Source organism: Ruegeria sp. SATB045 (genome assembly GCF_059613525.1).
The window spans coordinates 1-54,374 of sequence record NZ_JBXWSR010000039.1 but is presented as its reverse complement, the minus strand read 5'-3'; the positions used below and the strand labels follow the sequence as shown (position 1 = coordinate 54,374).

Sequence of the window (54,374 nt, the reverse complement as noted above, 5' to 3'; positions counted from 1 at the left end):
GACTGCTATGCGGACAAAGTAGCCGTTTGGTTTCGCCACTCACTGACTACCTTTCGTTGAAATGTAACTAAGACCTTTCGAAGAGCACTTTTCCATAAGTTGGGGGATGGCCCACTCACAAACCACCCCCCAGCCGCACTGGACTGCAATTGTCCAGGACGGTTGACTAAAACCCTTCAATTGCGGTTTCGACCTGGCCACAAAACTTATCAATATCGCGCTCAAGCATATCGCTTTCTCGGGTCTCATCTCTGACCGCAGATAGTTCATCTACAACAGCCAGCAAATCTTCTTCTGGAGCTGCCTCTGCGATGCGCACCAAAGCGCGAATAAGGGCGGCCGTTACGAGGCCATTACCCCGGGCAGCGCGTCTTAGAGCTGGCATAGAGTCGTGAAACAGTGCCTCAGCCGTGATGGACGGGTAAACCACCCGTACGTTTCCGTCATCATCCCGATACACACCCGTGCAGAGCTTTGACGACCACGCTCGAGCCAGAGACGCCGACAGTCGGTCGATGCAGACTATTGCGGTAAACGTGTCGTTGACACCCGGTGACAACGCCCGAAGTGCGATTTCAACGAGAAGATGGACAGAAAAGCGGATATCGCCATTAGGATCTCGCGCGGAGATTAACGGAGCTGCCGCTTGCACCAGATCATTAAGACTTTCGTCACTATCACCATAAACCTTGGCCAAAGTGTCCGATGGAACCATAAAGTCTCCTGGCTGCACATCAAAAACGACGACTGCTCCGGCTTCCTTGGCCGCACTCACTAGACCTTCGGTATTGATCGAATTCACATATCCAGTGCCCGAAGCCAAGACTTGGCGCTTGTCTCCCTCCTCAGGGACTGCCTCTGAAGATGGAGTATCTGCGCTGTTTTCGATTGCGGTGCTGACTTGGCGATCCAAGGCCTCAGAAATCCGCGCCGCCTCCTGATCAATGGTTACGCGCGTCGATACTGTATGAACGAAGAGCAACAGCAAAAGAACTGAGATGATCGAATAGACTATTCCAATCGCAACGGCCAAATTTACGGATGTGTCATCGCGTATCAGCCACAAGATCAACAAGCTGTATAAAAACGTCGCTCCAAGTGAGCCAACTGCAATCTGATTTACCCTGTCTTCGCCAAAACGCTGCAAGAGCCTGGGCCCAATTGATCCGGCTGCTAAGGTGTAGACCAGCAAAACAATGGAATAGACCATGACCAACGCGGACATGGATGCTGCCGAGATTGCGCTTAGTACATCGCTCGCAGTACGATTAGAAACGCTCAGCCAATCGGAAGCGGACCAACCCCAACTCGCGAGCGCTTGCTCCGTCTTGAAGACAATCCCAGCCACCAAAAGCCCTGAAAGACTAATGGCGGCAGGGATAGTTAGGAACCCACGAAAGTACCTCACTAATTCTCTAGGTGTTTGCATTCCTGTCTCCATTTACGACACGAGCTTTGTTCACAAACACAGCTCTACGAGAACCGGTCGGCCGCTTTTTTCAAAGCACTCTGCATATCGCCCCATGCAGCCTCGTAGCCCTTTTTGACATCTTCCCAGGCCTCGTCGCTAGTCGACTTCAAATCATTCAGTTGAGCCTCTGCGTCAGATCTTGCCTTGTAGAGCTTGCTGAGCTGCTCCTCGAGCTCGAGTTTGGCGTCCGCTTCGGCCACCTTCAGCTTGGCTTCGAGAACATCAATCTGGGCATTCCAACTATCCAGTTGCAGCTGTGCCTTTTTCTCGTACCCAACACGTGTCATCGTTTTTCCTTTCTTCGCAAACCTTGGTTCAAATCGAGGGGAGCCGCCAATTAGGCCGCAACAATTGCCTTGAGCATCCAGACAGCTTCCTCATGCTTCGCCATCCTGGCGTTCATCAGATCCTCTGTAGCTCCATCGCCATAACGGGCTGCGGTCGCGGCAGTCTCACGCAGGTTCCGAGCAATCGCTTCGTTGTCTGCGACCAATTGTTTGATCATGCCCTCTGCATCTTTAACCGTCTCTTCTTCGGTCAGCTTGGCTTGGCTAACCATGTCCGTGAACGAGATCGGTGCCACCTGACCCAACGCACGCACACGCTCGGCCAATTCATCCGCAGCTTCGAACAGGTCGCGATACTGACGCTCTGTTAGTTCATGGATCGGCAGGAATAGCGGGCCCACGACGTTCCAATGTGTGCCTTGTGTTTTCACCATCAGGACCATGGTATCGGCCAGTACTTCCGTCACCGCGTTGGCGATCCAGGCGTTCTTGTCGATGCCTGTGTCGTTGGTTTCTTCCTGAACTTCAGACTTTAAGACTTGCTGTATCATTTTCACTCCGTTTCGTTGCTTGCGGAGTAAACCTAAGAGCGATTCATAAAGTTTCAAATAAAATCATATACTTAATTTAGGTATCCGACACATCATGGGGCGCTTCATGATCCTGGGTATCCGGCACAACATGCCAAGATTGATGTAGACACACAGGCCCATTGCCATACATGCTTGGAGTAACTGACGTAAGCTACTGAGGTCATGCCAGTGTCTGATCAAAATCGACCGCCAAAGCGCACGGAAAAACTGCAACTGATGCTCGACCTCGAAGAGCTTAAAGCCATTGATGATTGGCGGTTCGAGAACAGACTGCCATCCAGAGCGGCCGCCATTAGAGAACTCATCCGCCGCGGTCTGATTTCCAATGAGTTTGAGGAACCACCTACTGATGCGCCTTCCGGTGAGTTTCGTGTTGTGGACGAGTGAAAAGACTATTCGCAGAACATCCCAGCGAAGTCCCAGTAAGGTTCGCTGTATCGCGCGCTCGGTTTTTTTGGATACCGCATAATGCTCGATCTTCTTTCAAAGAAACTGTGTCCGCTTCGGGCTCTTTGCGGTCATACACTGCGCTGTTCACGAACGTCGGGTATGCTGATGAAACCTGCCATTTGGCTCCTTGGTAGACTCAGTTAGTCGACATGGTGTCGTTGCCTGGAGAGGGAGGGAAAGATGGAGAACAATCGATGTCAATTACTGCCATCACACCGAAACGCCCGCCTTGGAACAAAGGTCGCCTGACAGGCCAGAAACGCGCGCTTCTGGCGAAGCAGGTCTGGGCTGCGCAGGTTGAGGCAGTCGGTTAGCGACTTCCGTAGTACAGTTTTAGTTAACCTGCTAACAGTATGGTTTTTGGGGCGCGCACAGACCGCGCACTCTCGCGAAAAGTCCTCCTGATATACGCCCAGAACTTCAAGGGCTTTTTCCCTAACAGTGAAACCGAGTTTTCGGATACTTATCAAAATGTACGAAGAGAGTTCTTCGGCAGCAGCCCAGCGGACCGGAGAGATGTAGTGAAAAATAGGGAATTTCACCCAGCGCAGTTGCCTCAGAGTTGCCTTAGGGCGCAACACCCCAAAATAGTCAAGAGGTCGATGCGCCTCATGATTTTGTTTTTACAGGAAAACCAGTGGCGGACCGAGGAGGATTCGAACCCCCGACCCCTTGATTCGTAGTCAAGTACTCTATCCAGCTGAGCTATCGGTCCGCGTTGGTGAGGCGGTGTTTAGACCCGGCGTTAGATACGTGCAAGCCGATTCTGCAAAAAAAAATCAAAAAGTCACGTCGCCCCGTGGGAGACGGATTTCAAAGGTCGTTCCCATCGGTCCGGTTTCGGATAACAGCAGATCTCCACCGTGTCCGCGCACCAGCTCCTGCGAAATCGCCAGACCAAGCCCCGATCCTCCTTTGCGCACGCCCCCCTGAAATGGTGTAAACAGGTTTTCACGGGCCTTGGGTGGAAGACCGGGACCGGTATCTTTGACCTCGACGCACCAGCTGTTCTCATACTCACAGCCCGAAATCGTGATTTTCCCGGGCTTACCCGACGCCACAAGTGCCTGACGGGCATTTCGGACTAGGTTCATGATAACTCGGAAAATCTGTTCTGGGTCTGCTCGCGCAACCAAATCTTCAGGCAAATCGTTTCGGATCTCAACGCAAGCGTCCGCCACAGCCAACTGTTCGCTGGCTACGACGTCATCGGCGATAGTATGCAGGGGGACCATCGTCAAAGTCGGCGCAGGTTCCTCAGCCCGGCCAAACGCGAGCGTCCCTTCACAGAGAGAGACAGCACGGGTAATCGAATTCACCAGTTTAGGAGCCATACGGCGCACAAGTGGGTCATCACTGGATTCGATCCTGTCCGTGAACAGCTGAGCCGACGTCAGAATATTCCGCAGGTCGTGGCTGACCTTGGCCACCGCACCACCAAGTTGAGCAAGGCGCTCGCGTTGCTTCAGAGCCTGGGTTAGTTCGGTCTGCAACTGTTGCAGCGCCTCTTCCGCCTCGCGCAGCTCGGTTACCTTGGAGTTGGGGGAAATGATCCCCCGCGCGTCTTCGGGCGCACCCGCGTAGCGCTGCATGTATCCGACGACGCCCTTAATCGGACGAACCAGAACCACCCGCACGGCAAGGAACAAGAAAAACGCAGTAATGATTGAGATTACAAAGGACAGGCCAAGTATCCGCAGGCCGTAATCCGTCATCGCCATGTGTAACGGCTTGCTGTCAGTGGTCACCTCGATCAACAAACCCGCCCCTTTGACAGGTTCTCCGATCACTCGGATGATCTCGTTTTCCGGCGTGAACAGGCGCGCCACGGCGTCGCGGATCAAAACCCAGGGGGTCGCGTCACGCAGATCAAATGTCTTGATGATCTGTTGGGGGATTGGCGAGGACAGCATCAGTTGCCGCACCTCATCGCGCCGCAGTACGACGTTATAGACGCCCGCATTGGCCAGCAGTTCGGCCTCAAGATCATCGGCTAGCATGTCATCTGCCAGCAGCGCCAGCGACGCAATTTGGGCGCGTTCAAGCCGGTTGAGCAGAAAGTCCTCGCGAAACCGTGCAATCGAGGGGACAAAGATCAGGATCTCGGCCAACATGACGAAGACCGTGGTCAGGATCAGAAATCGGCCCGACAACGAGTTCACTTTGCACTCTCCTCCCAGTCAGGGCATCCAGCGCTGGACGAACCTGACCACTCGTTTAACTGTCTGATTCTCAAACAGCCTTGGCGAGAAATAGGCACCTGCCACGCGTTTGTTAAGCTCTCCGATCGTCGGATAGGGCGAAACCATCGCGGCTATCTGTCCCATCTTGAGGTTATTAACCAATGCCAAAGACCACAAGTTGATCAATTCACCCGCCTGATGGCCCACGATTGTCGCACCCACCGGGCGCCCTTTTACAACCATGACCTTAATGAAGCCTTTCGTCTTGCGCTCAGATATGGCGCGGTCGTTGTGGTGATAATCAAAGCGCGCGATTTCCATCTTGTCGCCATGTTGGTCGCGGGCCTGCGCTTCGATCAGGCCGACCTGAGCCAGTTCGGGGTCGGTATAGGTGGCCCATGGTATATGCGCGTTTTTCGCCTTGGAGGGCAGACCAAATAGCGCAGACCGGATGATGATGCCCGCGTGATAGCCCGCGACATGAGTGAATTGCAGTCCGCCCGCCACATCGCCGATGGCATAGACTTTCTTATTTGTGGTGCGCAGCGCGTCATCCACCTTGATACCGGTGCGCGTAGGTTCGATCCCCGCCGCCTCAAGGTTCAGCCGGTCAGTATTGGCTTTGCGCCCCGCGGCCAACAACAGGTGCGAGCCCGAGTAGATCTGGCCGGTCTCGGTCACAACCTCGACCTTGCCGTCCGCGCCGCGAATCTGTGCGACCATGGCTTGCTCGTGAATCTCGACACCTTCGGCGCGCAACGAGTCCAGCACGATCTCTGCCGCCTCGGGGTCGTCCTTGCCCAGCGCCTGCATCCCCTCGATCACGGTGACTTTGCAGCCCAGACGGATATGGGCCTGCGCCATCTCCATCCCGATCGGGCCGCCGCCGATGATCAGCAGATGCTCGGGTTTGTCGCGCAGATCGAAGATCGTCTCGTTGGTATAATAGGGCACCTGATCCAAACCGGGGATCGGCGGCACCAACGGCGACGAGCCGGTCGCAATCACCACCCGGCGCGCGGTGATCAGATGATCGCCGGCCTGCACCTGCGTGGGCGACACGAAGTGACCATATTCGCGGATCACTTTGACGCCGAAACCTTCGAACCGTTCCTGACTGTCCATCGGCTCAATCTGCGCGATCACATCATGCACGTGATCCTTGGCGGCGGCATAGTCCACCTGCGGCACCACATCGGCCACGCCCAGCGCGGATGAATGCGCCTGCCCATAAGCCGCCTTACCGCTGGCGATCAGCGCCTTCGAAGGCACGCAACCAAAGTTCAGGCAGTCTCCACCCATCTTGTGACCCTCCAGCAGGATCACATCCGCGCCCATCTGGCTGGCCCCGGCCGCAACCGACAGGCCACCCGACCCGGCGCCGATCACCAGGATATCCGTCTTCAATTCTTGCATAAGATCAGGCGTCCTTTTTGCCGCGCACAGCTTTGATAACGATGGGCAATGCCGCCAGTACACACAAGCCAATGATAGGCCCAATCACGAACGGCTCCCACAACAAGGACACATCCGGTGTTTCGCCCCGATCGAACACACCACCCAGGCCAACGCCGATCCAAGTATAGACGATGCCGCCCGGAATAATGCCCAGCGCGGTGGTAAACAGGAAGTTACGGAACTTCACCCCCACCAGTGCCGGCACCAGATTTGCAACAAAGAAAGGCACCACCGGTACAAGGCGCAACAGGAACAGGACCGAGATTTCGTTCTCGCGAAGCCCGTCCTTCAGCTTTTTGACCGTTCCTTCCGAGGACTCCAGTTTCGCTGTCAGAGACTCTCCTAACCCCCAGCGCGCCGCCAGAAAGATCGCCGATGCGCCGATGGTGGCCGCGAAAACGTTGAACACGGTACCCGCAAACAGGCCAAACAGGAACCCGCCTGTCATCGAAGCCACGGCGGCACCGGGCAATGAGAATGCGACGATCACGATATAGATCGCCACGAATGCAACTGCCATGGCCCAATAATTCGCATCCCGCCACGCCAGCAGGGATTCGCGATTGTCGCGCAGGGTCTCAAAGGTCAGGTAGTCGCCCAAAGTGAAGAACCCCGCCACGGCTACGGCAAGAATCACCAACAATGGAATATGGCGCGCAAGCCCGCTACGGGGGGCCTGAGTTGTATCGCTCATGTCTGTGTCCGGTTTTGTGCGTTTCATCTACGCTCAACATGCGACGTCGCGCAGCGCTGCAACAGGGGCCTCACGCCGCCTTGATGTTTACGGTAGGGAATGTGAGGGTTTCAGGCGGCAAAACCGTCAAATTGAAACTTTTCAACTGTGGCGGTTACAGAATTGTTGCAAAAGGCGGCAAAACCCCCACCTAGGGGTTTGACTTACCCCCCGCCACCCAGTAGAGGACGGGCTTCGAACACTAGGGCAAGGCGAATCTGCGCCGCACCCGACCGCTATAGATTGGAGACGGAGCGATGAAACGCACCTATCAGCCTTCGAACCTGGTTCGCAAACGCCGCCACGGTTTCCGCGCGCGCATGGCCACCAAGGCCGGCCGCAAAATCCTGAACGCACGTCGCGCACGCGGCCGCAAGTCGTTGAGCGCGTAAGCCGCTCGACCCTTCAGGTTATGAACATGACGCCGCCGGAGGCCCCTGAGGATGGTTCACACCAGCCCAGCAAGCCTCCGGCGGCGTCCGTTTGTGTGTCTGAACCTTTGATCATCCTCAAAAAGCGATCCGATTTCCTGAAGGCCGCCCGCGCGCGGCGGCAGGGGACGTCGTCGATGATGGTGCAGGCCCGTAAACGCGCCCCGGACGAAGCATCGGGGATTCGCGTGGGCTTTACCTGTTCTAAGAAAGTCGGAAATGCCGTCGCCCGCAATCGCGCCAAACGCCGTCTGCGCGAGGCTGCGCGCGCCGTTCTGCCGGTTCAGGGTCACGACGGCTGGGATTACGTCCTGATTGGCCGGGCCGAGGTCACGGCGGATCGCGCCTTTGAGGCGCTGCTGGGCGATCTGCGCTATGCGCTGCGCAAAATCCATAGTGAACGGAAATGACCCTGCTGGCGCGTGTCTTTGCCCTGCCCGTCAAGGCATACCGTCTGATCTTCAGCCCTTGGGTCGGGCATAATTGCCGCTATCAACCCACCTGTTCTGCCTATGCGTTGGAGGCGTTGGAAAAGCACGGCGCCATCAAGGGCGCATGGCTGACCGCGCGCCGCATTGGCCGATGCCATCCGTGGGGTGGCACGGGCTATGACCCGGTGCCCGACGATACCGACGAGGGTTGACCGCGCGCGACCCCGGCCTGACACTCGGCCCATGACCACACGCGCCCGCGACACCCTGCCGACACATGACGTTCTGAACCAACCGCCCGAGCGCGGCGATATCGACCTCTGGACTTCGGACCCGGTACTGCAAGGGTGCGTGAACCGCGCGAAGGGGCGCGTTGACCCGCTGGCGGCCTATGGGCGTGCTCTGGGAACAGCCCAAACCCAAGAGGCCGCGCACGATGCGAACCGGAATGCCCCGGAACTACGCCTGTTCGATACCGGAGGGCGGCGGTTGGACGAAGTGCGGTTTCACCCCGCCTATCACCAGTTGATACAGCTGAGCCAAAGCGCCGGATACGCCGCGCTGCCGTGGGATAGTCAGCCCGGCGGTCATGCAACCCATGCTGCAATGGTCTATATGGCCAGCCAGATCGAGCCCGGCCACTGCTGCCCTCTGACAATGACCTATGCGGCGGTGCCTGTGTTAAAAGCCGACGCCAATATTGCCCAGCGCTGGGTGCCTAAACTGACCGCGCATACTTACGATCCCGCTATCCAGCCCATAGCGCACAAGCACAGCGCCACGCTGGGCATGGCGATGACCGAGAAACAGGGAGGCTCAGACATCCGCGCCAATACCACCACCGCCACGCGGGACGGTGATCATTGGCGGTTGCACGGGCATAAATGGTTCTGCTCGGCCCCGATGTCGGACGGGTTCCTGACGCTGGCGCAGGCCCCGGGCGGGCTGACTTGTTTCCTTGTGCCACGCTGGCTGGAGGGCGAGCGCAACGCCATCCATCTGATGCGCCTGAAAGACAAGCTGGGCAATCGTGCCAACGCCTCGGCCGAGATCGAATATCACGACGCTCTGGCCTATCAACTGGGCGACGGAGGCGCGGGCATTCGCACGATCCTTGAGATGGTGCATCACACACGGCTTGATACCGCGATGGCCCCCGCCGGGCTGATGCGCGCGGCCCTGTCCTCGGCGCATCACTGGGTCAGTCACCGCAGCGCCTTTCAGCGCCGCCTGATCGACCAACCTCTGATGCGCGCCGTGCTGAGTGATCTGATTCTTGATTGGGAGGGCGCGCTGACCCTCGGGATGCGCGTTGCGCAGGCTTTTGACGGGCAAACCCCCGAGGACCGCGCCTTTGCCCGTATCGGCGTGGCGCTGGCCAAGTTCCTCAACAACAAACGCTGCCCCGTGGTCGTAGTCGAAGCGATGGAGGTTCTGGGCGGCATGGGGTACGTCGAAGATACGCCCCTTCCCCTTCTCTACCGCGAGGCACCCCTGAATGGCATCTGGGAGGGATCGGGCAATGTGATCTGCCTTGATATCCTGCGAACGCTGGCACGTGAGCCTTTGGCCGCCGAGGTTTTGCAGGCCGAACTGGAGACCGCGCGCGGCGCAGACCGCGCTTATGACGCGGCCTTGCAAACCTATCGCGACCAATGGCCCGGCCTGCCCTCTGAACCCGAGGCGCGCTGGTTTGCTGAACGTACCGCTCTGCTGCTAACGGCTTCGCTACTGTTGCGCAACGCCACATCCGCCGTGGCCGACGGGTTCATCGCGACGCGCCTGACAGGTGACAGCGGGCGGGTGCCCGGATCAGTACGGGGGCTGGACACAGATGCCTTGCTCGCACGGATGGGCTAAGCGTCACCCTTGCCCGGTTGCGCCAACTATTGTAGGGGCTGCGCATGTTTGACGAAGCTGACGATATCCACCCGCTCTTTGCCGGCGCGCCTTCGACCACCGAATTCAAGAAGCTGCGCAAGCGCATTGTGCGCCAAACTCGCGAAGCCATCGAGCAATACGGGATGGTGGACCCGTCGGCCCATGACAAAGACGGCAAGCCTCCACGCTGGTTGGTCTGCCTGTCAGGCGGCAAGGACAGTTATTCCCTGCTGGCAGTGCTGTATGAGCTGAAATGGCGCGGTCTTCTGCCCGTCGATCTGCTGGCCTGCAATCTGGATCAGGGGCAACCCGGTTTTCCCGCCACTGTCCTGCCCGAGTTTCTTGAACGGATGGGCGTACCCCACCGGATCGAATATCAAGACACATATTCTATCGTGATGGACAAGGTACCACAGGGCCGCACCTATTGTGCACTTTGCTCGCGTCTGCGCCGTGGCAATCTCTATCGTATTGCGCGTGAGGAAGGCTGTTCCGCCGTCGTTTTGGGGCACCACCGCGACGACATCCTCGAGACGTTCTTCATGAACCTGTTCCACGGCGGACGTCTGGCCACGATGCCGCCGAAACTGGTGAATGAAGAAGGCGACCTGTTCGTGTTCCGCCCTCTGGCACATGTGGCCGAAGCCGATTGCGAGAAATTCGCCAACGCAATGAGCTACCCAATCATCCCCTGCGATCTGTGCGGCAGTCAGGACGGGTTGCAGCGTCAGCAGGTGAAACAGATTATCGACCAGTGGGAAAAGAACAGCCCCGGTCGGCGACAAGTGATGTTCCGCGCTCTGACAAACGCGCGGCCGTCTCATCTTTTGGACCCAAAATTGTTTGATTTCGCAGGGCTTTCTTTAGAACCCGGCGAAAAAGGCAAAATTGCTGACGAAATTCCACATCTGCGTTAACGTCTGACTCAGATTGCTTTTCTAGGGTTGACCACAGCGTGCGACGCCCAAGAAAAAGGCCCGTAATCTGATGTGGAAAAATATCTCTGTCAGCAGAGTTCTGAATGTCCTGACAACCGTACTCAGCGGCCCTCAGGCCTTGGCTTTCATCCCTGCGATCAGCCTCGCTGCCTTCTGGATCGGCGGGGAACGCGCCCTGGTCATCGTGGCCCTGTCCCTACCGGTTCTAGTAGCAATCATCCTGACGGCTGCAGATACTGCTAAGTCACACGCAGACCGAAGCGAAGCCAACGGCCTTAAATCTATCGGCAGTTTCGCCTCGGAAATCGAGGGGTTCTATCAAACGGCGCGCAATATCCGCGAAGAATCCGCCTGCCTGATCGTCGCTTTGGACAACTTCGACGAATTTATTGATCTGCACGGGAATGCGGCGGCCAACCATATGGCCGAACAATTCTGTGCCCGCGTTTTATCTGCCATCCGTGCGCAGGATATTGCCACGCAGCTGGACCCGCACAAGATTGCCATCGGGTTGCGGCCGTCAAAGCACCTTGACCTTGAGGCTTGCATTCAGATGTCCGGTCGTATCCAATCTGCCATTGAAGAGCCCTTGACCCTCAATGGTTCTGGAATCTACGTCTCATGCTCGATCGGGTTCAGCTTGCTAACCTCTTTACGCGACGACGGATTTGAGACTTGGATCGACGCAGCCTCATCCGCGCTGGAAGAGGCGCAAAGAAATGGTTCCTCGACTATACGCGCTTATTCCAACGAAACGCGTCGTCGATCGCGCATTCGTGCAAATTTACGTAAAGAGTTCGACGCGGCTCTGGACAGCGGAGAAATCCGTCCATGGTTCCAACCGCAAGTCTCGACCGATACGGGACGCGTGACCGGATTCGAGGCGCTGGCCCGGTGGGAGCATCCGCAAAAGGGCGTGCAGGGTCCGAATATCTTCTTACCCTTCGCTGAGCAGGCCGAGCTGATGGAACGGTTTGGTCAGGCCATGCGCCACCACGCGTTCACAGCGATGCAAAAATGGGATCGCGCCGGGGTTATAGTGCCGCGGATCGGGATCAACTTTTCATCGGACGAGTTACGGGATCCTACACTCATTGATCGGCTAAAATGGGAGTTGGATCAGAATGATCTGACCCCGGACAGATTGGCCGTCGAAGTGCTTGAGACAGTGTTTTCTCGCAGACCGGATGACGTGATCACCCGCAACGTGACAAGTATGTCAAAGCTGGGCTGTTGCATTGACCTTGACGATTTCGGTACAGGTCATGCCTCGATCACGTCGATCAAACGTTTTGACGTCTCGCGCATCAAGATTGATCGTTCTTTCGTGACAAAGGCGGACAAGGACGCCAGCCAGCAGCAAATGGTCAGTGCCATTCTCACAATGGCGGAACGGCTGAATTTGGAAACTCTGGCTGAAGGTGTGGAAACTCCGGGAGAGCATGCATTGATGGCCCAGTTGGGATGCGATCACGTTCAGGGTTTTGGGATCGGAAAACCCATGCCATTCGAAAAAACGCTGGACTGGATCGCAGCGCATCAGAACAAGGTGAATGGAGTTCCCAAGATAGGGCGGCAAACTGGCTCTTGATCGGCCAATTCCGCATGAAAAACCCAATCCGCGACGGTTTGACGGGCGAATCCGCTTGACCTTTGGGGCTGCACTCTGTTGAACCCACCGGGTGTGTTTCACTGCTTAAGGTGGCTGTCCCAGATGGACGATCAGAATAAGAATCTCATCCTCGCAACCGCGCTCAGCTTTCTCGTGATCCTTGTTTGGTTCGTGCTGTTCCCACCGCCGGAACAAACCGCGCTGCCCGATCAGGCTGAAATCAGCGCCACCGACGCGACCGAGGTTCAGACGCCCAGCGCCACAAACGCCGGCACGACCGGTGAGGCGACAGCTGCTGCAGAAGAAACGCTGCCCGATGCCGAAGCACCACGCATTGTGATCGACACACCTCGTCTGGAGGGCAGCCTCTCCCTGTCAGGTGGCCGCATCGATGAGCTATTCCTGAAGGATTACAAAGTCTCGATCGAAGAAGGCGCGCCGATTGTGGAACTGCTGTCCCCGGTCGGATCGGAATCGGCCTATTATGCGCTGTACGGCTGGGCACCTGGCGCAGGTGTTGCAGGCACCGATGTCCCGGGCCCGAACACGTTGTGGACTTTGGAAAGCGGTGAGACGTTGGGCGTCGACACGCCGGTCACGCTGAAATGGGACAATGGCAACGGCCTGACCTTCCGCCGCACAATCTCGGTGGACGAAAACTATATGTTCGACGTCACCCAATCGGTGGAAAACAACACGCAGGCCGAGGTGGGCATGGCCCCCTATGGCATTCTGGCCCGCCACGGCATCGGTGAAGACGGTGACCTGCCCGACCTGAAGAATTTCTTCATCCTCCACGAAGGGGTCATGGTTATGGCCGACGGCGTGCTGGACGAGATCGACTATGGCGACGTCCGCGACTTTGACATCGACCCGAACGAACGCGCTCAGGCCGAGGTGTTTCAGGTCAAGGAAGGCGGCTGGGTCGGCTTCACTGATCACTACTGGATGACCACTCTGATCCCCGAAGAAGGTGCGACCTTCAAGGCTGCTGCGAAATACGACGCCCGCCGCAAGATTTATCAGACCGAGACAGTCCTGCCCACACTGACCGTCGCCCCCGGCGCGACAGAAGAAGTGACCACCCAACTGTTCGCAGGCGCAAAGGAATGGGAAACCATCCGTGAGTATCAAGCCGAAGGCGTACAGAAGTTTATCGATAGCATCGACTGGGGCTGGTTCTATTTCCTGACCAAGCCGATCTTCTGGCTGCTGCACAACATCAACGTTCTGATCGGCAACATGGGCTGGTCTATTATCGGCCTGACCCTGATCATCAAGGCGATCCTCTTCCCGCTGGCATTCAAATCCTACGTCTCGATGGCGAAGATGAAGGAACTGCAGCCGCAGATGGAAGCCCTGAAAGAGGCCGCTGGTGACGACCGCCAGAAGATGCAGCAAGGCATGATGGAGCTGTACAAGAAGGAAAAGGTGAACCCCGCCGCAGGTTGTTTGCCGATCCTGATGCAGATTCCGATCTTCTTCTCGCTGTATAAGGTGATCTTTGTCACGATCGAACTGCGTCAGGCCCCGTGGTTTGGACCATTCCAGGACCTCAGCGCGCCCGACCCAACCTCGATACTGAACTTCTTTGGCTGGCTACCGTGGGCCGGTCCGCAGCCCGATACACTGATGGCGCTGATCTTCATCGGTATTCTGCCGCTGTTGCTGGGTGTTTCAATGTGGCTGCAGCAAAAGCTGAACCCGGCACCAACTGACGCGACCCAAGCGATGATCTTTGCGTGGATGCCGTGGGTCTTTATGTTCATGCTTGGCAGCTTTGCCAGTGGCCTGGTGGTCTACTGGATTGCGAACAACACGATTACATTTACCCAGCAATACCTGATCATGCGCAGCCAGGGCTACAAGCCGGACGTGTTCGGAAACATAAAGTCAAGCTTCAAACGAACACCGAAGACGGATGACAAATGACAGGTGAAGTAACCAACCTCTGGCGACATCCGATCAAAAGCCATGGCCGCGAGGCCGTGCAGACCGTCACTTTGAACCCCGGGCAAACCATGCCCGGGGATCGTGTTTGGGCCGTCGCGCATGAAGCGTCGAAAACGGATGGAACCGAATGGGCACCTTGTGTCAATTTCAGCCGCGGTGCCAAAGCACCGTCGCTGATGGCAATCTCGGCCCGTACCAAAGGTGATACGGTCACACTGACCCATCCCGAACGACCCGAGCTGCACTTTCAGCCCGACACGCAACAAGATGCCTTTCTGGATTGGGTCAAGCCGCTGATGCCTGCGGATCGTGCGGCCTCGGCCCGCATCGTCCGAGTGCCTGGACGAGGGATGACGGACAGCGATTTCCCTTCGATTAGCCTGTGCAACATGGCCACGCATCGCGCGGTCGAGCAGAAGTTGGGGCAAGAACTTTCCCCAGTACGCTGGCGCGGCAATATTTGGTTCGACGGGCTGCCCCTGTGGGAAGAATTCGAATGGCTGGGCCGCGAAGTACAGATCGGGCAGGCTGTGTTGCATGTCCGCGAGCGTATCACCCGATGCCTTGCGACGACTGCCAACCCCGATACAGGTGCGCGTGATGCCGATACTTTGGCGGCGCTCAATACCTGGGATCATCAGGATTTCGGTGTTTACGCCGAGGTGATAAGGGGTGGCGAGGTCAAAACCGGTGACAAGGTTCAACTGCTATGACCACCCTGCCCTTTCCCTTAGCCGAAACACCGGATGAGTTCGCGCAAGAGCGTGGCCGCAAACTGTTTGCCGGCGAATCCGAGTTTGTCAAAGGCGTGGTCGCCATGAACGGCTTACCCGCGCCAGACCGGCTAGAGGTGTGTTTTGCCGGGCGTTCGAATGTGGGCAAGTCCAGCCTGATCAACGCGCTGACCGGCACCAAGGGATTGGCGCGTGCCTCGAACACGCCGGGCCGCACGCAAGAGATCAACTTTTTCACCCAAGGCCCCGAGTTGTATCTGGTCGACCTGCCCGGCTATGGCTTTGCCAATGCGCCGGTCAAGGTTGTCGAAAAATGGCAGCGGCTGCTGAAACAATACCTGAGCGGACGTCAAACACTGCGCAGGGCCTTTGTTCTGATCGACTCGCGCCACGGGGTGAAGCCTGTCGATGCCGAGATCATGAAGCTCCTGGACACCAGCGCCGTGACCTTTCAATGCGTGATGACCAAGGCCGACAAGGTCAAAGCCAACGAGCGCGAAAAGGTTCTGGATCAGGTACGCGGAGCGCTGTCGAAACACCCTGCCGCCTTCCCTGAAATCGTGCTGACCTCGTCGGAAAAGGGCGACGGGATTCCCACGCTGCGCTCTATCATTGCGCATCTGGAATAGCTTGCCCCTTGGCAGCACCGGGCAAAGGCCCTAACACGGAATGCCAGAGGGACAGCAGCCATGAAGACAAGAGATATGAACCGGGACTGGATCGCCACCGCAGCCACCTTGAATAGCGCTTTGCCGTATCTGCAGCGTTATGACGATGCCATTGTCGTCATCAAGCTGGGCGGACACGCAATGGGCAGTGACGAGGCGATGGAAAGCTTTGCCCGCGACGTCGTGCTGATGCGTCAGGTCGGTGTGAACCCGGTGGTCGTCCACGGTGGCGGCCCGATGATCAACGCGATGCTGGGCAAGCTGGACATCCAGTCCGAATTTGTAGGCGGCAAGCGTGTCACCGACAAAGCCACCGTCGAAGTGGTCGAGATGGTCCTGTCTGGCCTTGTGAACAAGCGCATCGTCCAAGCAATCAACGATCAGGGCGGAACAGCCGTGGGCCTGTCTGGTAAGGACGCCAATCTGATGGTCTGCGATCAGGCCGATCCGGCTCTTGGCTTTGTAGGCTCTCCGGCGGACATGAACCCGAAAATCCTGCACGACTTGTTTTCGCATGATGTGATCCCAGTGATCGCGCCACTGGGTGCAGACCGGAACGGAGAGACGCTGAACGTCAATGGCGATACCGCCGCAGGCGCGATTGCCTCGGCGCTGAAAGCGGATCGCCTGTTGCTGCTGACCGATGTTTCGGGCGTCAAGAACGCTGCGGGCGAAGTCGTAACCGAACTGAAGGCCGGTCAGATCCGCGAGATGACCATGGAAGGTACGATCGCAGGCGGTATGATCCCCAAGACTGAAACGGCGCTGGATGCTTTGCACAGCGGCGTACGGGCGGTGGTCATTCTGGACGGTCGCGCGCCCAACGCGGTGCTTTTGGAACTGTTTACCGAACACGGCGCAGGGTCACTGATCCGCCCCGACTGAGCCCCCCACAGCGGAGAAGAGATGACGCGACAAGCCCCCGCCTCAGCCTATAAAGCGGCTATCAGCTATGGCTGGGTGGGACGTGTCGCGCATCAGGCCGGGTTAATCACCATGGGCGCGACCCATCCCCGTATCAGCGGAGCCAAGGGACTGGACGGTGGCACTCTGGTTCTGTTGGGCGCGGGGCCAGGCTTTTGGCCGGTCCTGAAAGCGGCCCCGGAATGGAACGGCCCCGATCCTGTCGACCGGTGGTCAACCCGCGTAATCCGACAGATGGCACGTGATCTTGGGGCCGAAGCGCATTTTCCCTTCGGTGGACCACCTTATGCTCCTTTCATCGACTGGGCGTTGAAATCCGGGCGCACTTTCAGCAGCCCGGTGGGCGCGCTGGTGCATGACACCGTCGGTATGATGATCTCATACCGGGGCGCGCTGCATTTCGCACAGGAGTTCGAGATACCCGAGGCGGTAGCACCCTCGCCGTGCACCACCTGTGCCGCGCCCTGCACCTCGACCTGCCCCGTGGGCGCGTTGAACGATCAGGAATTCTATGACGTGGGCGCATGCCATGCGCACCTCTCCACAGACGAGGGCCAAACCTGCATGACCGGAGGCTGCCTTGCACGTCTGTCCTGCCCTGTCAGCGCCGGCGCCAATCGCGACCCCGAGCAGTCCGCCCATCATATGAAAGCGTTCCACCCATCATGAGCCTGACTCTGATCCTTACCCGCCACGCAAAATCCAGTTGGGGCGATCCAACGCTCGAGGATCATCACCGCCCCTTGAACAAACGCGGCCGGAAATCTGCACGCGCCATTGGCAGGTGGTTGAATGAACACGGATGGACGCCGGACGAAGTAATCAGCTCTACGGCAATCCGGACGCGTGAAACATGGGATCGCATGGGGCTGCAAGCCGACAGGATTTGCTTTCACCGCGCACTATATCTAGCCGAACCCGAAGACATGCTGATTGAACTGTCGGGCGCGACGCAGCCAACGGTCATGATGCTAGGCCACAACTCGGGCATATGCGAGTTCGCCCGCCGGATCGTTCGTCGTCCCCCAGATCACCCACGTTTCTTGGATTACCCGACATGTGCGACAACCGTGATCCAGTTTAGCATCAAGGATTGGGCAGATATCGACTGGCGAAGTGGGGATGTTATGGGCTTCATCACACCGCGCGAGCTGCTGGAATAGAAAAAGGCGAGGCCAAAGCCCCGCCCTCTCCCAGATTTCAACTGGATCAGTGACCCAAAATCTGACTGAGGAACAGCTTGGTCCGTTCGCTCTGCGGGTTGTTGAAGAACTCTTCGGGTTCGTTCTGTTCCACGATCTGACCGGCATCCATAAAGATCACGCGGTTGGCGACCTGACGGGCAAACCCCATCTCGTGTGTGACGCACAGCATGGTCATGCCTTCCTCGGCCAGTTCGATCATGGTGTCGAGCACCTCTTTGATCATCTCGGGGTCCAGCGCCGATGTTGGTTCATCGAACAACATGATCCGCGGCATCATGCACAAGGACCGCGCAATCGCCACACGCTGCTGCTGACCACCAGACAATTGGCCGGGATACTTCAGCGCCTGATCCGGGATTTTCACCTTTTCCAGGAAATGCATTGCGCGCTCTTCGGCTTCTTTCTTGGGCGTCTTGCGCACCCAGATCGGGGCCAGCGTGCAGTTTTCCAGAATGGTCAGGTGCGGGAACAGGTTGAAGTGCTGGAACACCATACCAACCTCGGACCGGATCTTGTCGATGTTTTTCAGGTCATTCGACAGCTCGGTTCCGTCCACGACGATCGTGCCCTGCTGGTGTTCCTCCAGCGCGTTCAGGCAGCGGATCAGGGTGGATTTTCCGGAACCGGAAGGCCCCGCGATCACGATCCGCTCGCCCTGATTGACGGTCAGATTGATGTCGCGCAGCACGTGGAAAGACCCGTACCACTTGTTCATGCCGTTGATTTCGATGGCGACCTCGTCGCTCACCTGCATCTTCGAGCGGTCGATTTCGCGTTCAATTGCAAGTTCAGACATGTGTTGAACTCCTTAACGATGGTCCGTGGCAAGGCGACGCTCGAGCCACTGGGAATATTGAGAAATGCCGTAGCAGACGACGAAGAACAGAAGCGCGGCAAAGCCCAGAAGCTCCCAATAGACGCCGTTCCATTCGGTTGACGCCAGGATGGGCCCCCGGATCATGCCCACCAGATCGAACATCGAAATGACCGAAACCAGTGTGGTATCTTTAAACAGGCCTACGGCCACGTTCACGATACCAGGGATCGAGATCTTCAGAGCCTGCGGCAGGATGATCAGGCGCATCGCCTGCGGGTAATCCAAACCAAGGCTATCTGCTGCCTCGTACTGCCCACGTGGAAGCGCTGCCAGACCGCCCCGGATCACCTCGGCGATATAAGCGGCCGAGAACATGGTGATCATGATCACCACGCGCAGGAACAGGTCGACCGTACTGTCAGGCGGGAAGAAGTAGGCCAGCATCACCGAAGCCACGAACAGCAGCGTGATCAAAGGCACGCCACGGATGAATTCGATGAAGATGACACAGACCCATTTGATCAGCGGCATTGACGACTGACGACCCAGCGCCAAAGCGATCCCAAGCGGCACTGAAAGCGATACGCAGGTCAAACCCAGCATCATGTTCAGCATAAAGCCACCCAGATCACGGCTTGGAACGGCGGTGAGCATAGCACCTTCGTTTGCACCTTCCGGGATCAGAGCCCCACCGATATTCCAAACGATCAGAGCCACCACTATCGCGCCAAAGAACCCAGCGGCAAAGCTGTTACGGCCAAGTTTCTGGAAAACGACACCCGCGGCAACAAAACCAAGCAGCGCCACGATTGGAACCAGAATGCTGCCACCCCAAATCAGCCAGAAGGCGATGAAGGGATACAGCGCCGTGAACACCAGAAGTTTGCGCGGCAGGTCAAAGAACAGAACCGGCGCTAGCGCCACCAGCATAAGCACAAAGGCCAGATTTGGGCGCCAATAAGCTTCTGCAGGGTATTTGAACCCATAGATCAACTGATGCCAGCGTTCGGTCAGAACTGCAAAGCACGCACCGGTTTTTCCATCCAGAATCTCGCGGCATTGAGCAAGCGAGTCCGCGTTCCACACGCCGTTCAAAATCCATGGCAACGTGTTCTTGAGAAGAACATAGATTAGCAAGATGGATAGAACTGTCAGTATCGTGTTCGTGACGCCCGAGAACAAGTTCTCGCGCAGCCATTTGACAATACCCGTCTGGTTTGCCGGCGGTGGAGAAGGAGGAATAGTTCCTTCAGCCACAAAGGCGATCGGGTTTGTTGTTTGATCAGCCATGCTCAGCGCTCCTTCAACTTGACGGATGCGTTGTAGATATTCATCACCATCGAGATCATCAGAGAGGCTGTCAGATAGAACAGCATCAGCAGCAAGACGCATTCAATCGCACGACCCGTTTGGTTCAACGTGATACCGCCCAGCGTCGCAGTGATGTCCGCGTAACCCACCGCAATCGCCAGAGACGAGTTCTTGGTGATGTTGAGATACTGCGAAATCAGCGGCGGGATGATGACCCGCAAAGCCTGAGGCAAGATGACCAGATTCATGATCCGACCCTGACGCAGACCCAACGCGGCGGCGGCCTCTGTCTGACCTTTCGATATCGCTTGGATACCCGCCCGGACGTTTTCCGCGATGAAGGCACCGGTGTAGATCGACAATGCGAACCAAAGCGCAATGAGCGGACCACCGACCTTAATTCCTCCGCTGAAGTTAAAGCCTTTCAGCGCCGGGACATCCCAAGTCAATCCCATCAAAACCATCAACAGAGCAAACGGTACCAGCCAAACTGCCAGCTTGACGACCAGGGTTTTGGGCCGTTCGCCGGTTTGCTCTTGCTTCAAAGTGGCACGTTTCTCGATTTCACGAGATCCGAACCAGGATCCGATCAGAACCACGACAACCAGCAGCCAATTCAAGACCGTCGCGCCAAACAAGCCGTTTGTAAATTCTGGGCGGGGAATATAGACGCCACGGTTGGTGAAGGCGAACAAATCAAACAGCATGCTTGAAGTCGGGTTGTCGCCTCGGAAAGCCCGCGGCCCCGGCAAAACTGCCGTCATGATGGTGAAAATGATGATGATCCAGATGAGAACCGGAATATTCCGGAATATCTCGACATACACCGCCATCAGCTTGGAAACGAGCCAGTTGTTCGACAAACGCAGCACACCTGCGATTACGCCAAACACTGTGGCCGTAATACATGCCAAAAACGCAACCAAAAGGGTGTTCAGAATACCGACGACAGCCGCTCTTCCGTGCGAAGACTGGCTGTCATACTCGATCAGTCGCTGGTTGATGTCATACCCGGCCGGGTCGCCCAGGAATGTGTAGGAGATATTGAGCCCCGCGGCCCGAAGGTTCTGGATCAGGTTATTACCCAGATACCAAATACAAAGCGCAATGACGATTGCCGCAATCACCTGGAAAGTAAGTGAGCGATAGCGGGTATCGTTTATGAGCATAGACAACCGAAAGTCAGCTTTCGGTGGGTCAGTCATAGTCGACATATTATGGGATCCCCGTGCTTTTCGGACGCTTCCTTCCCGGCAGGGTTTTCCCCGCTCCCGAGCAGTCCGTAGCATTCTGTTTTGGAAAAAGGGCGCAGGTTAACCCCGCGCCCTTTTCAATGGATTTTAGCGGAACGGCGGCGAGTACAGCAGGCCGCCATCGGTCCACTGTGCGTTCAGACCGCGTGCCAGACCGATTGGAGTTTCTTCGCCGATGTTCTGCGCGAAGACTTCGCCATAGTTGCCGCCCGATTTGATCGCTTTCATAGCCCAGTCGGCATCCAGACCCAGCATCTCGCCCAGAGTACCTTCGGTACCCAGCAGACGGTTCACTTCCGGGTTGTTGGTGCCAGCGGCCATCTCGTCGATGTTGGCTGAGGTCACGCCCAGCTCTTCAGCCGAGATCAGCGCGTTCAGAGTCCAGCGGACAACGTCGCCCCACTCGTGATCGCCATGACGGACCAGCGGGCCCAGCGGCTCTTTCGAGATGATTTCGGGCAGCAGGACGTGCGCCGACGGATCTTCAAATGTGGCGCGGGTTGCGGCCAGACCAGATGCGTCGGTGGTGTAAACGTCACATGCACCAGCCAGATACTGCTGCTGCGCTTCAGCGTTGGTTTCGATCGGAACCGGCTCGTAGCTGATGTTGTTCGAGCGGAAGAAGTCCGCCAGGTTCAGCTCGGTGGTGGTGCCGGTCTGGATGCAGACGGTTGCGCCGTCCAGTTCCTTGGCCGAGCTGACGCCCAGCGCCTTGGGAACCATGAAGCCCTGACCGTCGTAGTAGTTTACGCCCACGAATTCGAACTTCAGGTCCACGTCGCGGCTGAACGTCCACGTGGTGTTACGGGCCAGCATGTCGATCTCACCCGAGGCCAGCGCAGTAAAGCGGGTTTTACCAGTTGTCGGAACAAACTCGACGGCGCTTGCATCGCCCAGAACGGCTGCTGCGACAGCACGGCAGACCGCAACGTCAAAGCCTTTCCATTCACCATTTGCATCGGGTGCAGCAAAGCCAACCAGACCGGTGGTTACACCGCAGTTCAGCTTACCGCGCGCTTTAACATCATCGACAGTCCCCGCTGTCGCTGCGCCTGCAGCCAGGCCGGCAACGGTCGCCACGCCCAAAATTACGGATTTTTTCATTTTTACCTCTTCCTGATTTTCCGCCCCTGTCCAGAGACGGTTCTGTCCGGCACCTTTGGCACCGGAAAGGTTTCCCCAAAGGTGTCTCCCCTTTAGTGGGCTTGAGTTTGGTCGCATTCATAAACAAACGTCAAGGGTCGGATCAGCGAAAACGATGGATCACCTTGCAGATGTCCGCGTCTTTGGCGGAATTTCAGGCGTCAGGGCTCAAACCGAGAGATCAAAGAACCGTTTGGCGTGTAGGAACGCGGCGCGTTTGACTTCGGACGCAGCATGCGCTTCGTCGTCATGGCCCCATTGTTCAATTTGCCAAAGTTCGTCCAGCCGCGAAATTTCCCAGATGTCTTCCACCGCGCGCCAATTGGCCGAAACGGCGAACCCAAGGATCAGCGACCCGGACAGGCTGACCAGATCGTGGAAGGCTGCAAGCTGGAAGTCATTGAAATCATGGACACGCTGCCTCAAGCTCTGCAGGGTCGACGTGTCCTGAGGTCTGTGCAAGACACCAGCAACGGGCACCAAACGCGCGGCGAGTGTCTCTGCCGCCCAATCCAGCGCCGGGTCCCATTGCTCGGCTTGCCGCTGCTGCAACTCTTGCGGGTGCGTCGCACGGTAACATAACAAGTCCGAATCGCCGTAATCAGCCAACATGTCTGCAACTTCGGCGTGCTGATGCTGCACCTTGTCGATGGCCGCATTGGCAGAGCGGGTGAAGGGCATGGTGGTCGGGTCGACTTCTTTTTCCTGCGCGTCCCACTCGGCGGCAATCTCCTGCGCCATGGTCTGCGTAGGCACGATCAAACCCGCCTTGGCGGGCGTTTTCACCCGGCGGCCATCCAGCTCGACGGTAAAGCCGCCTTCAGCCTCGACTACTGCGCTTTGGGTCCAGAATCGTTTGGGTTTCCAGTCGCTCATCGTCTCAGGTCCAGATTTGTTCCAGCGCATTGGGCAACTGGTCAAAGGTTTCAATGATGGTTGTCGCGGCCTCTAGCGCGGGGCGCGCATGATAACCCCAGGTGACGCCAACGCTGGGCACGCCAGCAGCGGTGGCCATGTCCATGTCAAACTGGGTGTCGCCGATCATTACGGTATCGATTGCTTCAACCCCCGTCTCGGCCCGCGCGGTGTCAATCATCGAAGGGTGCGGTTTCGAGGGGTGATGATCCGCCACCTGCCTCGTGACAAAATAACCCTGCAGCCCGTGCCCTTCGATCAACGCATCCAATCCGCGCTGAGACTTCCCGGTGGCCACGCCCAGCAGAACTTCGGGGATGGCGTGCAACGCCTCAATCACCTCGCGGGCACCGGGATAGAGCGGCGATCCCGCCATACCCTGTTCCAGCCGATGTGCGTGGTACGCCTGTTTATACCCCTCGACCAGCCGCACCTGATCCGCATCCGAATGCTGCGGCGCAAGCTGCGCCATCGCCTTGGGCAGCGACAGGCCAACAATGGACAGGACCGCCGAGCGATCCGGCACCGGCAAGGACAGCGCGTCGAAACTGGCCGTCATCGCGGCAACGATGCTGCCCTGACTGTCAACCAGAGTGCCATCCACGTCGAACAGCACCAGACGCAGCGGTGTGTTCATTGCAGTTCCTCGAACGGGTCGTCGGCGGCCAGGTCCTCGGTCCAGCCGAACGTGTCCCAGCTGTGTTTCATGTGATCCGGCAAGGGGGCTTTCACGGTAATCGTCTTGCGCGTCACCGGGTGTTCGAACGAGGCCTGCCGCGCGTGTAGGTGCAGCTTTTTGCTGATGATCCCGCCCAACTGCGCACCCCAGCCATCGCCGAGATTTTCCTGACCCGACCCACCATATTTGCCGTCCCCGATGATCGGGTGACCAATCGCCGCCATATGCGCCCGCAGCTGGTGGGTGCGACCGGTGATTGGCTCCATCGCGACCCAGGCGGCGCGCCCTGCCACACGGTAAAGCGTGGCATAATGCGTATGCGCCCGTTTCGCGCCGGGGGTGTCGTTGACCTCGTTCAGGTGGACGGGGATCATTTTCTCACCCTCGCCGTGCTTGCCGTGACCGGCGGCCTTGACCAGACCGGTTTTGATTTCACCCAGATAGGGGGTCGGCACACCGGCGACCAAAGCCCAGTAAATCTTGCGCGTATCGCGATGCCGGAAGGCCGCCGTCAGCCCCTTGGCCGCCTCGCGCGTGCGGGCCAGCAGCAGCACCCCGGAGGTGTCCTTGTCCAACCGATGCACAAGACGCGGGTTCTCGTCATAGCCAAAGCGCAGCGCCTCGGACAGGCTGTCAACGTGCCGCGTCTGTCCGCTGCCGCCCTGCACCGGCAGGCCATGCGGTTTGTTCAGCACCAGCACGTGATCGTCGCGGTAGATGACACAGGACTGGATCATCTTGGCATCCGCATCCGAAATGCGTCGCTTGACCTCGGCCGGTTTGTGATCGGCATCGGGCAGCGGCGGCACCCGCACGACCTGTCCGACCTCAAGCCGGGTCGCAGCTTTCACCCGCCCGCCGTCCACGCGGAGCTCACCCTTGCGGCACATCTTTTCGATGCGGCCCTGGCTGACATGTGGAAACAGGCGGCGCAGCCACCGATCGACCCGCTGGTCGCCATCGCCTTCTGCCACGGTGATCATCTGTACGCCGCTCATGCCGATATCCCTTTCGCGCGCCGGATCCGCGCGGGTTGTGTGCCATTCAGTGCCATTGAAAACATGCGCGTCTGTGGCGTGACTTACCGGCAGAGTCAACCCGGTCAGATATTGGTAAAGTCACCCGCGCGCCCGGCCCCATCCCGGAACCTGCTCGCCCCGGTGGTGCCTTCGCGGCGGATCGCATCCAACCCGTTGGCCCATTCGACCTTAAGCGCTTCGCGCACCGGCATCCCCCGCGTTTCGATGATCGAGCGACGATCGGCTCGCACCGCCTCTTGCGGAAAGCGGGCGATTTCATGCGCCATGGCCTCGGCTGCGGCGCGGGCCTGACCATGCGGCACGATCTTTTCGGCCAATCCGATATTGTAGCACTCCTGCGCCTCAACCTTGCGACCCGTCAGAGCGATTTCCAAAGCTTTGCCCTGCCCGACTAGGCGCGGCAACCGGACTGAACCCCCATCCATGAGCGTGATCCCCCAGCGGCGGCAATAGACACCCTGGTATGCGGTTTCGGCCATCACGCGGATATCGCACCACAGCGCCAGCTCCATCCCGCCAGCCACAGCCGCGCCCTCAACCGCGCCTATGACGGGTTTGGGCAGCTCCAGCCTTGATGGCCCCAATGGCCCGACCATCGAGGGCGCCGAGCCGATGGGAAAGGACAGACGGTCAAAATATGCCTCACGCAAATCCGGGTCAGAGAGAGTGGCTGCCAGTTTCAGATCCCATCCAGCGCAGAAATTCCCGCCCTTGCCCCAGAACACAGCCACCTTGGCCGGGCTGCCTTCAAATTCCAGAAACGCGTCGACCAGCGTCTCGGCATGGATAGTGTCCACGGCATTCCGGGCCTCGGGGCGGTCGTGGATGATAGTCCAGACGTCATCGGTTTTGTCTATGGATACGGTCATGAGCTTCCTCCCTGAACTCTCATGACCCAAGCCAAGCGCGATTTTACCGCCCTGTCGCCCTTGACGCAGCGGCACTAACGATTGCGTTGGGCCCGTAGCTTGGCGAAATACTCCAGACGTTTCTTCAACTCTCGCTCGAACCCGCGCTCGACCGGCTGGTACAGGTCCGGGCGGTCCATGCCATCGGGAAAATAGTTCTGGCCCGAAAATCCATCCTCGGCGTCGTGATCATAGGCATAGCCCGCACCATAGCCCTGTTCTTTCATCAACGAAGTAGGTGCGTTCAGGATATGTTTGGGTGGAGGTTCGCTACCCGATTTTCGCGCCAGTTCGCGAGCAGCCTTGTAACCCGCATAGGCCCCGTTCGATTTGGGTGCCAAGGCCAAATAGACCACCGCCTGCGCCAGCGCCAATTCGCCTTCGGGACTGCCAATCCGTTCATAGACTTCCCACGCATGAAGCGCCAAAGCCTGTGCCTGCGGATCGGCCAGGCTGATATCCTCGACCGCCATGATGGTCAGACGCCGCGCGATATAGCGAGGGTCTTCACCCCCTTCCAGCATTCGGGCAAACCAATACAACGCCGCATCCGGGTCTGAGCCACGCACCGATTTGTGCAGAGCCGAGATCAGGTTGTAGTGCTCGTCCCCCGACTTGTCGTATTTCGTCGCGCGCCGCATCAGGCGGGTTGCCAGCACCTCACGATCCAGCGGAGTATCGACTTTCCACGCCGCAATCTGTTCGATTAGGTTCAACAACGCCCGCCCGTCGCCATCAGCCATCTCGTGCAATGCGTCACGTGCAGGCCCGGTCAAAGGTAGCGCCTTGCCCAGCTCCTTTTCGGCGCGCTGCGTCAGACGCTCCAGATCGGCCAAATCAAGGCGTTCCAGCACCAACACTTGCGCGCGGCTCAGCACAGCGGCGTTCAACTCGAACGAGGGGTTCTCGGTTGTCGCCCCCACCAGCAGGATCGTGCCGTCCTCCATATGGGGCAGGAAGCCATCCTGCTGGGCCTTGTTGAAACGATGAATCTCATCCACGAACAGCAGCGTGCCCTGCCCGTTCTGATGGCGGATTCTCGCGGCCTCGAACACCTTTCGCAGATCGGGAACGCCGGTAAAAATCGCACTGATCTGAACGAAATGCAGATCGGTTTCCTGCGCCAAAAGCCGCGCGATGGTGGTCTTGCCCACCCCCGGCGGCCCCCAGAACACCAGACTGGACAAGCTGCCCGAGGCCAGCATCACCCCCAAAGGCGCATCAGGGCCCAACACCTGTTCCTGCCCGATCACCTCGGCCAGTGTCTGCGGGCGCAGCCGGTCGGCAAGAGGGCGATGCGCGGGCGGCGCAGACCGGTCGCCCCCGGTGTTGAACAGATCGCTCATAGCCGGAACCGCAGCGAGACCGATCGCCCACCGCGCAGCAATTCAAACTGAACCCGGCGGCCCGGATCGGTCAGCGCGCGGGTAACGTCATCGGGATGGGCAATCGCGTTGCCGTTGATGCTGTTAAGAACATCCCCAACGCGCAACCCCGAGCGCCCGCCATACCGCCCGGCATCCAACACAACCACGCCGGTTTCCGTCAACCGCAGGCCCATCTTGGCGATCACCGCCGGGTTGATACGCGAGATCACCAGCCCCGGCATCACCGTCCGATCATCCAGCGTGGTTTCATCCGCCGAGGGCGTATCAGGGGCTGGGATCAGGGCAACCTCGACCTCATCCTGCGCCTCACCGCGCAACAGGGTCAAAACCGAGGTGCCGCCGACCCCGGCCACAGCCATGCGAAACTTCATCTCGGCGGGGGAATTGACTTCATCCCCGTCCACATGCGTCACCACATCGCCCACACGCAACCCGCCCTCAGCCAAGGGGCTGAGCGGGTGGAGGTTGGAAATCACCACGCCCTGTGGGATCGCCATACCCAGAGATTCCGCGATATCTGCGCTCATGTGTTGACCCGAGATCCCAGCCCAAGGGCTGACGAACTGGTCATTACCTGCCTGCGCCTGCCGCAGGAATTCGGCCACCAGATTGGCCGGGATCGCAAAGCCGATGCCGTTCGATCCGCCCGAACGCGTCAGGATCGAGGTATTGATCCCGATCAGATCACCATTCACATCAATCAGCGCCCCACCTGAATTGCCCGGATTGATCGCCGCATCGGTCTGAATGAAATAGCCCCGCGCATTGCCCGTGGCCGTGCCCGTCCGCGCCAGACCCGAGATGATGCCCGAAGACACCGTCTGCCCCACACCAAACGGGTTGCCGATGGCGAGCGCAAGCTCACCCACCTCAACCTGATCGGAATCGCGCAGCGGCAAGTAAGGCAGCCGCTCAGCGTCCTCCAACCGCAAAATGGCGATGTCGCTTTCCTTATCGCCCAGCACCACCTGCGCCGAGAACTCGCGCCGGTCGGTGGTGACAACACGGATTTCTGTCGCCGTGCCGACCACGTGGTAATTTGACACCACATAGCCGTCGTCAGACAGGATCACCCCCGAACCCAACGAGTTCTGTACCCGCTGTCGCGGCTCGTTAAACCCGCCGCCAAAAAAATCCTGAAAGAACGGGTCCGAGAAAAACGGGTTCGCCCGCCCCTGCCGCACGATCTTGGCATAGATATTGACCACCGCAGGCGCGGCCTGATTGACCACCGGCGCAAAGCCTAAGCTGATCTCGGCCTGCGATTGCGGCACTTTGGTTTGAGCATGGGCGGGGGCTTGCAACAGGGCAAACGGCAGACAAAGCAAAAGCGCGCGGAGCATGTGACCCTCATGGATGTTTACGGATTGATATGTCCGCAACACCGACCGTTTGCAAGATCGCTATGAGTTTGCAGACCGACCATAACCGGGACGCCCGGTGCCGCTTTGGGCCACGTCGAAGTTCCATACGATTGCCATATTGGTGATCACAGCCCCAAGGAAGGAATACAGCAGTTGCGACGGGCTAAGCACAAAGGCCGAGGCGAGAAAAACTATCGCATCGACCGAAAGCTGAAACCATCCCGCCTTGAGCCCGGTGCGATGTTCCAGAATGATGCCCAGAATGGTCATCCCTCCCGCAGACGCATTGTGCCGGAAGATCGCAATCAACCCCATTCCGCTGCACGCCCCACCCAGAATGGCCGCGACAAGCGGGTCTAGGCGTTCAAACAGCACGATCGAGCCCAAAAGCTGCGAGAGGGTCGAGATTCCAACCACAACAACAATAGTACGGATCGCAAAGATCGGCCCTCTTTTCACCCAGGCCAGCACCAGAAAAGGCACACCAATAAGGAAGAACAGCGGCCCGAACCCAAGCGGCAGCACATACGACAATAACAGCGCGATGCCTGCGGTCTGCCCCGTCACCAACCCTGCGGCTTTTAAGAAAACAACACTCAGGCTTGTCATGATTATGCCAAAAGCAAGGCCCTGAACATCAAAAGCAGACATGCGAACGGTCACTTTGGGCTCCTGTTTCCGAGGAAGGGTTGACTTTATCTACGGGGTCAAAAAGCAAAACCCCCGCGTACGGAACACGGGGGTCTGAAAATGAAAGCTAGGCTTTCTTATTCTTCTGCGGCCTCTTCAGCAGCAACGCGGGCTTTGTCAGCCGCACCTTTGGCGTCGACGTCACGATCAACGAATTCGATGATCGCCATCGGCGCCATATCGCCGTAACGGAAGCCAGCCTTCAGGACACGGACGTAACCACCCGGACGGTCGGCGTAGCGGGGGCCCAGAACTTCGAACAGCTTGGCGACGTCTTTGTCTTCTTTCAGCTGTGCTGCGGCCTGACGACGCGCGTGCAGGTCGCCGCGCTTGCCCAGTGTGACCAGCTTTTCGATGATCGGGCGCAGTTCTTTTGCCTTGGGCAGAGTTGTTTTGATTTGCTCATGCTCGATGAGCGAGCCAGCCATGTTTGCAAACAGAGCCTTGCGGTGTTCATGAGTACGGTTCAGGCGGCGGTAACCACGTGCGTGACGCATTGTTCAATTCCTATCTTGCGTTTTTGCTTTGTCTGGCCGGCGATGCGTGTCACCGGCTCTCCTTGGGGCATCATCGCCCATACAGTCCCCGGCAGCCCGGGCATTGGGGAAGACGCGCTTAGAACGCGTCTTCGAATTTCTTCGCCAGATCTTCGATATTGTCGGGCGGCCAGTCCTCTACATCCATGCCGAGGTGCAGACCCATGCCGGACAGCACTTCTTTGATCTCGTTCAGCGATTTGCGGCCGAAGTTCGGGGTGCGCAGCATCTCGGCTTCGGTCTTCTGGATCAGATCGCCGATGTAAACGATGTTGTCGTTCTTCAGGCAGTTTGCCGAACGGACCGACAGTTCCAACTCGTCCACTTTCTTCAGCAGCAGCGGGTTGAACTCCAGACCATCGTCCTCGTCCTGGCGGCCAGCCGATTCCGGCTCGTCGAAGTTGACGAAGATCGACAATTGATCCTGCAGGATACGAGCCGCATAGGCCAGCGCGTCCTCGGGTGTGATTGAACCGTCGGTTTCGATCTTCAGGGTCAGCTTGTCATAGTCCAGAACCTGACCTTCACGGGTCGGCTGAACGTCATAGGCAACCTTCTTGACCGGCGAATAGATCGCGTCGATCGGGATCAGGCCGATGGGTGCATCTTCGGGCTTGTTCTTCTCAGCCGAGACGTAACCCTTACCGGTGTTGACGGTCAGTTCCATGAACAGGTCGGCGCCATCATCCAGGTGGCAGATGACGTGATCGCGGTTCAGAACCTCAATACCGGCGCTTTCACTGATGTCACCTGCGGTGACAACGGCGGGGCCTTTGGCATTGATCGACAGGCGCTTGGGGCCTTCGACTTCCATGCGCAGCGACACGCCTTTAAGGTTCAGGATGATGTCGGTGACGTCTTCGCGGACACCTGCGACCGACGAAAACTCATGCAGAACGTTGTCGATCTGGACGCTGGTGATGGCCGCACCTTGCAGCGAGCTCATCAGAACGCGGCGCAGCGCGTTACCCAGAGTCAAACCAAAGCCACGCTCCAGCGGCTCAGCAACCAGCGTTGCCTGACGCGCAGGATCGTTTCCCGGCTTGGCGTCCAGCTGGGTTGGCTTGATCAATTCTGCCCAATTCTTGTGGATCATGTAATCCCTCCATTCCTGTCCGCGCCCCATGACCAACAAGGTGCAGACGCCCGAGGTTCAAAATGACGTGCTGGGGCCGTGCAAAAACACAGCCCCAGCTCAATTCAAAATCGCTTAGACGCGGCGACGTTTCGGCGGGCGGCAGCCATTGTGAGCAATCGGCGTCACGTCGCGGATCGACGTGATGTTGAAGCCCACAGCAGCCAGCGCGCGCAGAGCCGATTCACGACCCGAACCGGGGCCCTGAACTTCGACTTCCAGCGTCTTGACGCCATGTTCCTGCGCCTTTTTGCCTGCATCTTCTGCAGCCATCTGAGCGGCGTAGGGTGTCGATTTCCGCGACCCTTTGAAGCCCATGGTACCGGCAGACGACCACGAGATGGCGTTGCCTTGTACGTCCGAGATCAGGATCTTGGTGTTGTTGAAGGTCGAGTTCACATGGGCGACGCCCGATGCGATGTTCTTACGCTCTTTGCGCTTAACGCGAGTCTTATCACGTGCCATCAGTCAGACCCTCCCTTATTTCTTCTTACCAGCAATGGCCTTTGCCGGGCCTTTGCGAGTACGAGCGTTGGTGTGGGTGCGCTGACCGCGAACCGGCAGGTTGCGGCGGTGACGCAGACCGCGATAGCAGCCCAGGTCCATCAGGCGCTTGACGTTCATCTGAACTTCGCGGCGCAGGTCGCCTTCGACGGTGAAGTTTTCGTCGATATATTCGCGAATTTTCAGAACTTCGGCGTCGGACAGTTCGTTGACGCGACGGGTCGCTTCAATGCCCACGGCCTCGCAGATCGCTTTGGCCGAGGTGTTGCCGATTCCGGTGATATATGTGAGGGCGATAGGTACCCGCTTTGCAGTCGGGATGTTTACGCCGGCAATACGTGCCACGTGTCACTTTCCTTTTCGTTGCGGTTCCGTAACTCCAGAACCTTTTTTCACAACGCTTTACCGTGGCAGTGTCGCCAGAGGGTTCAGCATTATTCGAGGTGGTCGGGGCGGTTGGGACGAATCCCGCACGCGGTCTTGATTCCCCTTGGGGATGGGGGTCGATATGGGCTTTTGGCGGTGCCGTCAAGCCCATATTCAAATGCGGGTCAGGTCAGGCGTCCAATGCGGCTGCAATCGCGCCCTGAACCTCGTCAATCTCGCCCAGACCATCGACCCAGGACAGGTTGCCCTTGGCGTGGTAATAGCCGATCAGCATCGAGGTTTTCTTGTAATACTCCATCAGACGGGTCTTGAGGCTTTCCTCATTATCGTCCGCGCGGCGCTTGAAGTCACCTTCCTTGCCGCAGTTCGAGCACTTTCCATCCGCCGGGATCGGTTTGGTTATGTCGTTATAGACTTCACCGCAACCGCCGCAGGTTGATCGAGCCGTGATACGCGCGACCAGCGCGTCATCGTTCGCTTCCATCGCGATGACCGCGTCCAATGTCTCGCCGGTGCTGTCCAGCAGCTCACCCAGCGCATCGGCTTGGGCCAGAGTGCGCGGGAAACCGTCAAAGATGAACCCGCCTTCAGCGCCTTGTTCCAACTTTTCGCGGATCAGGCCGATCACGATCTCATCGGTCACAAGCTGGCCCTTAGCCATCACCTCGGCCACGCGGTTGCCCATTTCGGTGCCGCTGTCCTTGGCCTCGCGCAGCATGTCGCCAGTGCTCAGCTGGACCATGCCGCGGGTTTCAACCAGGTGACGCGCTTGCGTTCCTTTACCTGCCCCCGGGGGGCCGAGAAGAATGATGTTCATCGACGAGCGGGTCCCTTCCTGCCGCGTTTCTTACCTTTGCCACGCAGTTGGGACTTTTCAATAAGCCCTTCGTATTGATGCGCCAGCAGGTGGCTCTGGACTTGTTGGATCGTGTCCATTGTCACAGAGACGATAATCAGAACCGAGGTACCGCCGAAATAGAACGGGATGGCAAACTGGCCCCGAAGAATTTCAGGCAACAGACAGACCGCCGCCAGATAGGCCGAACCCAGAACCAGCACGCGGTTGACCACGTATTCCAGATACTCGGCGGTTTTCTTGCCTGGTCGAATACCCGGCACAAAACCGTTCTGCTTTTTCAGATTGTCCGCCACATCGTCCGGTTTGAACGACACGTTGAACGTGTAGAAATAGGCAAAGAACACGATCATCGAGGCGAAGAACAGCAGGTACAGCGGTTGACCGGGGCCAAAGTTGGCCAGCAGCCACGACATCACCGGCCCGTTGGTTGCGCCCGACGAGAAGGTCGAAATCGTCACCGGCAGCAGCAGCAGCGAGCTGGCAAAGATCGCCGGGATCACGCCCGCAGGGTTCACTTTGACCGGCAGGTGGCTCGAGCCGCCCTCATAGATCTTCATACCGGCCTGACGGCGTGGGTATTGGATATGGATCTTGCGCAAAGCGCGTTCCATGAAGACCACAAAGGTAATCACGGCAATCACCATCACGATCACACCGATGATCACAGCAGGGCTGATCGCGCCCGAGCGGCCCGAAGCAAAGAACTGTGCCAGAGCAGCCGGAACTTCGGCAATGATGCCCACGAAAATGATCAGAGAGATACCGTTGCCGATGCCGCGTGCGGTGATCTGCTCACCCAGCCACATCAGGAACATTGTGCCACCAACCAAAGTGATCATGGTCGACAGGCGGAAGAACAAGCCCGGATCGGTCGCCAGATCGCCCGATTCCAGCGACACCGCCAGACCATAAGCCTGAACAGTGGCCAGCGCCACGGTGCCGAAACGAGTATATTGGTTGATTTTCTTGCGTCCCTGCTCGCCCTCTTTCTTGAGCTGTTCGAGCGCGGGAACCATAGATGTCAGCAGCTGCACGATGATCGAAGCTGAAATGTAGGGCATGATGCCGAGGGCAAAGATACCCATGCGCCCCAGCGCCCCGCCGGTAAACATCGAAACCATGCCGCCGATGCCCTGCCCCGCTTGCTCCATGAACTCGCGCAGTGCTTGGCCGTCGATGCCTGGAACCGGAATGAAGGTGCCCAGACGGTAGACGATCAGCAATGCAAGCGTGAACAGGATGCGGTTGCGCAGATCGGTGGCTTTCCCAAGGGCAGACCAGCTTGTGTTGGCTGCCATTTGTTCTGCTGCTGATACCATAAATCGGTCTCTCTTATGAAAACACCGCCCGGAACCGTTTTCCGGCTCGGGCGGCGTCTTGGAAAACTCTGAGGTCTATGTAAGCGGGTCTTTGCCCGCTCACAAGCGCTTACTCTGCCGCAGCGGCTTTTGTGACCGTCAGTGATCCGCCCGCTTTCTCGACTGCCGCAACGGCAGATTTCGAAGCACCGGTTACTTCCAGGTTCACTTTGGCGCTGATTTCGCCTTTGGCCAGTACGCGGATGCCGTCCAGCTTGCGACGAACCAGACCGGATGCGACCAACGCATCCTCGGTGATCGCAGCCGATGCGTCCAGCTTGCCGGCGTCAACGAATTTCTGGATCAGGCCCAGGTTGATAACGGCGAATTCCTTACGGTTCGGCTTGTTGAAGCCACGCTTGGGCAGACGCTGATACAAAGGCATCTGGCCGCCTTCGTAGCCGTTGATGGCCACACCCGAACGGGATTTCTGGCCTTTGATACCACGGCCACCCATTTTACCTTTGCCGGAACCCGGACCACGGCCAACGCGGGTCCGTTTCGGTGCGGCGCCGGGATTGTCGCGCAATTCATTCAGTTTCATTTCGCTTCTCCTTAGCCGGATGTGACCCCCGAAGCGTGATGGGCCAAACGCGGCGTTTCTTGGTTTTGATTCTCATGGCCACAAGGCCACCGCAGCCCGATACAGCGTTGCGCCGATCTATGCAAGTTTGTTGTCAGGGCAACCCGAATTTCACGTGTCTAAAATGGGCGCTGCCGCCGGGTCGATACCGTGTTTTTCAACCAACTGCCCGACTAAACTGTTCGGATCAGGGACTCCTCCGAAACGGTTGCGCAAAATCGACCTCATCCGCCTGCCGTAAAAATGGATCGATACCGTATCGTCCTTGAGATAGGGCGACAGATCAACATCTGGTCGGGCAAGAGCCCGCCTCCGGGTAAAATTGACCGGGTAAAAGACATGCTCTGGCAGTGCGTAACGGATTTCTCCGGAGGTGTGCAGCGCCCATAAAACAGCACCCGGCCCCCAAGCGCCCCAATATTCCTCGGGTACATTTATTGGAGAGCCACTGTCCAGTGCGGCCTGCAACGTTTGTCTGTGTCGTTTTGGCAACCAGGGCGGGATGCGAAACGGATCCTGCGTGAATTCGTTCAGCAACGCCAGCGCCTCGCTGTCTGGCGGTAATTTGAGGACGCCAATTCCCATCGTTCCTTCAAGATACGCGTAGTAATGCCCGTTCTCTGTTTCGAAGGGTTTGATGCAATACGCATCCGTGTCAGCCCAAATCAGGTCCGGTTCCTGCGCCAGCATTCTGTAGCGAAATTTGTCAGCATGAGGTGCAGGACTGCCGGTTCGACCATGGGTAACGAATTCGCTATCCTGCAGAACTTCTCGCGCATCACGTTGCTCGACCCCGTCAGGGACATTTGAAACTGTCCCGTAGGTGTAAAGACGGACGGGTTGCCCAACATCCAAGAAAGACTTGATGCAGAGCTGCTCGAGGTAGCTTAGCGGGCCATCGACCCACAGCATGCCAATCTGGAATTCTGTCACCCTGTCCAGCCCTTCATTCGTCCCTAATTCGCAACGTGTTTGGCGGATCATTGCGCGGGCTGCAACGCAGGAAGTCCGATTTCAACGCCATCGTGTCAAACTAATCACCCAAACGCAAAGAGGCGCCTGCCGGCGCCTCCTGATCAAAGCCTTCGCGTGTTCGCGTTTTGGTTAGGAGCAATACGCGTGTTCGCGTGCGATATCCTTGATGTCACAACGACGCACACCAATGTCGTTCAATTCACGGTCGCTCAGACCCTGAAGCTCGGAATAGGTGCGGTTGTACTCGGCGCGCAGGGCATATGCCTCTTTAACGCGGGCGACGAACGTTGCGATGCGGGCGCTCAGGCCAAAGCCCTCGCGAGTAAATGTTGCTGTGTTAGCCATGGTTCGATTCCTTTCTGAGCCCAAGGCGAATTCCTCGGGATACTGTTTGCGTTCCTGTTTGGGACAGCGTTCAGATAAGGAGGACGGGCATCGCTAACAACGGATGTTTCGGTCTATCCGGTATGCGTTGGGGGAATGGCCCATAATTGGGTGCTTGGCACTACTTAAGACACGATCCGCTTTGCGGACAAAGCCGACCTTGGAACTTGCAATTCTTTGGGGTGCTCCGACGCCTTATTCACTCTTGGAAGGGAATGCTTGTATAAGCTCCGACCTCGTCATTTCCTGTGCGTTCGTTGAATGCCCTGATCATTTCGTTTGTAGCTTCTGCTGCCCCGAGGTCCATGCTCTCGAGATCAAATTCGGAGAACGGGAACTCTGCAGCTGAGTCAGGCGGTTGCTTGGGCATTTGTACTGGTGCCGGGAAAGACTCTTCATTGGGCACTCCTTGACGAGTACGAATACTATCTTTGGTTACATTCCAGGTCATGAAATCAGCCGCCAAGTCCAATGGCCCATCATATGTCTCTCGGATTGCTGAATAGACGGCCAGCGCGATGTCATGATCGTTTTGGAAGTGGTAGCAAACCGCCAATCTTGGTTCCGTTTCGGACATAATCTTGCCGAATGCTTGCGCGGAAGTGTGCCCTTGAGAACCAACAAAAATTGCTTCGGAAGGGGCAAACCCATATTTCTCTATCATGAAGTCTGGAGGGGTGAAGCACTCATGAATTGCAAGGTCCGCACCTACCGCATGCTCTCTCCACCATCGCGTAGGTAGCGTGTCGGATGAAAAAGCAAACTTCAGACCGTTCCATTCAAGTAGAAAACTAACTGATTGTTCACCATGTATGGCCGGCAGGGTTCTGACCTGAACACCGTTTTCGTCAAAAATGACGTTATTCACGATTTTCCAATCGAATTCGTTAACCTCAAGTTGCAGCCCTCTGGGGTCGACCGCCGCCCCACGAGTCGCTTCTTCCCATGCCCACATTTTCTTCATGTGATCTGCCCAAGACTTTGTTCCCCACTCAGGCTTGATGCCTTCGGGCCCCCAAAGGCGAACAGGCGTTAGACGGTTGTTTACGGGACCGGTGAAATAAAAGGCTGGAAAATCGCCAGCATGATCTAGGTGCAGGTGACCCAAGAAGACTTTATCCAGCTGATCCAGTGGAATCCCAAGCGCCATGATCCTTTCATAGGATCCCTCTCCCATATCGAAGATAAACTTTTCGCCATTTCCCAATTCAACCAAGAAACATGCCGCAGCTTGTTTCAGACGCGGCTGTGGCATACCGGTGCCACAGGCGACAACTCGCATTTCGTCAGGACCCAGAGCCTCGGTTCCTGGATAATAAACAGTTTGGTTAGGAAACGGCTCCGTCCTAGACCATTCGGCTGGATCATTACTTTGCGCGCCTACAGTATTCGCCGAAGCCCAAAAAAACGTAGATATTAACGCCAAAATACAGTTTCTGTTTTGGGCGGAAAAAGCCATTGCAATTGCCTCCGATTAGGACCACCGGGAATTTTCAATAGTGTGAAGCCGACTCATAATAGGATCGCAGATTTTGAATACGTCTGGCAAGGCCTCAAGAAATCGGCGGGTTTAAGGTAGGGCTTTCTTTAAACTTCTGTTGCCGCATTGGGCTCAAAGCAGACATATATTACAAAAAAAACGCCCCCAAAAAATCGGAGGCGTTTCTTTGTTCGATAGAACTCGCGCTTAGCCGCGCTCTTCGATGATCTCAACCAGATGCGGGATCTTGTTGACCATGCCGCGGACCGAAGGCGTATCCTCCAGCTCACGGGTGCGGTGCATCTTGTTCAGGCCCAGACCGATCAGGGTTGCGCGCTGTTCGGCGGGACGGCGGATCGGGGAACCGATCTGCTTGACGACGATGGTTTTTGCCATGGTACGCTACTCCTTACGCTTCGGCTTCAGCCGGTGCTTCGTCCCGCTTGGGCAGGATGTCAGCAACTTTTTTGCCACGACGTGCTGCGACCGAACGCGGGCTCTGCTCTTTCTGCAGGCCGTTGATGGTGGCGCGGATCATGTTGTACGGGTTCTGCGAGCCCAGCGACTTGGACACAACGTCCTTAACGCCCAGCATTTCGAACACGGCACGCATCGGACCACCGGCGATGATACCAGTACCTTCAGGTGCGGTGCGCATAACCACTTTACCAGCGCCGTGACGGCCCTCGATATCGTGGTGCAGAGTACGACCTTCGCGCAGTTGCACGCGGATCATCTGACGCTTGGCTTGCTCAGTCGCTTTACGGATGGCTTCAGGTACTTCTTTCGCTTTACCTTTGCCAAAGCCGACGCGGCCTTTCTGATCGCCGACAACCACCAGAGCGGCGAAGCCAAAGCGCTTACCACCTTTTACGGTTTTCGACACGCGGTTGATTGCGACCAGACGATCTGCAAATTCCGGTGCTTCTTCACGGTCGCGGCCACGGCCCCGACGGTTTTCACGTTCTGCCATTTGGCATCCCTTTTCTCATGTGGCGCATACGGCGCCGTTTTCTTCAATCCAAGTGAGCCCCGACTAACGTCAGGGCCCCCGGATCATCGGGGCAGCCGCCAAGCTGCCCGCAAGTCTTAGATCTTCAGACCACCTTCACGCGCGGCGTCGGCAACTGCCTTCACCTTGCCGTGGAACAGGAAGCCACCACGATCGAAATAGGCCTCTTCGACGCCTGCCTTCTTGGCACGCTCGGCGATGGCCGCGCCCACTTTGGTGGCCGCTTCGACGTTGTTCTTGCCAACAACACCCAGATCTTTTTCCAGGGTCGAGGCTGCGGCCAGGGTCACGCCACGAACGTCGTCGATCAGCTGAACGCTGATGTTCTTGTTCGAACGGTGAACCGACAGGCGTACGCGGCCGGCGTTGACTTTGCGAAGTTTGTTCCGAACGCGCAGGCGGCGCTTCAGAAACAGGGTTCTTTTGCTGTTTGCCATTGTCTGCGTCCTTACTTCTTCTTGCCTTCCTTGCGGAAGATGAACTCGCCCTTATAGCGGATGCCCTTGCCTTTATACGGCTCGGGACGGCGCCATTCGCGGATTTTGGCCGCGACTTCGCCCACCTGCTGCTGGTCGATACCTTCCACAACGATCTCGGTCTGCTTCGGCGCGGTGATGGTGACACCTTCCGGAGCAGTGAAATCAACATCGTGGCTGTAACCCAGGTTCAGCTTCAGGGTATTGCCCTGCATCTGAGCCCGGTAACCAACACCCTGGATCTCCAGCTCTTTTTTGAAGCCTTGGGTCACACCGGTTACCAGGTTGGCAACCATGGTGCGGCTCATGCCCCACTGCTGGCGGGCACGCTTGGACATGCCACGGGGGTCGATCTTGACCACGTTGTCTTCAACCGACAGCGTAACGTCGTCGGTGGCGGTGAAGCTGCGGGTGCCTTTCGGACCTTTCACTTCGATGGTCTGGCCGGACACAGAGGCGGTAACGCCGCTGGGCAGCTCGACCGGTTTTTTACCAATACGAGACATTGCAGACCTCCTTAGAAGACGGTGCAGAGCACTTCGCCGCCAACATTGTTGGAGCGAGCGTTTGCGTCCGACATCACACCTTTCGGAGTGCTGACAATCGACACGCCCAGACCCTGACGGACCTGCGGGATGTCATTGACGCCCATGTAGACGCGACGACCGGGTTTCGAAACCCGCTTCAGTTCGCGAATGACAGGGGTGCCTTCGTAGTATTTCAGGCTGATTTCGATGGCCGGATGACCGTTTTCACCGGTCGTCTTTTCATAGCCACGAATGTAGCCTTCGTCCGCCAGCACGTCCAGAACCCATCCGCGCAGCTTGGAAGCCGGGGTGGAAACGGTGGACTTGCCGCGCATTTGCGCGTTGCGGATACGGGTGAGCATATCGCCGATAGGATCATTCATATCTATGTCTCCCTTACCAGCTCGATTTCACCATGCCGGGGATCTGACCAGCAGAACCCAGCTCGCGCAGCGCAATACGGCTGACCTTCAGCTTACGGTAGTAAGCGTGGGGACGACCGGTCAGCTGACAGCGGTTGTGCAGACGGGTAGCCGAGCTGTTGCGCGGCAGTTTCGCCAGTTTCAGACGCGCTTTGAAACGCTCTTCCATCGGGCGGCTCTCGTCATTCGCGATTTCTTTCAGCTCGGCACGCTTTGCGGCATATTTGGCCACCAGGCGTTCGCGCTTCTTCTCGCGTTCGATCATTGCTTTTTTAGCCATGTCTCAATCCTCCCGGCGCTTACGCGTTGAACGGCATGTTGAATGCTTTCAACAGGCTCTTCGCTTCAGCGTCGGTTTTCGCTGTGGTGGCAATTACGATATCCAGGCCCCAGACCTCGTCGACCTTGTCGAAGTCGATTTCCGGGAACACGATGTGCTCTTTCATGCCCATGGCAAAGTTGCCCTGGCCATCGAAAGAAGGCTTAACACCGCGGAAGTCACGAACGCGCGGCAGCGCGATGGTGATCAGACGATCCAGGAATTCGTACATCCGGTCACCGCGCAGGGTCACTTTCGCGCCCAGCGGCATGTCTTCACGGACGCGGAAACCCGCGATCGACTTCTTCGCCTTGGTTGCAACGGCCTGTTGACCAGCAATTGCAGTCAGATCTTCGACAGCAGCTTTCGCTTTCTTCGAGTCTTTGACGGCCTCAGCACCACAACCGATGTTCAGAACGATTTTTTCCAGCTTAGGCAGCTGCATGTCGTTCTTATAGCCGAACTCTTCTTTCAGAGCGGCACGGATGGTTTCAACGTACTGAGCTTTCAGACGCGGGGTGTAGGTTGCGTTATCAAGCATCGATCACGTCCCCTGTGGTCTTGGCGAAGCGGACCTTCTTGTCACCTTCCATGCGGAAGCCAACGCGAGTTGCTTTACCGTTTTTGTCCAGCAGTGCCAGGTTCGACAGCTCGATCGGGTTTGCCTGAGGCAGGCGACCACCTTGCGAGTTCTGGGTCTGGCGGGTGTGGCGGATGGCGATGTTGATGCCATCGACAACAGCTTTACCGGCTTTGGGGTCAACCGAGGAAATGGTTCCCTCTTTACCCTTGTCCTTGCCGGCCAGCACGACGACCTTGTCGCCTTTGCGGAGTTTAGCAGCCATGATTACAGCACCTCCGGAGCCAGCGAGATGATTTTCATGAAGTTCTTGCCGCGCAGTTCGCGAACAACGGGGCCAAAGATACGGGTACCTATGGGCTCGTTGTTGTTGTTCAGGATGACGGCGGCGTTGCGATCGAAACGGATCGCGGTGCCGTCTTCGCGACGGACTTCCTTGGCGGTGCGTACGACGACGGCCTTACGGACGTCACCTTTCTTTACGCGGCCGCGCGGGATGGCTTCCTTCACCGAGACGACAATGATGTCGCCGACGGAGGCGTATTTACGCTTGGAACCACCCAGAACCTTGATGCACTGAACTCGGCGTGCGCCGGAGTTGTCAGCGACATCCAGATTGGTCTGCATCTGGATCATGTGGTTTCTCCCGACCTGTGGGGGCTGGTCTCGTTAGATCCCCCAGGGTTTCGACAAATGGGAAAATCCCGGAGGCTTACGCTTCCAGAACTTCCCAACGTTTCGTCTTCGATTTCGGCGCGCATTCGATGATGCGTACGGTGTCGCCGACCTTGAAGGCGTTCTTTTCATCGTGAGCCCGGTATTTTTTGGACTTACGGATGGTTTTCTTCAGAACCGGATGTGTAAAGCGGCGCTCTACCTGAACGGTTACAGTCTGTTCGTTGGCGTCGCTGGTCACGGTGCCTTGCAGGATACGCTTGGGCATCTGATTACTCCTCGGATGCCGCAGCAGCGGCCTTTTCGTTCAGAATGGTTTTGACACGGGCGGCATTGCGGCGGGCCGCTTTGATGCCGGCAGTGTTTTCCAGCTGACCGGTTGCCTGTTGAAAGCGCAGGTTAAAGCTTTCTTTCTTCAGGTTGGCCAGTTCCTCGCGGAGCTGGTCCGGGGTCTTGTCACGCAGTTCTTGGGCGTTCATCGCCTTTTTCCTTTGCTCAAAACACCAGAAGGCCCCCTGATAGGGTCACCTTGGACCTGGTGGATGAATGATAGACATACGAATCGCCCGACAACGCCGGGAGATCGCAGGATGCCGCCGTATAAGGGTTTAGGGGATAGGTGGCAAGAGGAAGTTTGAGCTATCGACAGTTGTCAGACTTCGGCGAGTCCTTCAGCCAACTAACACGTCCGGGCTGCCCGAATACCGGCAAAAATGCCACCGGTATTTCCCCGTTTCTAAGAGAACATCAGGGTAAATTAGATGAATTCTAAAAATGTGTCGCGCAGCCAATTTAGAATTGATCTAAATCAAAGTGCCTGACTCAAAGTAAACTAAATAGTTCAGCAGGGAGATTACAGTTATTGGAGCTAACAATGAAACTGAAATCCGGCCTCACTCATGCAGCAATGATCGCGGTCCTGGCTACAGGTGCTCAGGCGAATGACTTGCGCAACGAAGCGCTTGATATTTTCGAACCCCTGCCTTCGACCGTACCTGCAGTGAATGATAACCCGATCACTGTTGAAAAGCTCGAGTTGGGCAAAGCCTTGTTCTTCGATCCGCGCATGTCCGCATCGGGTGTGTTCTCGTGCAACTCATGCCACAATCTAGCGACTGGCGGGGACGACAACCTTGAAACCTCGATCGGGCACGGCTGGCAACGTGGCCCGCGCAACTCCCCCACGGCCCTGAACTCGGTTTTCAACGAAGCGCAGTTCTGGGATGGGCGCGCCGAAGACTTGGCCGCGCAGGCGAAAGGTCCGGTTCAGGCCGGTGTCGAAATGGCCAACACACCGGATAATCTGGTGCAAACGCTAAACTCGATGCCGCAATATGTGGAGTGGTTCTCTGAATCATTCGAAGGTGAAGAAGACCCGGTAAACTTTGACAATTTTGCCAAGGCCATCGAAGCATTCGAAGCCACCCTTATCACTCCTGCCCCGTTCGACGCCTGGTTGAACGGTGACGACAACGCCATGACCCAAGAGCAGCTGGCCGGTCTGTCCCAATTCATGGACATGGGCTGCGCCGCCTGCCACTCGGGCGTCAATGTCGGCGGCAGCGGGTACTACCCCTTCGGTCTGATCGAAAAACCCGGCGCGGATGTTCTGCCCGTCGGCGATAAAGGCCGCTTTGCCGTGACCGAGACTGTGGACGACGAATATGTGTTCCGCGCGGCACCTTTGCGGAACGTCGCATTGACTGCGCCCTATTTCCACTCAGGCAAAGTATGGGACCTGAAAGTCGCGGTTCAGATCATGGCCGAGTCGCAACTGGGTGAGGAACTGGGCGACAACGAAGCCAACCAGATCGTTGCCTTTCTGGAAAGCCTGACCGGCACTTTGCCTGAAGTAACTTATCCGGTGCTGCCGGCCGAGACGGCGACGACCCCCCGCCCTTCGGGCGAGATCATCGCCGAATAAACACCTAAGGCAGGCCTAACGGCCTGCCTTTTAACCTTAAAGACCAGATGACCCCTGAGCATGCCACTTTGGACATAGCAGATGCATGATAACACCGCGAGACCGCAGTATGCTGCCGCGCAAGGTATTAGCGGATAGCTTGCAAGGGAAAGCTCATTCTCCCACTCACCCCGTCTGTCGCGATGGCGATATGCATGGCCTTTTCACCCGATAGTGATAAGAAAATCCGCAATGGCAGGTGCTATGCCTGAAATACATCTTTTCAGTTCGGCAATTTTGACGGTACCATCTTAAAGCGACAACACTTTAAGTTGCACTGACTTTCAAAACAGCATTCAGCGTCGCATCCATTTGTGGCCACATAGAACTAACAAAATTTGAGTTCAGCCAAAGACCGCCAACCATACAGGAGGTTTGCAATGAGAGTTCTTTTAGTCGACGACGATATGGACATCTTAAAAGTGCTTTCGCTTGGGCTGGCCTCGAATGGAAGTTTCACTGTAGAGACAGCATCGTCCGCGATTCAGGGCTTGGAAAAAATCGCTCACGCTGACCGTCCGTTTGATTTGTTCCTTCTGGACATTCAAATGCCCAAAATGACCGGGGTCGAGCTATGCCGCCGGATTCGATCTTTGCCTGAGTATCGTTACGCGCCGATCATCATGGTCACTGCGATGTCCGACAAGAAACATGTTGACGATGCCTTTGCCGCAGGGGCGACAGATTATGTAAACAAGCCGGTGGACTTCGATGACCTGCAACTACGCATCAAGCACGCATTGCAGTCATCGGCGTGTGTTGAACGACTTGACACGACTTCGCAAAACATGACCAAAGCCGTTGCCCTCAGCGACGCAATAACAATCGACGATGTAGATGGGGTTCTAAAAGTACATTCTTTTGAAAACTACCTGACGCATCTTGGCAGGCTGAAGTTCCGTGCGACCAAGCTGCAAATCCTGACAGTTACAAATATCGCGTCCATCTATGAAAGATGCACATCACAGGAATTTATTGACGAAGTGACCGATATCGCTGAGTGCATCTCAGACGCACTTTGCGATCATGCGCCGATGATCACCTATTTCGGACGGGGAATCTTCGGCATCGCCACTCATGGTCATTACGTTGATTCCATCGTCAACGTTTCAGACAATATCCGCCGTCAGATTTTGGAAACCGGGTTGGTGTTCCGGGACGGCAGCCCCGTGCACGTAGAATTTGACGTCATCGGAATTGGCCGCAAAACCTTTTTGTCGCCCCACACCCAAGTGGCCTTCGTCGACCGCATGATCGGAGAACTGAAAACAGCCGCTCAATCAGATGAGCCCCTTTTTCAATAAGCGTGGGATGTCACGCTTTCGACGTTATTCCCACTTGTAGTTGAAGCTGACGCTGATGCGTTCTTCTTCGGCCATGTTCATTGGCACTTCGTGGCGCAGCCAGCTTTCCCAAAGCAGCACGTCCCCGACTTGCGGCTTCATATAGATGAACGGCTGCAAATCACGCCGCCCGCCTTTGACCCGCGTTGGCGCGGCCATCATCCGGCCTGAGCGGGGGTCTTCCAGTTTCAGTGCGCTCGCGCCTTCGGGCATGGCCACATAGGTCGTGCCCGAGATCACGCTGTGCGGGTGCAGGTGGCTGGAGTGCATTCCGCCCTCGGGCAGGATGTTGATCCACAGGTCTTCCAGCTTCAGCGCGCCCTCGCCCAGATCGAACTCCAGATCCTTGGCAAAGGCGGCGACGTGCTGGTCCAGCGCAGCGACCAAATCGGCAAAGATAGGAAACCGCCACTGCAAATCGGTCAGCGAGGCGTAACTGGTGTAGCCGGGATAGCCGTTTTCTTCACACCATTCCTGTCCGGCCTCATCATCCTCGGCGATGACAAGGCATGAGCTTTCCAATTCCTGAGCGTCGATCTTCGGATCGAACTCGGAGAGGGACGCGCGGTAGAGACGGGTTACGAAGAGTGATTCAATCTGTGCCATGGGCCGGGCATACCCCAGTGTTTTCGGCAAGGCCAGTCGATTAGCCTTTGACGGGCCCTTTGCCACAGCGTGGGATCGGGCGACCACCATCGGCATAGGCAAGGCACAGAACGATCTCATCCGGTTTAGGTGCGTCCGGGATGTTCAACGTCATCGTGTCGAAATGGTCGAACGACCAAGGGTTGTCCTTGTGCCCCAGCGGCAGATCAATCGCGCAACCCGGCGCGCCCAGCTTAGCGTTCGAAGGGATCACGGCGTCTCCTCCGCCAGCTGCCGCGCGCATGGGCGCGCCAAGCTTGGGATGGATCACCGCCCCGCCCTGTTCAAGATCGCCGTTTATGCCGATGATCGTTGCCTTGCCGTAGGATACCGGAGCACCGTCCAGTTGGGATATCGCTTCGGAAGCGAGGTCCGGGCCAAGAAGCGCGCCAATCTCAAACAACTCTGAAAGGTCATCCGCCTGACAGCTGGCCAGAGGGTTCGTGAACACCGCCAGCGCAGCAACTCGGCTGATCGGATCGCAGGGCTGGCCCAACTGATCGGTGGTTATGATTTCCTTGACGAACATTTTTTTGCGCAACTGAACCATAGGACCCTCCCATTTCTACCGGGCAGCCTAGGGGCGCAGTGAGACGAGGTCGACGGTTTTTGCGGCCCTTAATTTCACAAGCGCAACAGAAAACCCCCGTCGGTTTCCCGACGGGGGTCAATCTTGTCACGAACAGGGCCTAAGCCCCGATCGCTTACCAGTCTTCGCGAACCACGACGCGGGTCTTGATCGGCAGCTTCATCGCAGCCAGGCGCAGGGCCTCGCGGGCGATGTCGTCATTGACGCCGTCGATCTCGAACATCACGCGGCCGGGCTTGACTTTGCATGCCCAGCGGTCGACCGAACCTTTACCTTTACCCATACGAACTTCGATCGGCTTTGCAGTGACCGGAGTGTCGGGGAAGATGCGGATCCAAACACGACCCTGACGCTTCATGTGACGCGTCATGGCACGACGTGCAGCTTCGATCTGGCGTGCAGTTACACGCTCAGGCTCAAGAGCTTTCAGGCCGTAGGTGCCAAAGTTCAGATCAGAGCCGCCTTTGGCGAGACCCTTGATCCGGCCTTTGTGCATCTTGCGGAATTTAGTACGCTTTGGTTGAAGCATATCTTTCCCTCCTTAGCGACGACCGCCACCAGCACCACGAGGTGCAGGGCCGTCCTGGAGTTCCTGTGCTTTACGGTCACGTGCCTGCGGATCGTGCTCCATGATCTCACCTTTGAAGATCCAGACCTTGATCCCGATGATCCCGTAGGGGGTCATCGCTTCGGCATGTGCGTAATCGATGTCGGCACGCAGAGTGTGCAGAGGCACGCGGCCTTCGCGGTACCACTCGGTCCGTGCGATTTCAGCGCCGCCCAGACGACCAGCGACGTTCACCCGGATACCCAGGGCGCCCATGCGCATGGCATTCTGAACCGACCGCTTCATTGCGCGACGGAACGAAACACGACGTTCCAGCTGCTGAGCGATGGACTCGGCAACCAGCTGCGCGTCAAGCTCGGGCTTGCGCACTTCGACGATGTTCAGGTGCAGCTCGCTGTCTGTCATCAGGGCGATCTTCTTGCGCAGAACTTCAATGTCCGCGCCTTTCTTGCCGATGATGACACCCGGACGTGCTGTGTGGATCGTAACGCGGCACTTTTTGTGCGGACGTTCGATGATCACACGGGCGATACCGGCCTGCTTGCACTCTTTGTTGATGAACTCACGGATCTTGAGGTCTTCCAGCAGAAGATCACCGTAGTCCTTGGTGTCGGCGTACCAGCGGCTGTCCCAGGTGCGGTTGACCTGCAAGCGCATGCCGATCGGATTTACTTTATGACCCATTAGGCTTGCTCCTCAACTTGACGCACCTTGATGGTGATCTCCGAGAACGGCTTCATGATCTTGCCGAAACGGCCACGGGCACGCGGACGACCGCGCTTCATGACCAGGTTCTTGCCAACCCATGCTTCGGCGACGATCAGCTCGTCAACGTCCAGGTTGTGGTTGTTTTCGGCATTCGCGATTGCGGATTGCAGGCACTTCTTGACGTCCTGCGCGACACGCTTGTTCGAGAAAGTCAGGTCGGTCAGAGCCTTCTCAACTTTCTTGCCGCGGATCATTTGCGCAACCAGGTTCAGTTTCTGCGGGCTGGTGCGAAGCATGCGGGTTTTCGCCATTGCTTCGTTTTCAGCCACGCGGCGGGGGTTCTTTTCCTTGCCCATGACTTACTTCCGCTTCGCTTTTTTGTCTGCGGCATGGCCATAATAGGTACGGGTCGGCGAGTATTCACCGAACTTCTGACCGATCATGTCTTCCGAGACGTTGACGGGGATATGCTTCTGGCCGTTGTACACACCAAAGGTCAGACCCACGAACTGGGGCAGAATGGTGGAACGACGCGACCAGATTTTGATGACTTCGTTGCGGCCCGACTCGCGCGCTGCTTCGGCTTTTTTCAGCACGTAAGCATCGACGAAAGGACCCTTCCAAACAGAGCGAGACATGGATTAACGTCCCTTCTTCTTGGCGTGCCGCGAGCGGATGATCAGCTTCTGGGACGCTTTGTTCTTGTTGCGGGTACGCTTACCCTTGGTGTCCTTACCCCAAGGTGTAACCGGTGTACGGCCACCCGAGGTACGACCTTCACCACCACCGTGCGGGTGATCGATCGGGTTCATTGCAACACCACGAACCGACGGACGCACGCCTTTGTGGCGCATACGACCGGCTTTACCGAGGTTTTGGTTGCTGTTGTCGGGGTTGGACACGGCACCAACGGTGGCCATGCATTCCTGACGGACCATGCGCAGCTCGCCCGAGCTCAGACGGATCTGAGCGTAGCCGCCATCGCGACCAACGAACTGAGCGTAAGTACCGGCCGCACGTGCGATCTGACCGCCTTTACCAGGCTTCATCTCGATGTTGTGGACGATGGTACCAATGGGCATGCCCGAGAACGGCATTGCGTTGCCCGGCTTGATGTCAGCTTTCGCCGACGCGATGACTTTGTCACCAACAGCCAGACGCTGCGGAGCCAGGATATATGCCTGCTCGCCGTCTTCGTATTTTACCAGTGCGATGAATGCGGTCCGGTTCGGGTCATATTCGATCCGCTCGACGGTTGCCGCGACATCAAATTTGTTCCGTTTGAAGTCAACGATCCGGTAGAGACGCTTTGCGCCACCGCCGCGGCGGCGTGAAGTGATCCGTCCGGTGTTGTTCCGGCCGCCCGATTTGGTCAAACCCTCTGTGAGAGACTTGACCGGACGTCCTTTCCAAAGCTCCGAACGGTCGATCAGCACCAGCCCGCGCTGGCCCGGCGTCGTCGGCTTGTACGACTTGAGTGCCATGCTTTCTGTCTTCCGTTTAGCAAGTGCAGGGAGTTTCCCCGCTATGTGATAGGCCCCCGTAGGTGCCAAGGGTATAGGGCCCCGAAGGTCCCCGGTTACAAATATCAGAGGCCCCGGAACGAATCCGAGGCCGCAAGATTGGGAGCGTGTAACAGGGTTGGGGGTGGGTGTCTATAGGGGAATCCTGTTCAAGTCTTAGGCTGCAGGCACAGATCGCAATGTGGACGATAGCGCGCCTAAGTTTCTCTGTTTAGTCATGCCCTAAAGAAACGGGCTGAAGAGGGAGCACCTTCAAGGAATAGGTTGCCAGATCTGATTTTGGGTTTCTAAATGAAGAATTGATATTTTTCAGGAGGTATTATTTATGGATCGCAGGGTTTTCATTAAGGCGGTTTGTTTAGGCGCAGTTGGTTTGGCTGGACAGTTTCCACTTTTTGCTTCTGCCCAAGAAATCCGCCAAAAGATTAAGCGAGTATCCAATTCCGTTGGAAAAAGCCGCCGTGTTCGAATCGAGGGTGAGAAAGCGTGGCATTTCACATTGACCCCAGAGGGTAGAGAAAGGGAAATCGCCGCGGAAGCTTCTGGTCGCCAGCGCGAAGAGCTTAGAGATTACTCTAGTAGCGCACGCGGAACTGTAATTTATAAACTTCAATTCATGCTTCCAAACATAGATGATCCAAATGGGCAGCTCGAAGCCAAGTTTATTTTTTTTCAACTCAAGCCACGTGACAAGCGAGGGGTTGGGTTCAATCCTTACCTCACTGTCGAGATACCAAAAAACTATCGGAGCCAGGGTCCAAAAGCAGATTTCGAATTTCAGGATGGAAAGGTTCGCGAAGTTCGCTGAGGCAAACCAGTGAGCCCGAACAGATGGCACGCTCTGGAAGTAATCGTTAAGTGGAGTGCCCAGCGTGACGGTTTTGCAGACGTTAAACTGGATGGCAGGACCATTGCACGTCACGATGGCTTCACTGGTCCTGATATCGGCGACCCACTGCCTAACTTTGGCATCTACCGGTCACATCTTAACAACGTCGATCCTTCACGATTAGAAACTATCAACTTATATGTTCGTAGATATAGTGTGGAGCGCATAGCCAACTAGTACCCTCGGCGGCTGTCTGTACCACCGGGGCCAAAATAGAATTAGCATCCGATACCGCTGCAACATTTTGGCTGAAAAAAATTGTTTAACCAAGCCCGGAATCACGGCCGAGGGCCGCCGCGCCAGCGACTGCCGGTCCCGGCGGGCTGGCGCTTTGGAGGCATTTGCGCCTCGCTAAAAGTTCGGATGTATTTGGCACCGTAAAGCGCCCTGATCGGCCGTTGCAGTGCCATCCCACGGGCAGTCTTCCGCGCGTGTCATAGCTTTGTATGGGTAAGTCAGGTCAGAAGCGACTTGCCCCTTACCCATAAAGCGCCCGCGCCTCGGCGAAGGACAACAGGCGACGGCTCTTTTCGTCCCACAAGTGCAACCGCGCATTTGCGAGGCTTTCGCGGATGGTCATCCGGTTGCTGTTGGCCAGCTCATCATGATCGCGCAACACTTCGGTCAAGCGATAGAATGGAATGCGACTGTACAGATGGTGCACATGGTGGATGCCGATATTGGCGCTGAACCACTGCAATACGGTTGGCAGAATGTAGTGCGAACTGCCGTGCAGGGCGGCCTCGTGCAATTGCCAGTCCTTGTCGGGATCCCACTGTGTCTCTTCGAACTGGTGCTGCACGTAAAACAGCCAGACACCCGCTGTCGCGGCCAGCAGGGTCGTTGGCAGGAAGATCAGCAGCAACGGCATCACACCGCCGAAATAGTATATGGCCAGCAGAGCCAGAAGGATTGCCAGATTGGTGGCCATGGCACTGATCCAGAATTTCAGGAGACCCGTTAGGCCAAGCGGCAGGCGATTCTGCAGCAGAAACAGGTAGCCGGGCCCTAAGCCAAACAAGGTGACTGGGTGGCGGTAGACCCGATACCAAAACCGGTTCAGAGGCGTCAAAGCCAGATACTCTGCCACGGTCAGAGTGTGGATATCGCCCATCCCGCGCTTGTCCAGATTACCCGCGCTGTTGTGATGCGTAGAATGCGTACGGCGCCAGACATCATAAGGCGTCAGGGTCAGCACGCCGATCACCCGACCGGTCCAGTCGCTGAGCATCCGGTTGCTGAAGAACGCCCCGTGTCCACAATCATGCTGGATCGCAAACAGACGCAGCAGAAAGGCTGCGTTGAGAACTGCAATGGCAAAAGCCAGCCAGTAGCTGATCGACAGTGACATCCACGACAGCGCCCATAAGGCAATAAATGGCACGATGCTGACGCCAAGCTCGAACGCGCTACGCAACTGGTTCGGCTCTCGGTATTTGGCCAGTGTCGACACCCAATCCCGCGCTGCGGTCACTTGCGGATTGCCCGGGTTCGGTTTGATGGAATGTGTCATGCGCCTGCCGTGTTTTCTAACTTCAACCGGATAACCTTCTGACCCGGCGTCGCAAGCGATTTATGCAATTGGCCTTTTAATCCGAGGTCAAATTTGTGTCACCGCCATAGTAAAAAACCCCCGCTTTCGCGGGGGTCTTCCATTCTTTCCATGGACCGTTCCGATCAGAGACCGGTGGACACGTCGATGGTGTTACCCTCTTCCAGGGTCACATATGCTTTTTTGACGTCTTTCCGACGACCCAGCTGGCCGCGGAACCGCTTGACCTTGCCTTTGGTCACGGTGGTGTTCACCGCTTTGACCTTCACACCAAACAGCGCCTCAACGGCCTCTTTGATCTGCGGCTTGTTGCTGTCGATCGCCACTTCAAAGACAACCGCGCCGTTCTCGGACGCCATGGTCGACTTCTCAGTAATGATCGGCTTGCGGATCACGTCGTAGTGTTCTGCCTTCGCGCTCATTTCAGACGAGCCTCCAGTGCTTCGACAGCCGCTTTGGTGAGCACCAGAGTGTCACGCTTGAGGATGTCATAGACGTTTGCGCCCATCGACGGCAGGATATCCAGACCTTCGATGTTCTTGGACGCTTTCAGGAACCCTTCGTTCACGGTCGCGCCATCGATGACCAGAGCACGTTTCCAGCCCAGGTTTGCAACCTGTTTGGCCAGAGCGGCGGTCTTGCCTTCGGCTTCGGCGTTCTCGATCACAACCAGTTCACCTGCTTTGGCTTTAGCCGACAGAGCATGGCGCAAGCCAAGCTTACGGAACTTCTTGGGCAGGTCGTGGCCGTGCGAGCGTACGACGGGGCCTTTGTAGATACCACCACCACGGAAGATCGGCGCGTTGCGGTCACCATGGCGTGCGCCACCGGTGCCCTTCTGGCGATAGATCTTCTTGGTCGAGTAGCTGGTTTCCGAGCGGGTCTTCACCTTGTGGGTGCCGGCCTGCGCGTTGTTGCGCTGCCAACGGACCACACGGTGCAGAATGTCCGCGCGCGGCTCGAGACCGAACAGATCGGCGTTCAGCTCGATGTCGCCGGCTTTGCCGCCGTCCAGTTTGATTACATCAAGTTTCATGCTTCACCACCTTCCGCGGGCGCTTCTTCCGCAGGTGCTTCGGTTGCAGCCGATTTCACAGCAGCCGGGAAAGGCAGGCCTTCCGGTGCTTTCTTCTTCACGGCGTCCTTGACGGTGACCCAGCCCGATTTCGGTCCGGGAACGGCGCCTTTGATGAAGACCAGGTTCCGGTCGGCGTCGGTTTTGACGACTTCCAGGTTCTGGGTGGTAACACGGGCAGCACCCATGTGACCGGCCATCTTCTTGCCTTTGAAAACCTTGCCCGGATCCTGACACTGACCGGTCGAACCGTGCGAACGGTGGCTAATCGAAACACCGTGCGAGGCGCGCAGACCACCAAAGTTCCAACGCTTCATCGCACCGGCAAAGCCTTTACCGATCGAGGTACCCGAAACGTCAACTTTCTGACCTTCCAGGAAGTGTTCTGCCGAAATCTCGGCACCCACTTCGATCAGGCCGTCTTCGGAGACGCGGAACTCGGCCAGCTTACGCTTGGGCTCGACCTTTGCAGCAGCATAGTGACCGCGCATAGCTTTCGAGGTGCGTTTTGCTTTGGCTGCACCAGCACCCAGCTGAACGGCGGTGTAGCCGTCTTTGTCAGCGGTACGCTGTGCAACAACCTGCAAGTTGTCCAGGTGAAGAACGGTCACAGGGATCTGCTTGCCGTCTTCCATGAACAGGCGGGTCATGCCAACTTTTTTTGCGATAATACCAGAGCGCATAATCTATACCCTCCGATCTTACGACTGCAGCTTGATCTCGACGTCCACACCAGCAGCGAGGTCGAGCTTCATCAGCGCGTCAACGGTCTGGGGGGTCGGATCAACGATGTCGAGCAGACGCTTGTGCGTACGGATCTCGAACTGGTCGCGGGATTTCTTGTCAACGTGAGGGCCACGGAGAACCGTGAACTTCTCAATCTTGTTCGGCAGCGGGATCGGGCCGCGCACGTTCGCGCCGGTCCGCTTGGCAGTGTTGACGATCTCTTGCGTGCTGGCATCCAGAACGCGATAGTCAAATGCCTTCAGCCGAATACGGATGTTTTGGCTTTGCATAGATACAGCCTTTTATCAGGCGTTGAGGTTGAGAGGAGGACAGACGCGCATCGCCAACCCTCTTCGAACCCAAAAGGCGGGAATCACCCCGCCTTGATGTTCTTATCGAGAACTCGCGCGTATTAGTTGGGTTGGTGGGGTTTGGCAAGGGGTTTGTTGGCCTTGTTGGACCTAAAAGGGCGACAGGAGCCGGCGCCAAAAACCAGTCTTTAGATTGAACTTCGCAACGATAGTGCGCAGCAGGACTAGGAATGAGCTAAACAGCCTGCGCGCGACAATCATTGAGCCTAAGAAAACCAAAATGACACTTGATGGAGTTCACCCCACGCAACGACTAGCACGAAGCTTGACGGCAGTTATTTTAGCCGCGCGTTTACGCGTCAGGCTCTGTTAGGCAACTCCGCAAGCGTGACTTTGAACCGCTTACGCTCGCGGCAAAAGTCGCTGTTATCACATTCGATTTCCTGATCGTCGCCTCCAAGTATGGCGGCGCGCATGTCCTCCAAATCCTTGCTGTGAAGGATTTGCGTTCCATAGTTCAAGAATTCAAAACCAAACATGATTTCCTCCTGCTTACTTCAGCGGTTCGCTAGATACGCGCCCCACTTTTTTGTTTCAGTTCACATGTGGGTTTCCTGTCTTTGCGTGAGGTGGACAAAGGATTAAGAAGCCTCAATCCGCTTCAGTTCTTGGGCGACGGCGGGCCTTCTAAGCATTTGCTCCCTTCGAACACATTCAAATTCACCTCGGATATGCCTCGCCAAAAACGAAAAAGGCCGCCCCTTTTGGGACGGCCTTCATTCGTTCAACGATGTGCCGGGCTGAAGCCTG

General features: G+C 57.1%; 68 protein-coding genes and 1 tRNA gene. 17 read left to right on the top strand and 52 right to left on the bottom strand.

Annotated elements, in window-relative coordinates; all coding sequences use genetic code 11:
* Positions 1-166 precede the first annotated feature (166 nt).
* From AC2FNR_RS22360 to AC2FNR_RS22350, 3 genes are read right to left on the bottom strand one after another with little or no spacing between them, the layout of a single operon-like run.
* On the bottom strand, positions 167-1,429 hold the full coding sequence (locus tag AC2FNR_RS22360) for a DUF2254 domain-containing protein (protein WP_475225907.1): 1,263 nt from the start codon (positions 1,427-1,429) through the stop codon (positions 167-169).
* A gap of 44 nt (positions 1,430-1,473) precedes the next feature.
* Complete coding sequence (locus AC2FNR_RS22355; RefSeq protein ID WP_353391507.1) at positions 1,474-1,758, bottom strand: sll1863 family stress response protein; 285 nt, start codon at positions 1,756-1,758, stop codon at positions 1,474-1,476.
* Between the two features lie 50 nt (positions 1,759-1,808).
* Positions 1,809-2,309: a Dps family protein gene (locus tag AC2FNR_RS22350; RefSeq protein ID WP_170416161.1), complete on the bottom strand. Its 501-nt coding sequence runs from the start codon at positions 2,307-2,309 to the stop codon at positions 1,809-1,811.
* Positions 2,310-2,519: 210 nt separating this feature from the next.
* Here AC2FNR_RS22350 and AC2FNR_RS22345 point away from each other — a divergent pair, with 210 nt between their 5' ends.
* On the top strand, positions 2,520-2,738 hold the full coding sequence (locus AC2FNR_RS22345) for a hypothetical protein (RefSeq protein WP_152456637.1): 219 nt from the start codon (positions 2,520-2,522) through the stop codon (positions 2,736-2,738).
* 701 nt (positions 2,739-3,439) lie between these two features.
* Here AC2FNR_RS22345 and AC2FNR_RS22340 read toward each other — a convergent pair.
* The 4 genes from AC2FNR_RS22340 to AC2FNR_RS22325 all read right to left on the bottom strand — a co-directional run bounded on the left by AC2FNR_RS22340 (position 3,440) and on the right by AC2FNR_RS22325 (position 7,136).
* A tRNA-Arg gene (locus AC2FNR_RS22340) sits at positions 3,440-3,516 on the bottom strand.
* Positions 3,517-3,580: 64 nt separating this feature from the next.
* Positions 3,581-4,963 carry a sensor histidine kinase gene (locus tag AC2FNR_RS22335; RefSeq protein ID WP_348539070.1) on the bottom strand — a complete coding sequence of 461 codons (1,383 nt, stop codon included), beginning with the start codon at positions 4,961-4,963 and terminating at the stop codon, positions 3,581-3,583.
* 18 nt (positions 4,964-4,981) lie between these two features.
* A complete protein-coding gene (locus AC2FNR_RS22330) occupies positions 4,982-6,400 on the bottom strand; it encodes a dihydrolipoyl dehydrogenase family protein (protein ID WP_496851553.1) in 1,419 nt (472 codons plus the stop codon).
* 4 nt (positions 6,401-6,404) lie between these two features.
* Positions 6,405-7,136: a TVP38/TMEM64 family protein gene (locus tag AC2FNR_RS22325; RefSeq protein ID WP_496851551.1), complete on the bottom strand. Its 732-nt coding sequence runs from the start codon at positions 7,134-7,136 to the stop codon at positions 6,405-6,407.
* A gap of 296 nt (positions 7,137-7,432) precedes the next feature.
* On the opposite strand from AC2FNR_RS22325, the gene rpmH reads away from it, so the two are divergent.
* The 12 genes from rpmH to AC2FNR_RS22265 all read left to right on the top strand — a co-directional run bounded on the left by rpmH (position 7,433) and on the right by AC2FNR_RS22265 (position 17,910).
* The gene (gene rpmH / locus AC2FNR_RS22320) at positions 7,433-7,567 is read left to right on the top strand and encodes a 50S ribosomal protein L34 (protein ID WP_005980833.1); all 135 of its coding nucleotides are present in this window, start codon (positions 7,433-7,435) and stop codon (positions 7,565-7,567) included.
* Between the two features lie 26 nt (positions 7,568-7,593).
* Positions 7,594-8,016 (top strand): ribonuclease P protein component, encoded by a 423-nt coding sequence (rnpA, locus tag AC2FNR_RS22315; RefSeq protein ID WP_170755597.1) that lies wholly within the window; start codon positions 7,594-7,596, stop codon positions 8,014-8,016.
* On the top strand, positions 8,013-8,249 hold the full coding sequence (gene yidD / locus AC2FNR_RS22310; RefSeq protein WP_170356651.1) for a membrane protein insertion efficiency factor YidD: 237 nt from the start codon (positions 8,013-8,015) through the stop codon (positions 8,247-8,249). The genes rnpA and yidD overlap by 4 nt, the downstream gene beginning before the upstream one ends.
* Positions 8,250-8,280: 31 nt before the next feature.
* On the top strand, positions 8,281-9,897 hold the full coding sequence (locus tag AC2FNR_RS22305; RefSeq protein ID WP_496851548.1) for an acyl-CoA dehydrogenase family protein: 1,617 nt from the start codon (positions 8,281-8,283) through the stop codon (positions 9,895-9,897).
* 44 nt (positions 9,898-9,941) lie between these two features.
* Positions 9,942-10,835 carry a tRNA 2-thiocytidine(32) synthetase TtcA gene (gene ttcA / locus AC2FNR_RS22300; RefSeq protein ID WP_496851547.1) on the top strand — a complete coding sequence of 298 codons (894 nt, stop codon included), beginning with the start codon at positions 9,942-9,944 and terminating at the stop codon, positions 10,833-10,835.
* A 70-nt stretch (positions 10,836-10,905) separates the two neighbouring features.
* Positions 10,906-12,447 carry a putative bifunctional diguanylate cyclase/phosphodiesterase gene (locus AC2FNR_RS22295; RefSeq protein ID WP_496851545.1) on the top strand — a complete coding sequence of 514 codons (1,542 nt, stop codon included), beginning with the start codon at positions 10,906-10,908 and terminating at the stop codon, positions 12,445-12,447.
* Between the two features lie 123 nt (positions 12,448-12,570).
* Positions 12,571-14,400 carry a membrane protein insertase YidC gene (yidC, locus tag AC2FNR_RS22290; RefSeq protein ID WP_170356655.1) on the top strand — a complete coding sequence of 610 codons (1,830 nt, stop codon included), beginning with the start codon at positions 12,571-12,573 and terminating at the stop codon, positions 14,398-14,400.
* Positions 14,397-15,134 carry an MOSC domain-containing protein gene (locus AC2FNR_RS22285; RefSeq protein ID WP_480870073.1) on the top strand — a complete coding sequence of 246 codons (738 nt, stop codon included), beginning with the start codon at positions 14,397-14,399 and terminating at the stop codon, positions 15,132-15,134. Before yidC ends, AC2FNR_RS22285 begins: the two co-directional genes overlap by 4 nt.
* Positions 15,131-15,784, top strand: coding sequence for a ribosome biogenesis GTP-binding protein YihA/YsxC (yihA, locus tag AC2FNR_RS22280; RefSeq protein WP_496851543.1), 654 nt, complete (start codon positions 15,131-15,133; stop codon positions 15,782-15,784). Before AC2FNR_RS22285 ends, yihA begins: the two co-directional genes overlap by 4 nt.
* A 60-nt stretch (positions 15,785-15,844) precedes the next feature.
* Positions 15,845-16,708, top strand: coding sequence for an acetylglutamate kinase (gene argB / locus AC2FNR_RS22275; RefSeq protein WP_496851541.1), 864 nt, complete (start codon positions 15,845-15,847; stop codon positions 16,706-16,708).
* Positions 16,709-16,729: 21 nt separating this feature from the next.
* Positions 16,730-17,416, top strand: a complete 687-nt coding sequence (locus AC2FNR_RS22270) for a ferredoxin (RefSeq protein ID WP_496851539.1) — start codon at positions 16,730-16,732, stop codon at positions 17,414-17,416.
* Positions 17,413-17,910: a SixA phosphatase family protein gene (locus AC2FNR_RS22265; RefSeq protein WP_496851537.1), complete on the top strand. Its 498-nt coding sequence runs from the start codon at positions 17,413-17,415 to the stop codon at positions 17,908-17,910. The genes AC2FNR_RS22270 and AC2FNR_RS22265 overlap by 4 nt, the downstream gene beginning before the upstream one ends.
* A gap of 46 nt (positions 17,911-17,956) precedes the next feature.
* Here AC2FNR_RS22265 and AC2FNR_RS22260 read toward each other — a convergent pair whose 3' ends face one another.
* The 32 genes from AC2FNR_RS22260 to rpmC all read right to left on the bottom strand — a co-directional run bounded on the left by AC2FNR_RS22260 (position 17,957) and on the right by rpmC (position 42,151).
* Positions 17,957-18,748, bottom strand: coding sequence for an amino acid ABC transporter ATP-binding protein (locus AC2FNR_RS22260; protein WP_269149621.1), 792 nt, complete (start codon positions 18,746-18,748; stop codon positions 17,957-17,959).
* A gap of 12 nt (positions 18,749-18,760) precedes the next feature.
* A complete protein-coding gene (locus AC2FNR_RS22255) occupies positions 18,761-20,059 on the bottom strand; it encodes an amino acid ABC transporter permease (RefSeq protein ID WP_353394382.1) in 1,299 nt (432 codons plus the stop codon).
* 2 nt (positions 20,060-20,061) lie between these two features.
* Positions 20,062-21,294 (bottom strand): amino acid ABC transporter permease, encoded by a 1,233-nt coding sequence (locus AC2FNR_RS22250; RefSeq protein WP_170356662.1) that lies wholly within the window; start codon positions 21,292-21,294, stop codon positions 20,062-20,064.
* A gap of 126 nt (positions 21,295-21,420) precedes the next feature.
* Entirely contained in the window at positions 21,421-22,437 is a 1,017-nt protein-coding gene (locus tag AC2FNR_RS22245) for an amino acid ABC transporter substrate-binding protein (protein WP_170356663.1), read from the bottom strand.
* Between the two features lie 207 nt (positions 22,438-22,644).
* Positions 22,645-23,352: an ATP12 family chaperone protein gene (locus AC2FNR_RS22240; protein ID WP_496851535.1), complete on the bottom strand. Its 708-nt coding sequence runs from the start codon at positions 23,350-23,352 to the stop codon at positions 22,645-22,647.
* Positions 23,353-23,356: 4 nt separating this feature from the next.
* Positions 23,357-24,028, bottom strand: a complete 672-nt coding sequence (locus AC2FNR_RS22235) for an HAD-IA family hydrolase (protein WP_496851533.1) — start codon at positions 24,026-24,028, stop codon at positions 23,357-23,359.
* On the bottom strand, positions 24,025-25,068 hold the full coding sequence (locus AC2FNR_RS22230) for an RluA family pseudouridine synthase (RefSeq protein ID WP_496851531.1): 1,044 nt from the start codon (positions 25,066-25,068) through the stop codon (positions 24,025-24,027). The genes AC2FNR_RS22235 and AC2FNR_RS22230 overlap by 4 nt, the downstream gene beginning before the upstream one ends.
* Before the next feature lie 104 nt (positions 25,069-25,172).
* Entirely contained in the window at positions 25,173-25,979 is an 807-nt protein-coding gene (locus AC2FNR_RS22225) for a crotonase/enoyl-CoA hydratase family protein (protein ID WP_496851530.1), read from the bottom strand.
* A 74-nt stretch (positions 25,980-26,053) separates the two neighbouring features.
* Positions 26,054-27,364, bottom strand: coding sequence for a replication-associated recombination protein A (locus AC2FNR_RS22220; RefSeq protein ID WP_496851528.1), 1,311 nt, complete (start codon positions 27,362-27,364; stop codon positions 26,054-26,056).
* Positions 27,361-28,749 (bottom strand): trypsin-like peptidase domain-containing protein, encoded by a 1,389-nt coding sequence (locus AC2FNR_RS22215; RefSeq protein ID WP_496851526.1) that lies wholly within the window; start codon positions 28,747-28,749, stop codon positions 27,361-27,363. Before AC2FNR_RS22215 ends, AC2FNR_RS22220 begins: the two co-directional genes overlap by 4 nt.
* Before the next feature lie 60 nt (positions 28,750-28,809).
* A complete protein-coding gene (locus AC2FNR_RS22210) occupies positions 28,810-29,433 on the bottom strand; it encodes a YitT family protein (protein WP_496851525.1) in 624 nt (207 codons plus the stop codon).
* A 104-nt stretch (positions 29,434-29,537) separates the two neighbouring features.
* Positions 29,538-29,957, bottom strand: coding sequence for a 50S ribosomal protein L17 (rplQ, locus tag AC2FNR_RS22205; RefSeq protein ID WP_496851523.1), 420 nt, complete (start codon positions 29,955-29,957; stop codon positions 29,538-29,540).
* Positions 29,958-30,075: 118 nt separating this feature from the next.
* A complete protein-coding gene (locus AC2FNR_RS22200) occupies positions 30,076-31,092 on the bottom strand; it encodes a DNA-directed RNA polymerase subunit alpha (protein WP_480497475.1) in 1,017 nt (338 codons plus the stop codon).
* A gap of 114 nt (positions 31,093-31,206) precedes the next feature.
* Positions 31,207-31,596 (bottom strand): 30S ribosomal protein S11, encoded by a 390-nt coding sequence (gene rpsK / locus AC2FNR_RS22195; protein WP_008757289.1) that lies wholly within the window; start codon positions 31,594-31,596, stop codon positions 31,207-31,209.
* A 15-nt stretch (positions 31,597-31,611) separates the two neighbouring features.
* The gene (gene rpsM, locus AC2FNR_RS22190; RefSeq protein ID WP_170332212.1) at positions 31,612-31,980 is read right to left on the bottom strand and encodes a 30S ribosomal protein S13; all 369 of its coding nucleotides are present in this window, start codon (positions 31,978-31,980) and stop codon (positions 31,612-31,614) included.
* 211 nt (positions 31,981-32,191) lie between these two features.
* Complete coding sequence (locus AC2FNR_RS22185) at positions 32,192-32,839, bottom strand: adenylate kinase (RefSeq protein WP_496851520.1); 648 nt, start codon at positions 32,837-32,839, stop codon at positions 32,192-32,194.
* Positions 32,836-34,200, bottom strand: a complete 1,365-nt coding sequence (secY, locus tag AC2FNR_RS22180; RefSeq protein WP_170356673.1) for a preprotein translocase subunit SecY — start codon at positions 34,198-34,200, stop codon at positions 32,836-32,838. The genes AC2FNR_RS22185 and secY overlap by 4 nt, the downstream gene beginning before the upstream one ends.
* A gap of 109 nt (positions 34,201-34,309) precedes the next feature.
* Positions 34,310-34,783, bottom strand: a complete 474-nt coding sequence (gene rplO, locus AC2FNR_RS22175) for a 50S ribosomal protein L15 (RefSeq protein ID WP_170356674.1) — start codon at positions 34,781-34,783, stop codon at positions 34,310-34,312.
* Between the two features lie 150 nt (positions 34,784-34,933).
* Positions 34,934-35,806: a hypothetical protein gene (locus AC2FNR_RS22170; RefSeq protein ID WP_496851518.1), complete on the bottom strand. Its 873-nt coding sequence runs from the start codon at positions 35,804-35,806 to the stop codon at positions 34,934-34,936.
* Positions 35,807-35,926: 120 nt separating this feature from the next.
* On the bottom strand, positions 35,927-36,142 hold the full coding sequence (locus AC2FNR_RS22165) for a DUF1127 domain-containing protein (protein ID WP_496851516.1): 216 nt from the start codon (positions 36,140-36,142) through the stop codon (positions 35,927-35,929).
* 238 nt (positions 36,143-36,380) lie between these two features.
* Positions 36,381-37,640 carry a guanitoxin biosynthesis MBL fold metallo-hydrolase GntH gene (gene gntH, locus AC2FNR_RS22160; RefSeq protein WP_480899257.1) on the bottom strand — a complete coding sequence of 420 codons (1,260 nt, stop codon included), beginning with the start codon at positions 37,638-37,640 and terminating at the stop codon, positions 36,381-36,383.
* 228 nt (positions 37,641-37,868) lie between these two features.
* Positions 37,869-38,057: a 50S ribosomal protein L30 gene (gene rpmD, locus AC2FNR_RS22155; RefSeq protein WP_074736195.1), complete on the bottom strand. Its 189-nt coding sequence runs from the start codon at positions 38,055-38,057 to the stop codon at positions 37,869-37,871.
* A 13-nt stretch (positions 38,058-38,070) separates the two neighbouring features.
* A complete protein-coding gene (rpsE, locus tag AC2FNR_RS22150) occupies positions 38,071-38,634 on the bottom strand; it encodes a 30S ribosomal protein S5 (protein ID WP_170356677.1) in 564 nt (187 codons plus the stop codon).
* 116 nt (positions 38,635-38,750) lie between these two features.
* Positions 38,751-39,110, bottom strand: coding sequence for a 50S ribosomal protein L18 (gene rplR / locus AC2FNR_RS22145; protein WP_170356678.1), 360 nt, complete (start codon positions 39,108-39,110; stop codon positions 38,751-38,753).
* Positions 39,111-39,121: 11 nt separating this feature from the next.
* Complete coding sequence (rplF, locus tag AC2FNR_RS22140; RefSeq protein ID WP_170531622.1) at positions 39,122-39,655, bottom strand: 50S ribosomal protein L6; 534 nt, start codon at positions 39,653-39,655, stop codon at positions 39,122-39,124.
* An 11-nt stretch (positions 39,656-39,666) separates the two neighbouring features.
* Positions 39,667-40,059: a 30S ribosomal protein S8 gene (gene rpsH / locus AC2FNR_RS22135; RefSeq protein ID WP_068340741.1), complete on the bottom strand. Its 393-nt coding sequence runs from the start codon at positions 40,057-40,059 to the stop codon at positions 39,667-39,669.
* 13 nt (positions 40,060-40,072) lie between these two features.
* Complete coding sequence (gene rpsN / locus AC2FNR_RS22130) at positions 40,073-40,378, bottom strand: 30S ribosomal protein S14 (RefSeq protein ID WP_068340744.1); 306 nt, start codon at positions 40,376-40,378, stop codon at positions 40,073-40,075.
* A 19-nt stretch (positions 40,379-40,397) separates the two neighbouring features.
* Complete coding sequence (gene rplE / locus AC2FNR_RS22125) at positions 40,398-40,958, bottom strand: 50S ribosomal protein L5 (protein ID WP_170429279.1); 561 nt, start codon at positions 40,956-40,958, stop codon at positions 40,398-40,400.
* Complete coding sequence (gene rplX / locus AC2FNR_RS22120) at positions 40,951-41,262, bottom strand: 50S ribosomal protein L24 (protein WP_155148683.1); 312 nt, start codon at positions 41,260-41,262, stop codon at positions 40,951-40,953. Before rplX ends, rplE begins: the two co-directional genes overlap by 8 nt.
* 2 nt (positions 41,263-41,264) lie before the next feature.
* Positions 41,265-41,633, bottom strand: coding sequence for a 50S ribosomal protein L14 (gene rplN, locus AC2FNR_RS22115; RefSeq protein WP_039523372.1), 369 nt, complete (start codon positions 41,631-41,633; stop codon positions 41,265-41,267).
* Positions 41,634-41,709: 76 nt separating this feature from the next.
* Entirely contained in the window at positions 41,710-41,940 is a 231-nt protein-coding gene (gene rpsQ, locus AC2FNR_RS22110; protein WP_170356682.1) for a 30S ribosomal protein S17, read from the bottom strand.
* Positions 41,941-41,944: 4 nt separating this feature from the next.
* The gene (gene rpmC / locus AC2FNR_RS22105; RefSeq protein ID WP_010437082.1) at positions 41,945-42,151 is read right to left on the bottom strand and encodes a 50S ribosomal protein L29; all 207 of its coding nucleotides are present in this window, start codon (positions 42,149-42,151) and stop codon (positions 41,945-41,947) included.
* A gap of 395 nt (positions 42,152-42,546) precedes the next feature.
* Here rpmC and AC2FNR_RS22100 point away from each other — a divergent pair, with 395 nt between their 5' ends.
* Positions 42,547-43,596, top strand: coding sequence for a cytochrome-c peroxidase (locus tag AC2FNR_RS22100; RefSeq protein ID WP_496851511.1), 1,050 nt, complete (start codon positions 42,547-42,549; stop codon positions 43,594-43,596).
* Between the two features lie 377 nt (positions 43,597-43,973).
* Positions 43,974-44,939 carry a response regulator gene (locus AC2FNR_RS22095; protein WP_496851509.1) on the top strand — a complete coding sequence of 322 codons (966 nt, stop codon included), beginning with the start codon at positions 43,974-43,976 and terminating at the stop codon, positions 44,937-44,939.
* Positions 44,940-44,963: 24 nt separating this feature from the next.
* Here AC2FNR_RS22095 and AC2FNR_RS22090 read toward each other — a convergent pair whose 3' ends face one another.
* From AC2FNR_RS22090 to rplB, 7 genes are all read right to left on the bottom strand, one after another.
* Positions 44,964-45,584 (bottom strand): 2OG-Fe(II) oxygenase family protein, encoded by a 621-nt coding sequence (locus AC2FNR_RS22090; RefSeq protein ID WP_496851507.1) that lies wholly within the window; start codon positions 45,582-45,584, stop codon positions 44,964-44,966.
* 40 nt (positions 45,585-45,624) lie between these two features.
* A complete protein-coding gene (locus AC2FNR_RS22085; RefSeq protein ID WP_170356686.1) occupies positions 45,625-46,173 on the bottom strand; it encodes an amino acid synthesis family protein in 549 nt (182 codons plus the stop codon).
* Positions 46,174-46,327: 154 nt separating this feature from the next.
* Positions 46,328-46,741 (bottom strand): 50S ribosomal protein L16, encoded by a 414-nt coding sequence (gene rplP, locus AC2FNR_RS22080; protein WP_058283513.1) that lies wholly within the window; start codon positions 46,739-46,741, stop codon positions 46,328-46,330.
* 12 nt (positions 46,742-46,753) lie between these two features.
* The gene (gene rpsC, locus AC2FNR_RS22075) at positions 46,754-47,464 is read right to left on the bottom strand and encodes a 30S ribosomal protein S3 (protein ID WP_170356687.1); all 711 of its coding nucleotides are present in this window, start codon (positions 47,462-47,464) and stop codon (positions 46,754-46,756) included.
* Positions 47,464-47,844: a 50S ribosomal protein L22 gene (rplV, locus tag AC2FNR_RS22070; protein WP_039538267.1), complete on the bottom strand. Its 381-nt coding sequence runs from the start codon at positions 47,842-47,844 to the stop codon at positions 47,464-47,466. Before rplV ends, rpsC begins: the two co-directional genes overlap by 1 nt.
* 3 nt (positions 47,845-47,847) lie before the next feature.
* Positions 47,848-48,126, bottom strand: a complete 279-nt coding sequence (gene rpsS / locus AC2FNR_RS22065) for a 30S ribosomal protein S19 (protein WP_005980699.1) — start codon at positions 48,124-48,126, stop codon at positions 47,848-47,850.
* Positions 48,127-48,129: 3 nt separating this feature from the next.
* Positions 48,130-48,972 (bottom strand): 50S ribosomal protein L2, encoded by an 843-nt coding sequence (gene rplB / locus AC2FNR_RS22060; RefSeq protein WP_170356688.1) that lies wholly within the window; start codon positions 48,970-48,972, stop codon positions 48,130-48,132.
* A 364-nt stretch (positions 48,973-49,336) separates the two neighbouring features.
* On the opposite strand from rplB, the gene AC2FNR_RS22055 reads away from it, so the two are divergent.
* On the top strand, positions 49,337-49,819 hold the full coding sequence (locus tag AC2FNR_RS22055) for a hypothetical protein (protein ID WP_496851504.1): 483 nt from the start codon (positions 49,337-49,339) through the stop codon (positions 49,817-49,819).
* Positions 49,820-49,828: 9 nt separating this feature from the next.
* Positions 49,829-50,077, top strand: a complete 249-nt coding sequence (locus AC2FNR_RS22050; RefSeq protein WP_496851502.1) for a heparin lyase I family protein — start codon at positions 49,829-49,831, stop codon at positions 50,075-50,077.
* Positions 50,078-50,378: 301 nt separating this feature from the next.
* On the opposite strand, the gene AC2FNR_RS22045 is transcribed toward AC2FNR_RS22050, so the two are convergent.
* The 6 genes from AC2FNR_RS22045 to AC2FNR_RS22020 all read right to left on the bottom strand — a co-directional run bounded on the left by AC2FNR_RS22045 (position 50,379) and on the right by AC2FNR_RS22020 (position 54,103).
* Entirely contained in the window at positions 50,379-51,413 is a 1,035-nt protein-coding gene (locus AC2FNR_RS22045) for a fatty acid desaturase (protein WP_496851500.1), read from the bottom strand.
* A 164-nt stretch (positions 51,414-51,577) separates the two neighbouring features.
* Positions 51,578-51,874, bottom strand: a complete 297-nt coding sequence (locus AC2FNR_RS22040; RefSeq protein WP_008757532.1) for a 50S ribosomal protein L23 — start codon at positions 51,872-51,874, stop codon at positions 51,578-51,580.
* Positions 51,871-52,488, bottom strand: a complete 618-nt coding sequence (gene rplD, locus AC2FNR_RS22035) for a 50S ribosomal protein L4 (RefSeq protein WP_008756644.1) — start codon at positions 52,486-52,488, stop codon at positions 51,871-51,873. Before rplD ends, AC2FNR_RS22040 begins: the two co-directional genes overlap by 4 nt.
* Positions 52,485-53,210 (bottom strand): 50S ribosomal protein L3, encoded by a 726-nt coding sequence (gene rplC / locus AC2FNR_RS22030; protein ID WP_170356691.1) that lies wholly within the window; start codon positions 53,208-53,210, stop codon positions 52,485-52,487. Before rplC ends, rplD begins: the two co-directional genes overlap by 4 nt.
* Before the next feature lie 18 nt (positions 53,211-53,228).
* The gene (gene rpsJ / locus AC2FNR_RS22025; RefSeq protein ID WP_008756422.1) at positions 53,229-53,543 is read right to left on the bottom strand and encodes a 30S ribosomal protein S10; all 315 of its coding nucleotides are present in this window, start codon (positions 53,541-53,543) and stop codon (positions 53,229-53,231) included.
* Positions 53,544-53,923: 380 nt separating this feature from the next.
* Entirely contained in the window at positions 53,924-54,103 is a 180-nt protein-coding gene (locus AC2FNR_RS22020; protein WP_496851498.1) for a hypothetical protein, read from the bottom strand.
* Positions 54,104-54,374 lie beyond the last annotated feature (271 nt).

Coding starts and splice junctions, on each gene's coding strand:
- AC2FNR_RS22360 (WP_475225907.1), bottom strand. CDS start 1,429: ATGCAAACACCTAGAGAATTAGTGAGGTACTTTCGTGGGTTCCTAACT.
- AC2FNR_RS22355 (WP_353391507.1), bottom strand. CDS start 1,758: ATGACACGTGTTGGGTACGAGAAAAAGGCACAGCTGCAACTGGATAGT.
- AC2FNR_RS22350 (WP_170416161.1), bottom strand. CDS start 2,309: ATGATACAGCAAGTCTTAAAGTCTGAAGTTCAGGAAGAAACCAACGAC.
- AC2FNR_RS22330 (WP_496851553.1), bottom strand. CDS start 6,400: ATGCAAGAATTGAAGACGGATATCCTGGTGATCGGCGCCGGGTCGGGT.
- AC2FNR_RS22325 (WP_496851551.1), bottom strand. CDS start 7,136: ATGAGCGATACAACTCAGGCCCCCCGTAGCGGGCTTGCGCGCCATATT.
- rpmH (WP_005980833.1), top strand. CDS start 7,433: ATGAAACGCACCTATCAGCCTTCGAACCTGGTTCGCAAACGCCGCCAC.
- rnpA (WP_170755597.1), top strand. CDS start 7,594: ATGACGCCGCCGGAGGCCCCTGAGGATGGTTCACACCAGCCCAGCAAG.
- yidD (WP_170356651.1), top strand. CDS start 8,013: ATGACCCTGCTGGCGCGTGTCTTTGCCCTGCCCGTCAAGGCATACCGT.
- AC2FNR_RS22305 (WP_496851548.1), top strand. CDS start 8,281: ATGACCACACGCGCCCGCGACACCCTGCCGACACATGACGTTCTGAAC.
- ttcA (WP_496851547.1), top strand. CDS start 9,942: ATGTTTGACGAAGCTGACGATATCCACCCGCTCTTTGCCGGCGCGCCT.
- AC2FNR_RS22295 (WP_496851545.1), top strand. CDS start 10,906: ATGTGGAAAAATATCTCTGTCAGCAGAGTTCTGAATGTCCTGACAACC.
- yidC (WP_170356655.1), top strand. CDS start 12,571: ATGGACGATCAGAATAAGAATCTCATCCTCGCAACCGCGCTCAGCTTT.
- AC2FNR_RS22285 (WP_480870073.1), top strand. CDS start 14,397: ATGACAGGTGAAGTAACCAACCTCTGGCGACATCCGATCAAAAGCCAT.
- yihA (WP_496851543.1), top strand. CDS start 15,131: ATGACCACCCTGCCCTTTCCCTTAGCCGAAACACCGGATGAGTTCGCG.
- argB (WP_496851541.1), top strand. CDS start 15,845: ATGAAGACAAGAGATATGAACCGGGACTGGATCGCCACCGCAGCCACC.
- AC2FNR_RS22270 (WP_496851539.1), top strand. CDS start 16,730: ATGACGCGACAAGCCCCCGCCTCAGCCTATAAAGCGGCTATCAGCTAT.
- AC2FNR_RS22265 (WP_496851537.1), top strand. CDS start 17,413: ATGAGCCTGACTCTGATCCTTACCCGCCACGCAAAATCCAGTTGGGGC.
- AC2FNR_RS22260 (WP_269149621.1), bottom strand. CDS start 18,748: ATGTCTGAACTTGCAATTGAACGCGAAATCGACCGCTCGAAGATGCAG.
- AC2FNR_RS22255 (WP_353394382.1), bottom strand. CDS start 20,059: ATGGCTGATCAAACAACAAACCCGATCGCCTTTGTGGCTGAAGGAACT.
- AC2FNR_RS22250 (WP_170356662.1), bottom strand. CDS start 21,294: ATGTCGACTATGACTGACCCACCGAAAGCTGACTTTCGGTTGTCTATG.
- AC2FNR_RS22245 (WP_170356663.1), bottom strand. CDS start 22,437: ATGAAAAAATCCGTAATTTTGGGCGTGGCGACCGTTGCCGGCCTGGCT.
- AC2FNR_RS22240 (WP_496851535.1), bottom strand. CDS start 23,352: ATGAGCGACTGGAAACCCAAACGATTCTGGACCCAAAGCGCAGTAGTC.
- AC2FNR_RS22235 (WP_496851533.1), bottom strand. CDS start 24,028: ATGAACACACCGCTGCGTCTGGTGCTGTTCGACGTGGATGGCACTCTG.
- AC2FNR_RS22230 (WP_496851531.1), bottom strand. CDS start 25,068: ATGAGCGGCGTACAGATGATCACCGTGGCAGAAGGCGATGGCGACCAG.
- AC2FNR_RS22225 (WP_496851530.1), bottom strand. CDS start 25,979: ATGACCGTATCCATAGACAAAACCGATGACGTCTGGACTATCATCCAC.
- AC2FNR_RS22220 (WP_496851528.1), bottom strand. CDS start 27,364: ATGAGCGATCTGTTCAACACCGGGGGCGACCGGTCTGCGCCGCCCGCG.
- AC2FNR_RS22215 (WP_496851526.1), bottom strand. CDS start 28,749: ATGCTCCGCGCGCTTTTGCTTTGTCTGCCGTTTGCCCTGTTGCAAGCC.
- rplQ (WP_496851523.1), bottom strand. CDS start 29,957: ATGCGTCACGCACGTGGTTACCGCCGCCTGAACCGTACTCATGAACAC.
- AC2FNR_RS22200 (WP_480497475.1), bottom strand. CDS start 31,092: ATGATCCACAAGAATTGGGCAGAATTGATCAAGCCAACCCAGCTGGAC.
- rpsK (WP_008757289.1), bottom strand. CDS start 31,596: ATGGCACGTGATAAGACTCGCGTTAAGCGCAAAGAGCGTAAGAACATC.
- AC2FNR_RS22185 (WP_496851520.1), bottom strand. CDS start 32,839: ATGAACATCATTCTTCTCGGCCCCCCGGGGGCAGGTAAAGGAACGCAA.
- secY (WP_170356673.1), bottom strand. CDS start 34,200: ATGGTATCAGCAGCAGAACAAATGGCAGCCAACACAAGCTGGTCTGCC.
- rplO (WP_170356674.1), bottom strand. CDS start 34,783: ATGAAACTGAATGAATTGCGCGACAATCCCGGCGCCGCACCGAAACGG.
- AC2FNR_RS22170 (WP_496851518.1), bottom strand. CDS start 35,806: ATGATCCGCCAAACACGTTGCGAATTAGGGACGAATGAAGGGCTGGAC.
- AC2FNR_RS22165 (WP_496851516.1), bottom strand. CDS start 36,142: ATGGCTAACACAGCAACATTTACTCGCGAGGGCTTTGGCCTGAGCGCC.
- gntH (WP_480899257.1), bottom strand. CDS start 37,640: ATGGCTTTTTCCGCCCAAAACAGAAACTGTATTTTGGCGTTAATATCT.
- rpmD (WP_074736195.1), bottom strand. CDS start 38,057: ATGGCAAAAACCATCGTCGTCAAGCAGATCGGTTCCCCGATCCGCCGT.
- rpsE (WP_170356677.1), bottom strand. CDS start 38,634: ATGGCAGAACGTGAAAACCGTCGGGGCCGTGGCCGCGACCGTGAAGAA.
- rplR (WP_170356678.1), bottom strand. CDS start 39,110: ATGGCAAACAGCAAAAGAACCCTGTTTCTGAAGCGCCGCCTGCGCGTT.
- rplF (WP_170531622.1), bottom strand. CDS start 39,655: ATGTCTCGTATTGGTAAAAAACCGGTCGAGCTGCCCAGCGGCGTTACC.
- rpsH (WP_068340741.1), bottom strand. CDS start 40,059: ATGAATGATCCTATCGGCGATATGCTCACCCGTATCCGCAACGCGCAA.
- rpsN (WP_068340744.1), bottom strand. CDS start 40,378: ATGGCTAAAAAAGCAATGATCGAACGCGAGAAGAAGCGCGAACGCCTG.
- rplE (WP_170429279.1), bottom strand. CDS start 40,958: ATGCTTGATAACGCAACCTACACCCCGCGTCTGAAAGCTCAGTACGTT.
- rplX (WP_155148683.1), bottom strand. CDS start 41,262: ATGGCTGCTAAACTCCGCAAAGGCGACAAGGTCGTCGTGCTGGCCGGC.
- rplN (WP_039523372.1), bottom strand. CDS start 41,633: ATGATCCAGATGCAGACCAATCTGGATGTCGCTGACAACTCCGGCGCA.
- rpsQ (WP_170356682.1), bottom strand. CDS start 41,940: ATGCCCAAGCGTATCCTGCAAGGCACCGTGACCAGCGACGCCAACGAA.
- rpmC (WP_010437082.1), bottom strand. CDS start 42,151: ATGAACGCCCAAGAACTGCGTGACAAGACCCCGGACCAGCTCCGCGAG.
- AC2FNR_RS22100 (WP_496851511.1), top strand. CDS start 42,547: ATGAAACTGAAATCCGGCCTCACTCATGCAGCAATGATCGCGGTCCTG.
- AC2FNR_RS22090 (WP_496851507.1), bottom strand. CDS start 45,584: ATGGCACAGATTGAATCACTCTTCGTAACCCGTCTCTACCGCGCGTCC.
- AC2FNR_RS22085 (WP_170356686.1), bottom strand. CDS start 46,173: ATGGTTCAGTTGCGCAAAAAAATGTTCGTCAAGGAAATCATAACCACC.
- rplP (WP_058283513.1), bottom strand. CDS start 46,741: ATGCTTCAACCAAAGCGTACTAAATTCCGCAAGATGCACAAAGGCCGG.
- rpsC (WP_170356687.1), bottom strand. CDS start 47,464: ATGGGTCATAAAGTAAATCCGATCGGCATGCGCTTGCAGGTCAACCGC.
- rplV (WP_039538267.1), bottom strand. CDS start 47,844: ATGGGCAAGGAAAAGAACCCCCGCCGCGTGGCTGAAAACGAAGCAATG.
- rpsS (WP_005980699.1), bottom strand. CDS start 48,126: ATGTCTCGCTCTGTTTGGAAGGGTCCTTTCGTCGATGCTTACGTGCTG.
- rplB (WP_170356688.1), bottom strand. CDS start 48,972: ATGGCACTCAAGTCGTACAAGCCGACGACGCCGGGCCAGCGCGGGCTG.
- AC2FNR_RS22055 (WP_496851504.1), top strand. CDS start 49,337: ATGGATCGCAGGGTTTTCATTAAGGCGGTTTGTTTAGGCGCAGTTGGT.
- AC2FNR_RS22045 (WP_496851500.1), bottom strand. CDS start 51,413: ATGACACATTCCATCAAACCGAACCCGGGCAATCCGCAAGTGACCGCA.
- AC2FNR_RS22040 (WP_008757532.1), bottom strand. CDS start 51,874: ATGAGCGCGAAGGCAGAACACTACGACGTGATCCGCAAGCCGATCATT.
- rplD (WP_008756644.1), bottom strand. CDS start 52,488: ATGAAACTTGATGTAATCAAACTGGACGGCGGCAAAGCCGGCGACATC.
- rplC (WP_170356691.1), bottom strand. CDS start 53,210: ATGCGCTCTGGTATTATCGCAAAAAAAGTTGGCATGACCCGCCTGTTC.
- rpsJ (WP_008756422.1), bottom strand. CDS start 53,543: ATGCAAAGCCAAAACATCCGTATTCGGCTGAAGGCATTTGACTATCGC.
- AC2FNR_RS22020 (WP_496851498.1), bottom strand. CDS start 54,103: ATGTTTGGTTTTGAATTCTTGAACTATGGAACGCAAATCCTTCACAGC.